We start from the raw sequence: 53,779 nt of genomic DNA on the forward strand, positions 1-53,779 counted from the left end.
CCCTCGCCGCACCAACCCCTGCAACCCGGACGCCCTGGGTGACGGCGGCGGGCGCCGCGCGCCCCCCCCCCGCCGCCCGGAGCCGTACCACCACCGCCTGCCGGCGCGCACGGCCGGACGGCGGACGTTCCCGGGCCGGCCGTCCCAACTCCCTGGTAACGGGGGCCGGGACGGGCGGGCCCGCGGATGGCGGCGGGCTCAGTACGGGCCGATGAACCCGGCGGTGACATCCGGCAGCTGACGCGTCCGCGGCGGGGCGCCGCCGACCATTTCCAGGCAGGCCGCCGCGATACGGTCCGCGTTGGGGTGGTACGCCTCCTCCAGCGGGTGGGACACCGGTGCCGGGCAGTCCGGCAGGGTGACCCGGCGCACCGGCCGGCGCAGTGAGTCGAACGCCTTCTCCGCGACGACCGCCGCGACCTCGGCGGCGAGACCGTACCTCGCCCAGCTCGTGTCGGCGACCACCAGCCGTCCCGTGCGCGCGACCGAGGAGCAGATCAGCTCCTCGTCCAGCGGACGGATGCTGCGGACATCGACGACCTCGACGCTGACACCTCGCTCCGCGAGCAGTGCGGCGGCACGCTCGGCCTCGTACACCATCAGCGAGGCGGCGACCACGGTCACGTCCGTGCCGGGCCTGGCGATCCGGCCGCGCCCGAAGGGGACGGAGACCGGTTCCTCGGGCACCTCGCCCTCCATGCGGTACAGGCCGCGGTTCTCCAGCAGCAGTGTCGGTGTTCCCGCGCGCAGCGCCTGGACGAGGAGCCCCTTGGCGTCCGCGGGAGACGCGGGCATCGCGACGTTGAGTCCGGGGAAGTGCCCGAAGACGGACTGCGGGCTCTGCGAGTGTGTCGCGCCCTGGCCCCAGCCGCGGCCCACCACGGCGCGGGTCACCACGGGCACACCGCCCTGGTCACCATACATATATCGCCATTTGGCAGCGAGGTTGACCAGCGCGTCCATGGCGAGGAACAGGAAATCCGCCCGGGAGTGCACGATCAGGGGGCGGCGGCCCATGGCGGCGGCTCCGACGGCGATGCCGGCCGTCGCGTTCTCCGAGTTGGGCACGTCGATGACGCGGGTCGGGCCGAAGCGCTCGAACGCCGCGCGGGTCGTTCCGTAGATGCCCTTGTCGTCGTCGACGCCCTCGCCCGCGACGAAGACGCTCGGGTCGTCGGCCATGCACTGCACCGTGGCCTCGCTGATGGCCTGCCAGTACGTGAGCGTACGCATCGGTTCAGTTCCTCTCGGCGGTCGCGGCGAGCGGCCGCGGCTCATGGGTGCCCGAGAGCAGATCCGTCACCTCGGGGAAGGCGGCGGCCCGCGCGAGGTCCGCGGCCCGGTGGACGTCCTCGGTGAACTCGGCCCGCCAGTCGTCGATGCGGGCGTCGACGGCGGGGACCTCGGCGCGCAGCGCGTCGGCCGCGGTGCGGATCGGGCAGCGCTCCATCCAGGAGGCGACCTCGGCGTGGGTGCGGTACGCGCCGTCCTCGTCCCAGTGCGGGCCGACGTGCTCGCGCCAGCGGTAGGTGTCGAGCTCCAGCAGCTGGGGACCGCCCCCCGCGCGGGCTGACTCGATGGCTGTGCGCGCCGCGTCATGGACGGCGAAGACGTCATTGCCGTCGATCCGGCCGGCGCGCATGCCGTATCCCAGGGCCCGCTGCCAGATGCTGCTGCCGGCCGGCTGGCGGGCGGAGAGCGGCGAGGCGATGGAGTACCGGTTGTTCTCGCACACGAAGACCACCGGCAGCCGATGCAGCGCGGCGAAGTTGAGCGACTCGTGGAAGACGCCTTCCTCGGAGGCGCCGTCCCCGAAGAACGTGAGTGCCACGCGCGGTGCGCCGTCCATCGCGAACGCCCACGCCGCGCCGACCGCGACGGGGATCATCTCGCCGAGGATGGCCGAGGAGCCGCCGAACCCCGCGGCCTGGTCCACCAGGTGCACCGAGCCACCACGCCCGCGCGCGCAGCCGGTCTCCTTGCCGTACAGCTCGGCGACCAGAGCGGTCAGGTCGCCGCCCTTGGCGAGGTAGGGCGCGTGCGAGCGGTGGGCGCTGTAGACCACGTCGCTGCGCCGGGCCGCCGCGCACACCCCGACCGACGTGGCTTCCTGGCCGATGGAAAAGTGGGTGGGGGTGCGCATCAGCTGTTCGTCGCGGTACAGGTCCGCGAGCGTCTCCTCGGCACAGCGGATGCGCACCATGCCGCGTACCAGCCGCAGCCGGTCCAGGGTCGTCATCGGTCTCTTCCTTTCAGGGGGAGCGCCAGCCGGGCAGGGTGCCGCCCGCCCAGCGTCCTGCGGCGGGCAGGGGATCGGCACCGCGCGGCCAGCGCGGCCGGCTGGTGGTCCGCTCGCCGACGGGCTCCGCCGCACGGCGGGACAGCGCGAGCAGAGCGAGGGTGAGGACGGCCACTTCCTCGGCTGTCGGGGCGCCGCGCAGGACACGCAGCGCCTGGGGGTCCTGGCCGGTCACTGGGGCTGGTTCCCGTGCTTACGGCTGGGCAGCGCCGTGTACTTGGCGCGCAGCATCTTCAGCGCGGCGATCAGCTTGATCCGGGTCTCGCCCGGGTGGATGACGTCGTCGACGAGCCCGTGCTCGGCCGCGTAGTAGGGGTGCATCAGCTTCTCCTGGTACTCCTCGATCAGCCGGGCGCGAGTGCTCTCGGGATCGTCGGACGCGGCGATCTCGCGTCGGAAGATGACGTTGGCCGCGCCCTCGGCGCCCATGACGGCGATCTCGTTGGTGGGCCAGGCCAGCGTCAGGTCGGCGCCGATGGACTGGGAGTCCATGACGATGTACGCGCCGCCGTACGCCTTGCGCAGCACGACGGAGATCCGGGGCACGGTGGCGTTGCAGTAGGCGTACAGCAGCTTGGCGCCGTGCCGGATGACACCGCCGTGCTCCTGATCGACGCCGGGCAGGAAGCCCGGCACGTCGACCAGGGTGACGAGCGGAATGTTGAACGCGTCGCAGAACTGCACGAAACGCGCGGCCTTCTCGGAGGAGGAGATGTCGAGCACGCCGGCGAGGTCACCGGGCTGGTTGGCGACGATGCCGACCACCTGGCCGCCCATCCGGGCCAGCGCGCAGATGACATTGCCGGCCCAGCGGTGGTGCACCTCGAAGTACTCGCCGTCGTCGGCGATCTCCTCGACGACCCGGCGCATGTCGTAGGAACGGCCGCGCTCGGCGGGCACCAGATCCACGAGGGAGTCGGTGCGCCGGTCCTCCGGGTCGTCCACACCGGTGTGGGGCGGCAGTTCGCGGTTGTTGGCGGGCAGCAGCGACAGCAGGTAGCGGACCTCCTGGAGGCACTCCTCCTCGGTGTCGTACGCGAATTGCGCGACTCCGGAGACACCCGTGTGCACGTCGGCGCCCCCCAGTTCGTTCTGGGTGATCTTCTCGCCGGTGACCGCCTGGACCACGTCGGGTCCGGTGATGAACATCTGCGAGGTCTCGCGCACCATGAACACGAAGTCGGTGAGCGCCGGCGAATAGGCGGCACCCCCCGCGCACGGGCCCATGATGACGCTGATCTGCGGGATCACACCGGAGTTGCGGACGTTGCGCTGGAAGATGCCGCCGTATCCGGCGAGAGCGGTGACCCCCTCCTGGATGCGGGCGCCGGCCCCGTCGCACAGGCCGACGACGGGTGCCCCGGCCGCGGCGGCCATGTCCATGATCTTGTGGATCTTGGTGGCGTGTGCCTCGCCGAGCGCCCCGCCGAAGATCCGGAAGTCATGGGCGTAGACGAAGACCTCGCGGCCGTCGACCAGTCCCCAGCCGGTGATCACGCCATCGGAGTGCGGCCGCCTGGCCTCCATGCCGAAGCCGGTGGCCCGGTGCCTGCGCAGCCCCTCCACCTCGGTGAAGGTGCCCTTGTCGAAGAGGAGGCCGATGCGCTCACGGGCGGTCAGCTTGCCCTTGGCGTGCTGGGCCTCGGTGGCCTTGGGGCCGGGACCGCTCAGTACCGCTTCCCGGATCTCCACCAGGTCCGCGACACGGTCCGCGGCGGTCCTCACCGGCTTGTCGCCAGTGGGGTAGGGCGGCCCGGCGGGCGGCGGGGGCGCGGCGTCGGACGGGGCGGACGAACCCGTGGTCGCGTCCGCCTGCCGCTGTGCCGGAGGGGCTTCCTCGATGGTGGTCATGTGCGTCCTTCCACTGCGTACGTTGTGAGGTCGTCGGCGGTGGACCGCGGAGCCCTGCCGGACTCCCGCCGCTGTGCCGAGCGGCGCACCGCGTCCAGCAGGTCGGCCTGCCGGAGACAGACACGCGCGTCGGGCGGAGCGGCCGGGCCGGAGTCCGGGGCGGCCGCGGCCCGGCAGGCGGCCTCGAACGCCTCCACCGTCAGGGCGACCTGGTCGGCAGGCGGCAGCTCGATCCGCTCGGTGGTCCCGTGCCGCTCCAGGTGGATCACCGGACGGTGGCCGGACGGTGGGGTGAAGGCGCGGTCAAGGGTGATCCGGCCCTCGCTGCCCCACAGTTCGTACGCCGACCGGTAGGAGTGGTCCATGCCGAAGGTCAGTTGTGCGCTGACGCCGTGCTCGTCGCGCAGCAGTGCGGCGCCCGCGGTCTCCACGGTGCCGCCCGGGCCGGTGTGCAGGGTCGCGGCGACCGTGCGCAGCCGCTCGCCGAGGAAGTGGGCGGCTGCCCGAATGGGGTAGATGCCGATGTCCAGCAGTGCGCCGCCGCCGAGTCCGGGCGCGTGCCGGATGTCGCCGGCGGGCGGGAGGGGCACGGCGAACGCGGCACTGAAGGAGCGCAGCTCCCCGATCGCCCCGTCGGTGACCAGGGCGCGCACGGCCCGGTGCTGGGGGTGGTGGACGAACATGACGTTCTCCATCAGCGCGAGCGACCGCTGCCGCGCCAGCTCCAGCAGTTCGCGGGTGCGCGCCGGTTCACAGGTCAGCGGCTTCTCGGCGAGAACGTGCTTGCCGGCCAGCAGCGCCGCCTCCACCCATGTGGCGTGCAGCGCGGCGGGCAGTGGTACGTACACCGCGTCCACGTCGTCGAGGTCGAGCAGCGACGCGTAGCCGGTGACGGGGCGGCAGCCGTGACGGTTCGCGAGTTCCGCGGCCCGCGCCGCCTCGCGGCTCGCGACGGCGGCGACCTCGATGCCGTCGGCGGCCGCGAAGGCGGGCAGCATCCTGCGCCGGGCGATGTCCGCGCTCCCCAGTACCCCGATGCGCAGGGGGCGCCGGGTGGCGGACCCGGTGGGCTCAGTCATGGTCACCGAACTCCGCGGCGGCCAGGCAGGCGGCCAGGGTGCGAGCCTGGACGTTGACGGAGTGCCCCCGCTGGATGAACCGCGACAGCTGCCCGGCGGTCATCCAGCGGTAGCCGGGCGGCTCGTCCCGTGGCGCTTCCCCCTCGTCGGCCTCGATCAGCAGGTAGCGGCTGACCGCGTCGAGGAAGCGTCCGCCCTCCTCGGAGTGCAGCGCCTCGTAGCGGATGCGGGAGGCGTCGGCTCGCAGCACCAGGTCCAGGAAGGCGGGCCGGCCGGCTTCGGCCGGTCCCCCGTAGTTGTCCGGTGTGCACATGACGGTCGGCGACAGCTCGACGGCCTCCCGCAGTCCGCCCTCCGTCCTGGCGTGCACGAGCAGGTGCGGCACACCGTCGATGCGACGGGTCAGCATGGCCACCACGCCCTGCCCGCGCGGGCGGATCAGCGGCTGCGTCCAGTGCGTGACCTCGCGGCTGCCGGCCCGCACGGACGCGGCCACCACGTCGAAGTAGCGGCCGTCGGCGCGGTGGATGGTGTGCGCGTCGCGCTCCCAGTCCGGCAGCCCCGCGAGCGGCACCCGCTCGGTGCGGACACCGTGCCGGGAGCGCGTCCCGGTGAGCCAGAAGGCGAGTTCGGCGTCGGAGTGCAGCGCGGCGGACCGGGCTTCGGCGTCCGCCGCGGGCGCGCAGGACAGGACCGTGCGGGAGTCCATGTTCACCACGTTGTCCAGCCGCAGCAGCCGGGCGATCTGGCCGAAGGTGAGCCAGCGGAAGTCCTCGTGCGGCGGCACGTCGGCCGTGGTCTCCACGATCATGTTCCGGTTGTGCTTGCGGTGGAACCAGGAGCCGTGCTCGGACTGGAGCACGTCGGCCAGCACCCTCGCGCTCCCGGGCCGGGTGAAGTACTCGAGATACTTCACGTCCGCGCCGCCGTGCACCTTGGTGTAGTTGGAGCGGGTGGCCTGGACGGTGGGCGAGAGCTGGAGCAGGTTGGGGTTGCCCGGCTCCATCTTGGCCTGCATCAGGCAGTGCAGCACCCCGTCGAACTCCTTGACGAGGATCCCGAGGATGCCGATCTCCGGCTGCCGGATGATGGGCTGGTGCCAGCCGCCGCCACCCGCGTCCACGGTCACCCGCAGTCCCTCGACACTGAAGAAGCGCCCGCTGCGGTGTACGAGATTTCCCGTGCCCTCCTGGGTGCGCCAGCCCTCCAGCTCGGCGAAGGGGATGGTCCCGACCCGGAAGGGATGGGCCGCGCGCCGCTCGGCGAACCACTGGTCAAACTCCCGGAGGTCCATGACCGCGCCCTGTGCGGCTGCCGTCGAACGGGCGATCCGGGCAGACGGGGCAGCGTCGTACCGCGGCCTCAGCGCGCTGTCCGTCGCGAGTTTGGGTGACATGGGGATCGACTCCTCGAAGTCGTACGGACGCGTGGTCGTACGGGCGTGAAGCCGTACGGACGCCATCCGTACGGAGGTGGGAGGTACCCGGGGGGCCGGCGTACGAGGGGACGGGCGGCGCCGTCCGTGTGGTGCGGGCGTCGTCGGCCGCGGGTGGGGCCGCGCTCAGCGGCCGCCCGCCACGGTGAGCGACTCGCCGGTGATGTTCCCGTTCGCCGCGGAGCACAGAAACAGCACGGTTCTGGCCACGTCCTCGGGGTCGCTGAGCCGCCCCGTGGGCGTCGCGGCGATCTCCCGGGCGCGGACCGGCTCCGGCAGTCCCTTGAGCATGCGCTCGGTCACGGTCAGCCCGGGGCAGACCACGTTGACCAGGAGGCCGTCGCCGCCGAGGTCCCACATGAGGCTGCGGGCCAGGCCGTGCAGTCCGGCCTTGGCGGCTCCGTAGAACTCCTGGCCGCGATTGCCACCCAGGGCGTTGTGCGAGGAGATCAGCGCGATCCGGCCCCAGCCGCGCCCGCGCATCCCTGGCACGGCCTGCTGGACCGTGCGGATCACGGGTGCGAGGTTGCCGTCCACGACCGGCAGCCAGTCCTCCTCGGGTACGTTCTCGAAGGGGGTGCCGGGCGCCCGTCGCACGCCCCAGCGCACCGCGTTGGCCACCAGGACGTCCAGCGAGCCCCAGCGTTCCTCGACGGCGGCCACCACGCGCTTCGGCGAGGCGGGATCGTCCAGGGCGTACGGGACCGGGAAGGCCCGGTCCTGCCCGGCACCCAGCTCCTGGGCCAACTTCTCCGCCGCCACTTGGTCGTTGCGGTAGGAGACGGCGACTCTGGCGCCCTCCCGGGAGAAGGCGCGGGCCACTGCCCGGCCGATTCCGCTGGTCGCTCCTGTCACCAGCACGGTGCGTCCGCTCAGCCCGAGATCCATGTCCGATCCTTCATGTCCGTCGCGTTCTTCGGGTTCTTCGGGTTCTTCGGGCTCGCTCGTCCTCTTGACGGACAGGTCATCCGCGGGCCGCCACGAACTCCTTGATCGTGCCGATGACGTAGTCGAGCATTTCGTCGGTGAGGGCCGGATAGACACCGATCCAGAAGGTGTGCTCGGTGATGAGGTCGCTGTTCGTGAGGTCGCCGACGACGCGGTGCGGCTGGTCGGTATAGGCGGGCTGACGGGTGAGGTTGCCGGCGAAGAGGCGGCGGGTGCCGATCTTGCGGTCCTCCAGATGGGTGACGAGTTCGGCGCGGGTGAAGGGGGCGTCGGGACGAACGGTGAGGACGAATCCGAACCAGCTGGGGTCGCTGCCCGGGGTGGGCTCGGGCAGCAGCAGATGGGGCAGGCCGTCCAGGCCCTCCCGCAGTCGGCGCCAGTTGCGCTTGCGGGCGGCGGTGAACTCATCCAGCCGGGCCAGCTGGCTCAGGCCGAGGGCCGCCTGGAGGTCGGTCGCCTTCAGGTTGTAACCGACGTGGGAGAAGATGTACTTGTGGTCGTAGCCGTGCGGAAGGGTGCCCATCCGGTAGTCGAACCGCTTGAAGCAGGTGTTGTTCTTGCCGGGTTCGCACCAGCAGTCCCGGCCCCAGTCGCGCAGGGACTCCACGATCCGGGCGAGCCGGAGGTCGGAGGTCAGCACGCAGCCGCCCTCACCCATAGTGAGGTGGTGGGCCGGGTAGAAGCTGACGGTGGTCAGGTCGCCGAAGGTGCCCGTGACCCGGCCCTGGTAGGTGGTGCCGACCGCGTCGCAGTTGTCCTCGACGAAGTAGAGGTCGTGTGCGCGGGCGAGTTCGGCGATCTCCGCCGCCTCGAAGGGGTTGCCGAGGGCGTGGGCGATCATGATGGCGCGGGTCTTGGGCCCGATGGCCTGGGCCACGCGGTCCGCGGTGGTGTTGTAGGTACGCAGCTCCACATCGACGAAGACGGGTACGAGGCCGTTCTGGATGATGGGGTTGACCGTGGTGGGGAACCCGGCCGCGACGGTGACGACCTCGTCTCCGGGCCTGAGCCGCCGGTCGCCCAGAGTCGGGGAGGTCAGGGCGGTCAGAGCCAGGAGGTTGGCGGAGGAACCGGAGTTGGTCAGATGGGCCTTGCGACGCTTGAGGATCTTGGCGAAGCGGGTCTCGAAGGTGCGGGAGCTGGTGCCGGCCGCGATGCGCAGGTCGAGTGCGGCCTCCACCAGCGCGGCGCGGTCCCCGGCGTCCAGCGTCGCCCCGGAGGGCCAGATCTCCGTCACCCCTGGCTCGAAGGGCCGGGTGTCCGCGACGTCCTCATGGTACTTGCGGACCTGATCGAGAATGAGCGCCTTGTCCCCACGCATCCCTGCCTCCTTCAACATCGGCCTCGGCCCATCCCCGCACCTGTGGCGAGCACTGGTCAGTACGCTCCGAGGCTGCGCCACCCACCTCGAATCGGGCTCGACACAAGATGGACACCGAACGGACCGGGCGCCCGAGCGGCGTTCGAGCGGCGGCGCCTAACGTGCGCGCGATGGACATCCATGACACGGCCGTGCCCGACGCCTACCGGATCGTGCCGCGTACCCTCACCGACGACCGTGGCAGCTTCCACGAAGCTTTCCGGTACGAGGAGTTGGCGCGTGCGACGGGGCATGTGCTGCTCCCCAGACAGGTCAACCTCTCCTCGTCCAGGCGCGACACGGTCCGCGGCCTGCACTCCGTGCTGCTGCCGCCGGGGCAGGCGAAGTACGTCGCATGTGTGCGCGGCGCGGTGCGTGACTTCGTCGCCGACGTGCGGCTGGGTTCGCCCGCCTTCGGCGCGCACACCACGGCGGTGCTCGACGCGCGCGAAGGAACCGGCATGTTCGTGGCCGAGGGGCTGGCCCACGGATTCGTGGCGCTGACCGACGACGCGTGCGTGAGCTACCTCTGCTCCACCGAGTACGTGCCCGGCACCCAGGTGGACATCTTCCCCTTCGATCCGGAACTCGGCCTGCCCTGGCATCTGGGGCTGGCCGGGGACCCGCTGTTGTCGGAGAAGGACGCGGCGGCTCCCTCGCTCGCCGGTGCCGCCGATCAGGGGCTGCTCGCCACGTACGACGAGTGCCTGCGCCACTACGCGGACCGGCGGCGGGCGGCACGCCGGGAACATCCGCCACTCCGGTCCGGCGACGGGACGGCCGCCCGGCCGCCCCGCGACACGCCGGCCGGGCGCGGGGCGGACCGGCCTTAGGGCCTGTCGTCCGGACCTCGCCGGGCTCCCGGCGCTGCCCCCGGCTTCACCGGGAGCGCCCCCAGGGCACCGCACTCCCCCGGATATCGTCCGGGGGAGTCGTCGTCGGTCGCCGCTTCCCCCGATGTCCCGGCTCCGCTCGGCCAGGGGACCCCGACACAGGGACTCTCCCCCAGCCTCCGGCCGGGATGTGCTCCCTCCTCCACCTCGCATGGTCTCCCCTCGGCTCTGATGGCCCCGGGGACGGCCCGACGCACTTCAGCACCGGACACCGCTCATCGATCCGGCCTGGTCCGAACGAAAGCCCCTGGGTGAGCTGTCCCGCCGGACGGGTCACCGGCCTGCCCGCACAGCGCGGCCGGCCACGGCCGAGGCGGCGAGCCGGGGAAGGCCGGCGGCCACCCGGGACGGGGCGGGCAGGGACCGGATCTCGTCGCGCAGTGCCGCCGCCGCGTCCCGCACGGGGCCGCCCAGCAGTTCCAGGACCGTGTCCCGCACCCGGACAGCGGCCTCGGCGTCGTCCGCGAGATCACCGCCGGGCAGGTGCCGGCCCGCGCCCACGGCGCGCAGCCGCTCACCGGTGAGCATCTGCTCGGGGCGTGGTGACACCACGAGCTGGGGCACTCCGGCGGCCGCCGCGGTCATGGTCGTACCACCGCTGCCCTGGTGCACGACGGCCACACAGGTGGGAAGCAGCAGATGCGCCACGGACGCGTCTGTCACGCCGACTCCGTCGGGGAGCCGGGTCAGTGCGGCACGCTGGGCGGGCCCGAGGGCCAGCACCACTTCCACGCCGTCGGCAGCCAGCAGACCGGCCGCGGCCAGCAGCGGATGGAGGCGGCCCCCGGGCCCGCCGGCCGGGTGTGCGCCGGCCTCCCAGGTGACGCACACCCGGGGCCGCGCGGGCGTACCGAGCAGCCCGGCAGGCAGTCGGCCGGGACCGCTGTACGGCACATGCCGCACCGGCAGCCGGCGTTCGGAGGTGGGCAGCCGGAGCATCGGCGGGCACGGGTCGAGCCAGCCGACGGGGGCGTGCGCGGGGTCCGCGCCGTGGCGTTCGAACAGTTCACGGTAGCGGGGCAGCGGGCTGCCACCCGGACCGCCGTGCTCCAGCCGGAGGACCGCCGCGGTGCCCCACAGGTGGGCGGCCAGCGGAACTCCCAGCAGCTGGGACACGACGGTGCCCGCGTAGGTGGAGCCGTCCGCGACGATCAGGTCGGGGTGCCAGGTGCGGGCGAAGTCCAGCAGCCCGGGCACCATGTCTTCCGCGATCCGTACCTGCCGGTCGACCAGCGACGTCAGCAACCGCTGTCGTTCCTCCCCCAGTTCGCCAAGTCGCAGTGGCCAGTCGGCGGGCCAGCCGCGCAGCGGGGCGCGCGGCCCGGGGCCACCCGTCGTGAGGGGCGCGGCGGGGGGCTCGGCGGCGACGGGCACCGCGGTCAGCCCGGCGGCGCCGACCGCGGGGACGCAGTGGGACGGTACGGCGACCAGTACCTCGTGTCCCGCGGCCCGGCAGGCCCAGGCGAGCGGAACCATCGGATAGAGGTGCGCGGACGCGGACCAGGTGGTGAAGAGAATGCGCACGGTGCTCCTTCGGGGGTCGACGTGGCGCGCGGCTCACTCCACGGAGTGGCTGGCTCCCTGGGACAGGTCCCGCCCCGCGCCCTCGTCCAGCCAGGCCATCAGTGCGCGGCGGCGCTCACCCGCACGGTCCCCGGCGAGGGTTTCGGGGCGGGCCACGGCGAGGTGTCCGGCGGTGACACGTACACCGTCCGCCTCCTGGGCCAGCCGCCACGAGCGCCGGTACAGTGCGAACTCACCGGGCGCGTCGAGGTGTTTGACGACAAGGGTGTGCGGCGGCCGGCCGATGCGGACGATGCGGCCGCTGTGCGTGGTGCCGTCGGGATGCTCCATGACCGCGGTGCCGAACCCGGCGGTCTCCCCGGTGGCGGGTCCGTCCTGGCCGAGGGCCGCGGCCAGCCGTGCGTGGATCTCCTCGACGGTGCCGGGCAGCAGCGCGCTCCGGTCGGCGCGAAGCACCAGCGGCCCGTCCTGTTCGCGGCCCTCGACGGCCGCCTTGAGGGTGCGCATCTGGAGAGCGCCGTGCCGGTCCAGCTCTCCGGCGGTGACGGCCGGGTCCTGATCGGTGGTGAACCAGTGGTGCGACTCGACACGGCAGCCGCCGTTCTCCAGGGGGATGAACAGCCACTCGCCGCCGAGCCCGCGGATCGCGCCGACGCTGCCCTGCTGCTCGAAGACCATGCGCAGCGTGTCGTCGTGCAGGGTGCGCCGGGACTGCCAGATCCGCAGTCCGCCCTCGGGCCCGGGGCGCACCGCCCAGAACCTGGACAGGTCCCCGGTGCCGCGCATCTCGACGATCTCGGTGTGCACGATCCACGGGTACAGCAGTGGCCAGCCGGCAACGTCGGTGAGTGTGCGATAGACCAGTTCGGCGGGCGCGTCGATGGTGATCCGGGCCTCGGTGCGGTGGATCTCCTCCGCCGCGGAGCCCGTCCGCCGTGCGGCCTGGGTCGTGGTCTCGGTCATGGTGCTCCTAGCGAAGTCGGGCAGCGGGTTTCAGGAGGTGGCGCGGGCTTCCAGGTAGCCGACCAGCTCGCCGGGCAGCGGCATGGCCTCGATCTCCTGGCGGACCTGCTGGGCACGCTCGGCGTACCGGGGCTCGCCCAGCACGCCCTCGATCGCGGTACGCAGCGCGCCGGGGATGGGCTGCCGGTCGGGCGCCACGGTGATCCCGGCCTCGGCCTGCTCGACCAGCCGGCCCCACAGCCACTGGGTGGACTCGGCGTTGTCGGGCACCGTGATCTGCGGCACGCCGTGGGCGAAGCCCGTCATGCCGGTGCCGGCACCGCCATGGTGGACGAGCAGGTCGCAGGTGGGCATCAGGGCGTCCAGTGGTACCCAGCCGGTGGTGCGGACGTTGGCGGGCAGGGGGCCTCCGGCGTCCTTGGCGCCGGCGACGGCGATGACGACCTCGGCGTCCAGGTCGGCGACCTCGTCCAGGAGTTGCCGGCGGCGGTCGGCGAAGTTGCTGGTGGTGATGCCGCCGGACAAGAGCACCCGGGCTCGGCCGGAGCGGTCGAGCAGCCAGCCGGGAACCTCACCCGGGCCGTTGTAGGGGAGATAGCGCATGGGGACGCGGGGAACGCGGCTGGGGCGGCGCAGCGCGGGCGGGCAGGTGTCGATCCAGGTGTCGGTGCCGATCCGGGGCTCGACACCGAATCGTTCGAACACGCGAATGTAGGCGGGCGGCACCTCCTTCTCGTCCAGGAAGTAGATGCCGACCGGCTGGCACCAGTTGTAGCCCACCGCGGGGACTCCGGCCGCCGCGGCGGCGACCAGGCCCACGACCGCACCGATGTCGTACACGACCAGGTCGGGGTGCCAGGCACGGGCGAAGCCGACCAGATCGTCGGCGAGCGAGTCGGCGAGCCCGACGAGTTGGGACGCCCAGCTCAGGCGGCGGTCCTCGGGCCAGGGCAGCGGACCCAGCGGCCAGTCCGCGGGGACTCGTTCGGGGCGCTCGGAGCTGTCCGGGAGGCGCCACGAGGCGAAGGCGTCACCGGCCGCGTGGTGGCCGATGGGTACGGCTGTCAGGCCGGCGGCCTTGACGCGGTCGACGGACTGCGGCCGGGCCGCGACCCGTACGTCGTGGCCGGCCAGCCGGGTGGCCCAGGCCAGGGGGACGGCCCAGGGGACGTGGCTTGCCCCGTGGGCGACAAAGAGGACGCGCATACTGTCTTCACCTGCCTGAGGTCGGGGGACGTGGGGGACGTGCGTTCCGGGAGGCGTCGGCGGTCGGTGAGCCGGGCGTCGGTCAGTCGCGGGCCCGGCCGGGCAGTGCGAGCCCGGGGAGGAGCGTGAGCGCGCTGATGCCCAGAGCCCACCAGAAGGTCGTGCCGAAAGCGTCGGCCAGGCTCCCGCCGTGGCCGCCGGTGTGGTGCTGGAGCACGATGACGAGGGTGGCGGTGCCGAGCGAGCCGCCGATGCGGTGCACGACGTTGTTGATGCCGGCGGCCTGCGGCATCTGGTGCGGTGCGACGCTCTGGAAGACGGCGGTGATCATCGGGGACATGGCCCCGCCCAGACCCAGTCCGCGGACGAACAGCGCCGTGCTGAGGAGGAGTTCACCGGGCTCCTCGCCGACCTGGGTGTACGCCAGGGTGCCGGCCATGGCCAGGGCGATGCCCACCAGCATGACGGTGCGCAGACCGAGTCGGCTGGTGATCCTGCCCGCGAAGAACATGGCGACCGCGATGCCGAGATCCTGCGGGATCAGCAGCAGTCCCGCGTGCAGCGCGTCCTGACCGCGGGCCTGCTGGTAGTACAGCGGCAGCATGAACATCGAGCTGAACAGGGCGGCACCGACCAGGAACGAGGTGAGGATCGCGTGGGAGAAGGCACGCCGGCCGAACAGCCGGAGATCCAGTACGGGTGTGGAGCCGGGGCGCAGCGCGTGGACCGCGTAGGCGATCAGCAGCAGCGCGCCGACGGCGACGGGGGCGTGCACGACGGTGTCGGCGAAGCCGTGGCCGTTGCCGGTCTCGGAGAATCCGTAGATGATCGCGGCGAGTCCGGGTGAGATCAGTGCCAGCCCGAGCACGTCGAGCCTCTGGCCTCCCTCGGGGGTGCTGCTGGGCAGCACCCGGGCGGCCAGCAGCAGGGTGAGCGCACCGAGCGGAATGTTGATGTAGAAGATCCACTGCCAGCTGAGCAGACCGATGAGGACGCCGCCGACGACCGGGCCCAGTGCGGGCGCGAAGGTCAGCGGAATGATCAGCAGGCTCATCACCCGGCCGATGCGCTTGGGCCCGGCGGCCTGGGCGATCATCGACTGGCCGACGGGCTGGATGAGGCCGCCGCCGATGCCCTGAAGCACGCGGAAGACGATCAGCGAGGCGGCAGACCAGGCGAGGCCGCACAGCGCGGAGCCGAGGACGAAGCAGGCGACCGAGGTCATCCAGACGCGCTTGGCGCCAAAGCGGTTGGTGGCCCAGCCGCTGATGGGGGCGACCAGCGCGAATGCCAGCAGGTAGCCCGTGCTGATCCACTGCACCGTGGCCAGCGAGCTGCCGAAGTCGCTGCGGATGGCCTCGATTCCGACGTTGACGACGGTGGAGTCGAGCACGGCGAGGATCGTGCCGAGCACCAGGACGCTGCCGAGTTTGAGGACGGCGGGTTCGAGACGATCGCTCGGCCGATCCGCCGTGGCACGCACGGTCGTGGACATGACTGTCTTCCCTTGAGTCGGTCGGAAGGGGGAGCCGCTGGAGGAGGAGTGAAGCGGAAATGGGAGCTGCGGCCCGCCGGGGGATCGCGGGCCGCAGCAGTCGGGGGGCGGCGGGGCCGCCGGGCAGGTGCGCGGGTCGGGGCGCCGGAGCCCGCCCTGTCGGCGGGGCCGCCGGACGCGAGCGTGGGTCAGGGGACGAGGACGACCCGGCCCAGCTGCACACGTTCCTCCATCAGCTGATGGGCCTTGGCGGCCTCCTCCAGCGGCAGCTCGGCATGGACGACGGGCCGTACCGCACCGCTGAGCACCATCTCGCACACCTCTTCCACGATCCGGTCGAAGTTGTCGACCTGGCCGTCCATGACACCCATGGAGAAGTGCGTGACGTACTTCCCCGCCAGGTCCTCCAGCGGGATCTTGGGCAGTTCCAGGCCGCCGCCGGCCGAGCCGTAGAAGACCAGCCGGCCGAACGGCTTGAGCAGGCCGATGCTCTGGGGAGTGATGTCGGCCCCGACGCTGTCGAGGACGATGTCGACCCCGGTACCGCCGGTGGCCGCGCGGACCTCCTCGGCCCAGCCCTCGCGGCTGTAGTCGACGGCGTGGTCGGCGCCGAGTTCCTTGGCGAAGGCCAGTTTGGCGGGGTCCTTGGCGGTGGCGATCACGGTGCCGGCGCCCAGCGCCTTCACCATCTGGATCACGAGGTGGCCGATCGCCCCGGCCGCGGCGTGCACCAGGACGCTCTCGCCCTTCTTCAGGTACGCGGCCTGGATGACCTCAAGGCCGACCTGGGCGGGCGAGCTGACCATGGTGGCCTGGGCGGCGTCCATCTCCGCGGGGATGCGGACCAGGTCCTTCACACGCGCCAGCGAGTACTCGGCGAAGGCGTCCTTGAAGATGACGCTGGCAACCCGCTCACCGACCTGCCATCCCTCGACCCCGGGGCCGAGGGCGTCGATGAAGCCGACGGCGTCGCCACCGGGGCTGGCGGGCAGCTTGAGACGCTTCCCGTAGTAGAACTGCCCGGCGCGCTCCTGGATCCCGGCGAAGTTGACACCGACGGCCTCGGCCCGGATCAGCACCTGGCCGGGGCCGGGCTCGGGCTTGGCGACCTCGTCGACCTGCAGTACCTCCGGCGTTCCGTGCTGGTGGTAGCGGACGATGCGCATGGGTCTCTCTTTCTGTAGCTCCAGGGACCGCGGCTGCCGGCTCCCGCGTGGGGGCTCCCGGGCCCGGCCGCGGGCCCGGGGGGCACGCGGCGGCTGGGGGAACCGCGCCGCTCGGCGCGGTGTCGGTGCGGTCAGCCTCGCGCGCGTCCCTGGAGCGCGGGCCGAGCGTCAGTGGACCGGCCGGGCGCCGCCGGTCTCACGCCTCGGGGACGACACCCGCGAACAGGTCGTCCTCGGGCAGTTCGGCACTCACATGGCTGCGCGCGAGGTGGTAGTCCTCGGTCGGCCAGGCCTGCTGTTCGATCTCCAGGGGGCAGGAGCGTTCGGGTCCGTTGGGGTTGACCTGGGTCTCGTGGGCGAGCAGCGCCCGCAGCCGGGTGGGGAACCACTCGGCACACTCCACCCGCGAGGTGATCTCCCACTTCTCCTCGACGCCTTCGAGTTCCTTGAGCACCTCGCCGTGCGGCGAGTCCAGGCCGGCGGCCGTCATGGCCTCGTAGATGGCCTTGAAGTACGCCTTGCTGAAGGCGCGCGTGTAGTAGAGCTTGAGCGGCTGCCAGGGCTGTCCGGTGCCGGGGTAACGGTCCGGGTCGGCGGCGGCGTTGAACGCCTCCATGGTGACCTGGTGGGTCTTGACGTGGTCGGGGTGCGGGTAACCGCCGTTCTCGTCATAGGTGACAACGACGTGCGGGCGGAAGGCGCGCATCGCGGCGACCAGCGGCCGGGAGGCGGTCTCCAGAGGCTGGACGGCGAAGCAGTCCGCGGGCAGCGGCTCGCCGGCGGCGGGCAGTCCGGAATCGGTGAAGCCAAGGAACTCCTGTCGCACACCCAGGATTTCGCGGGCCCGTTCCATCTCCAGACGGCGCAGCCGGGGCAGGTCGGCCCATACCTCGGGGCGGTCCATGGCCGGATTGAGGACATCTCCGCGCTCTCCGCCGGTCATGGTGGCGACCAGGACGTCGGCGCCCTCGGCCTGGTAGCGGGCCAGGGTCGCCGCCCCCTTGCTCGACTCGTCGTCGGGGTGGGCGTGCACGGCCATCAGACGCAGGCCGGCGCGGGAGTGTGAGGTGGACTTGATCATGCGGTGTCTCCTGTACGGCTGAGTTCCGGTGGTGGGGGAAGGGCGCGCGACGGGCGGACGCGGCGGGGGTGACGCGCCGGCGCGTTCACCCCTTGCCGGGGGCGTGCCTGGGGTAGAGAGCGGCGGGCAGGAGGGTCAGAGCGCCGAACGCCAGCACCCACTGGAAGGTGCGGGCATAGGCATCCGCGGCGCCCGAGCCGTGCGCCTCGGCCTGAGCGAGGGCGCTCTGGAGGATGACGGCGAGCACGGCAGTGCCCACCGAGCCGCCGACGCGGTTGAGGACGGTGCGGGCGCTGGTCGCGGCCGGGGCCTGGCCGCGGTGGACCGAGGTGTAGGTCGCGGCAACATTGGGCGGGACCACCGCCCCGAGGCCGACACCGCGGACGAACAGAGCCGCCGCGAGCAGGAGTTCCCCGGGGCCATCGGTGGCCAGGGCGAAGGGAAGGGTGCCCAGAATGGTGAGCGCGATGCCCACGAGGACGGTGTTGCGCGGCCCGTACCGGTCGGTGAGCCTGCCCGCGAGCGGGGTGACCAGCGCGCTGCCTAGCGCCTGGGGGGCGAGCATCAGCCCGGCCTGCAGTGCGCTGACACCCTTGACCTGCATGAAATACAGCGGGAGCAGCAGCATGGACGAGTACAGGGCCGCACCCAGCAGGAAGGTGTTGATGCCGGCCAGCGCGAAGCCGCGGCCCGCGAACAGCCGCAGGTCGAGCAGTGGCGTACGCGTGGTGCGCAGCGCGTGCAGAACGTATCCGGCCAGGAAGACGACGCCGACAGCCAGGGCCACGGCCTGGGTGAGGGCGGAAGCACCCTCCTGTCCGTACTGGGCCAGGCCGTAGACCAGCGCGGCGAGTCCGGTGGGCAGCAGAGTCAGGCCTATGCCGTCGGGCCGTACGGAGGTGTCGCGTTCTCCGCCGTCCGCCGGGACGACTCGGGCCGCGAGGGCGAGCGCGATCAGCCCGACGGGGACGTTGACGAGGAACAGCCAGCGCCAGCCCGCCCACTGGACGAGGACGCCGCCGAGGACGGGGCCGAGGATCGGCGCGACGGAGACGGGCACGGTGATGATGCCGACCAACCGTCCGATGCGCCGGGGGCCCGCGTGCCGGGCGACCAGCGCCTGGCCGACAGGCTGCATGAGTCCGCCGCCGACACCCTGGAGCAGCCGGAAGGCGATCAGGGAGCCACCGGACCAGGCCAGACCGCTGAGCGCGGAGGCGGTGATGAACAGGGCGACCGCGGCGAGCCAGACGCGTTTGCCTCCGTACCTCTTCTGGAGCCAGCCGGAGAGCGGGGCGACGAAGGCGACCGTGAGCAGGTATCCGGCACTCACCCACTGCACGGTCGCCATGGAGGTGTCCAGGCTGTCGGCCATCGGGCCGAGGCCGACGTTGACGATCGTCGCGTCGAGCTGGGCGAGCACGGCGCCCAGGATCAGCACCGAGCCGAGCCTGATCAGGGCCGGGTCGAGGGGCTCGGGGCGCGGACGGGACGGTGTGTCGCGGCGGGCGACCGTGGGGTCCAAGATGCCTCCCTGTACGGCGCGGATCTCTTGACGGGCATAAATTTAGGCTGCGCCAAAATTTTTGTCAAACCAATCTTTATGTTGGCCAAATCCTATGGGTACGATGGAGGCATGACCGAGGTGACAGCGACCCCGGCGGCCGCTCCCGAAGAGGGCCGACGCGGGCGCAAGAAGCGCGAGACCCGCGAACGGCTGGCCCATGTCGCGACGCTGATGTTCATCGAGCGCGGCTTCGAGAACGTGACGATCACGGAGATCGCCGAGGCCGCCGATGTCTCCAAGATGACCGTCAGCAACTACTTCCCCCTCAAGGAGGACCTCGTCTTCGACGCCTACGAGGGGGTCGTGGACAGCCTCGCCCGAGTGGTGCGCGAACGCGCCGTGGGTGAGTCCGCGCTGCAGGCCCTGCACCGGGTCTTCGTCTCCTCCCTCGACCGGCAGCACCCGGTCAACGGCCGCTGCACACCCGGCTTCGCCCGGCTCGTGTACGACAGTCCGCGGCTGCGCGCCCGCGAGCGCGAGCTCGACGAGCAGCGCGAGGCGGCACTCTCCGAGGCCCTGGCGGACGCGACCGGGGCCGGACCGGAGGATCCCGTTCCCCACTTGAGCGCGGCTCAACTCGCGGCCGCCCACCGCGCGCTGTGCCGCCGCGTGCGGGCCCTGTGCCGCGCCGCGACGCCGGTGGTCCGGCTGCGCGAGGAGCTGACCGGCCTGGCCGGCACGGCCTTCGCCTTGCTGGAGCCGTCCTTCGGCGACTACTGCGTGCGGGAGCGGTAACCCCGGGCCGGTGCCGGGTGCGCGGCGGTCGAGCGGGACTCGACCGCCGCACGGCAGGCTCGCCGCCACAAGCGCCTGCCGGACGTACCGGCGGCCGGCACGAGAGGAGTGGGCGTTGTCCGCGACGACCGCCACGACACAGCCCGGCAGCACGCCGGCTCACCCGGCCGGGGCATCCATCCCCGCGCCGGGCAACAACCTCACCGGATTCACCCTCACCCATGACCTGATCCGCCGGGTGATCCCGGAGCTGGGACGGCGGCTGGCGGGCGCGGCGGCGACCGGCACTCTGGACACGGCCGCTGTGCGGGGCCTGACGACCTGGTGGCAGATGTTCACCACCATCCTCGATGGACACCACACCAGCGAGGACTCGCACGTGTGGCCGGTTGTCCTGGCCGCCGAGCCGGGCCTGACCGGCGTCGCGCGCACCTTGGAGGAACAGCACGCGTCGCTCGACGACCACCTCGCCGGTATCGACGAGGGCCTGCGCCAACTGGCCACCGGACAGGGCGAGCGCGAGGTCGTCCTCACCGGCCTGCTCGCCCGGATCGCCGAGTTCGACGCGCTGATGCACGACCATCTCGGCCTGGAGGAGCGCACGATGGTGCCGGTCCTGCGCGAGAAGGTGACCGCCGGGGCCTACCGGGCGATGCTCGCCTCCCTCGCCTCTGGGCACGACCCCATGGACTTCGTGCCGACGATGCCGCTGCTGCTGGAGCGGGCCGCTCCCGAGGCCAGGACGTTCATGCTCGGCGGCATGCCGCCCGAGCTGCGGTCCCGGTACGAGGCCGAGTTCGAGCCGGGCTACCGGACGCTGGTGGCCGCGTTGCCCGCGGCCTGACCCACGCCCGGGCGCGTCTCCCCCGCAGCTCTCCGACAGGAAACGGTACATCTGGCATGAGACTTCTGGTGATCGGCGGAACGGTCTTCCTGGGCAGGGCCTTCGTGGCCGACGCCCTCGCCCGCGGCTGGGAGGTCACCACGTTCCATCGCGGTCGCTCCGGTGCCGACCTGCCCGGCGTCGAGTCGGTCCGGGGGGACCGCGAGAACGAGACCGACCTCGCGCGGCTGGCCGCCGCCGGGCCCTGGGACGCGGTGGTCGATGTGTGCGGCTACGTGCCGCGCACGGTCGGCGCCCTGGCCCGGGCGCTGAGTCCGCAGGCCGGTGCGTATCTGTACGTGTCCTCCATCAACGCCCTGCGACCCTGGCCCGCGGCCCCCGTGGATGAGACCTCGCCGCGCTTCGAGTGCTCCCCGGACGCCGGGCCCGGCGACGGTCGGTATCCCGCGCTGAAGGCGGGCTGCGAACGCGCCGTCGAGCGGGACTTCGACGGCAGGGTGCTGGTGCTGCGCCCAGGTGTGGTCATCGGCCCCGGTGACCGCATGCGGCGCATCCCGTACTGGCTGCGGCGGGCCGCGCAAGGCGGGCGGATGCTCGCCGCCGGCAGCCCCCACCGCACGATGCAGCTGATCGACGCCCGGGACCTCGCGGCCTTCGGCCTCGACCGGATCGCGGCCGGCGGCTCGGGCACGTATCTGACCACCGGCGAACCCGCCAACGCCACCTGGGGTGAACTCATTGAGCATGCAGTCGAGTTGGCGGGCGCGGGCACCGAGCCGGTGTGGGTGGAGGACGCGTTCCTCGCCGCTCGGCAGGTCCCGCCGTTCGTGACCGTGCCGTTGTGGGCGCCGCCCGTGGAAGAGCTCGCCGCGGTCTGGGACTTCTCCTCGGAGAAGGCGCTGGCGGACGGGCTGCGCTGTCGCCCCTTCGCCGAGTCCGTGCGCGACACCTGGACCTGGATGACGGAACAGGGCGGCATGGAGGAGGCGTTCGCCGAGTACCGCTACCCGGACCAGACGCTGACCCGCGAGCGGGAGGCAGAGATCCTGGCGGCCTGGGACGCGCGCGAGTCCGGCTGACCCCCGGACGAACCGCGGGGCCGCCGTGGGGCGCCGGCCGGGATCGCCCGGCCGGCGCCCCACGGCGTTCGGCCGGGTCAGCCGCCGCCCGGCAGGGACGGCCACGGCAGCGCGAGGACGCGGGCCAGCACCCCGGGCAGCTCACGCGCGGACTCCGCGTCCCACAGGGGAACCCGCCAGGCGATGAAGCCGTCCGGCCGCACCAGCACCGCTCCCCCGTCACCGACGCCGTGCGCGGCCGCCCACCGCCCGGACGGGTCGGCCAGCTCCCGGCCGACCCGCAGTACCTTCAGCCATTCATGATCCGCCCCCGGCCCGTCCGGTGTCGCGCCGGGGCCGAGAACCAGGGTGAAGTGCGGCCCGTACACATCGATGCTGGAGCACGCGCGGCCATCCCGCTCCAGGTCCAGGTGGGGGGCCCGGGTACCCGGCCGGCCCGACTCCCCGGGTCCGGCGTCCGCGAGCACCGCGTCCGACTCGTACCGGTAGCCGAGGCCCAGTGCGATCCGGCCGACCCGGGCGGCCGCGTCGCCACCACCGGCGCCCGCCCGCTCCTCCTGGAGGCGGGTGGACAGCGCGCAGGTCAGCTCGGCCACGGGGCGGCGCTCGGGCTCGTAGGTGTCCAGGAGCCCTGCCCCGGCCCGGCCCCCGAGGACCGCGGCCAGCTTCCAGGCCAGGTTGTGCACGTCCTGGATACCGGTGTTGGCGCCGAGCCCGCCCGACGGCGGCATCACATGGACCGCGTCCCCGGCCAGCAGGACACGGTCGCGCCGGTACTCGTCGGCGACCCAGGAGGCCAGTTCCCAGGTGTGCACGCCACGGCCGGCACCCGGGACCGCGGGCAGCACCCGCACGTCGAGGTCCTGGTCGCCGACCGCCGCCCGGACGGCCGCCACACAGCGCTCAGGAGTGAAGTCCTCAGGCCCTTCACCGCTTTCGGGGTCGTAGGGCACCATCAGCACCCAGCGGTCACCGCGGTCCAGCCGGGCCAGCAGCGTACCGGGCACCGGCCGGGCCAGATAGCCGAGGCCGACGGGGCGGCCGCGCAGCGCGGCGCCGAGGTCCGCCTCGAAAGCGATGTTGACGACGCGCGCCAGGCGTTTGCCACGGGTGGCGATACCGAGCGCGGCCCGCAGCGGGGAGCGGTGGCCGTCCGCCGCGATCAGATGGCGTGCCCGTACGGTGTACCGGTGGCCGGTCGTACGGTCGGTGACGGCGGCGGTGACACCGTCGGCGTCCTGGGTGATCTGGCCCAGCTCGGTGTGGAACCGCACGTCCGCGCCCAGTTCCCCGGCGCGGGCGCGCACCAGCGGCTCGACGGTGCTCTGTTCGACCAGGGCCGGCGAGCAGGGACTGGCCCAGCCGACCGACTCGCCGGGCGGCCTGCTGCCGCGGTACTCCTCGGGCCCGGTCAGGGTGGCGGCCCGGACGACGTCGGTGGCCTCCAGGAACACCGAGGGCGGGGCGGAGCGCACCGCCTCCTCCAGACCGTGCCCGCGGTACAGCTCCATCGTGCGCGGGCTGAGGACCCTGGCCTTGGCCAGCATGGATGTACCCGGATGGCGCTCCACCAGCAGTACGGGCACGCCGTGGCGGCGCAGGAACACCGCCGCCGACAGGCCGACGATGCCGCCACCCGCGATCAGTACCGCGGTGTTCTCCTCGCTCATCAACTCCCCTTCCTCGAACGGGGTCCGCTGGTTCCGTCGGCAATACGGCCCCCGGACAGCGATTCCCGGTGGCGGCCAGCATGCGGAGCGGGCATCGGGTGGCGCTCGAAGGCGGCCGGAACGCGAGCGGCGCCGGCCCGGGCATCGGACGGCGCTCCGGCGGGACTACAGCGCGGCCGGAGATGCTCCTCCCCGGGTCCGCCGTGGACCGGCCGGGCCGAACACCGAGACCCTGGAGGACGAAGTGGACCACATGAATGGCGCGGACAGTATGGACGCCGACACGTCGAGCACGGCGGCACCGGCCCTGCCCGGCGCGGATTCGCCCGCCGCTCTGCTGGCCCTCGGTCTGTTGCTGGAGCGGCCGATGACACCGGACGAGCTGGCGCGGACCGCGGCCGAGCGGGCCACGGACAGCACCCTGGAAGGTCTGCTCGCGCCGGAGCCCCAGGAGTTCGCCGCGGTGGCGGGCGCGCTGGGTGCCGCGGGCCTGACCGAGGCCGTGGCGCGCGCGGACGGCACCGCCCACGCGCTGACCGACCGGGGCCGGGCGGAGTTCGCCCGGCGCGTCGTCGCGCGGTTGGCCACTCCCGACCGGCGGCCGCCCGCCTTCCTGACAGCGGTCGGGTATCTGGGCGCGCTCGACCCCGAGCGCGCCACCGCGGCGCTGCGGGAGCGCGTGGAACGGCTGCGTGAGCGGGCCAGGAGGACCGAGCGGGCACTGGCCGCGGGCGCCGGCGTCCCCCGGCTGTTCCTGATCGAGAACGAGTACGCGCTGGGCATGTGCCGGGCCGAACTGGCCTGGGTCGAGGAGGTGCTGGCCGAGATCGGCGCCGGGACGCTCTCCTGGCCCAGGGTCCGGGTCACGGAGAACGGCTGGGAGTGGGAGCCGGCGGAGGACATCGCGGGCCGCTGACCGCGCCGCTCGTCCGCCCGCCTGCTCCTCTGTCCCTCAAGTCGCCCTCAGGCACGGCTCTCTAGCGTCGGCGGCATGACTGAACTCTCTCTCAAGGGCAAGACCGCGCTGGTCACCGGTGCCAGCCGCGGTATCGGCGCGGCGATCGCCGCCGAGCTGGCCCGCCGCGGCGCCGCGGTCGCCGTGAACTACCTCACCTCCGACGAGGCCGCGCAGAAGGTCGTCGCGGGCATCGAGGAGCACGGCGGCCGCGCCATCACCGCACAGGCTGATATCTCCGACGGCGAGAGCACCAAAGCCATGATCACCCGGGTCGAGCAGCAGCTCGGCCCGATCGACGTGCTCGTCCTCAACTCCAGCGGCTACCGCGACGTGCTGCGCGGCCCGGCCCTGGGCCACCCGGTCGAGGCGCTGGTCGACAAGATGGCCACCCAGGCCCGTGCCACCCTCGGCCCGGCCTACGCGGTGCTGCCCGGCATGATCGAGCGCGAGCAGGGCACCGTCATCCTCATTTCGGACAGCTTCTCGCGCCAGGCCGCGGCCGGCGCCATCGGCCACGCGGTGGCCAAGGCTCCGATGGAGGCCGCGATGAAGCACCTGGCGATCGAGCTGGGTCCGAAGAACATCCGCTTCAACACGGTCATCCCGGGCGCCACTCGCAGCGAGAATCTGATGAAGAAGTGGAACGCCAAGGACGAATGGGGCCGCACCCTCGCCTCCGTCGTCGACCAGACGCCGCTGCGCCGCATCGGCGAGCCGGAGGACGTGGCCCGCGCCGTCGCCGTCCTCGCAGGGGACGAACTCTCCTATGTGACTGGCGCGTTTCTGCCGGTCAGCGGCGGCCACCTCATCATCTGACCTAACGTGTTCCGTCTCCCGCCGACGGGTCCTTGATCCGCCTTCCCGTGCCGTCAGGCCGTCCGCACCTGTCCGCGGGCGGCCTGACGGCACGCCCGCTGCCGGGCGCCGCGCGGCACCCCGGCCCCCAAGCTCCATGAGACGCATGGAAATCGAATGAAGGAAACACCGATGAAATCTCTGCCGTCTGCCGACCGCACCGGGCCGGCGCCCGGCCGGACCGTGGCGGTGGTGGCATGTGCCGCCCAGTTCATGGTGGTGCTGGACACCACCATCGTGAACGTCGCGCTGCCCTCCATGCGCGCGGACCTCGGGCTCGGCGCCGGAGGCCAGCAGTGGGTCGTCAACGCCTACCTCCTGACCTTCGCCGGGTTCCTGATGCTGGGCGGCAGGGCCGCCGATCTGTTCGGCCGGCGCCGGATGTTCACCGCCGGGCTCGTCGTGTTCACCGCCGCCAGCCTGCTGGGCGGCCTGGCCACCGGCGGCGGACTCCTGATCGCCGCGCGTACGCTGCAGGGTCTGGGCGCGGCGTTCCTCGCCCCGGCTCCGCTGGCCTTGATCAACGCCACCTACCACGACATACAGGCGCGTACCAAGGCGATCGCGGCCTGGGGCGCCACCGCGACCGCGGCCGGGAGCTGCGGCATTCTGCTCGGCGGTGTACTGACGGACACGCTGGGCTGGCGCTGGGTGCTGTTCGTCAACGTGCCCATCGGGGTGGTTCTGGTGGCCGTCGCGCTGGCCGCGCTGCCGGCCTTCCCCGGGCGGGCACGCGGCCGGGCCCTGGACGCACCCGGTGCCGTTCTGGTCACCGCGGCCCTGGCCTGTGCCTCGTACGGCCTGTCCGAACTGGAGACGCGTCCGATCGCCGCCCCGCTCACCGGCGGGATCCTGGCGGTCGCCGTGCTGCTGCTGGCGGCGTTCCTCGTCGTGGAGGCGCGCAGCGCCCAACCGCTGATGCCGCTGCGGATCTTCCGCAGCCGGGCTCTGGTGCTGGGCAACACCGCCGCACTGGTCATCGGTGCCGTCACCACCTCGGTGATGTTCTTTGTGACGCTCTACCTGCAACGCGTGCTTGGCTACACGCCGCTGCGTGCGGGCCTGGCCATGCTGCCGCTGACGCTCGCCATCGCCGTGGCCTCGCTGCTGGTACGGCGCCTGGTCCAGGCCATGGGGCCCCGGGTACCGCTGGTGCTGGGCTGGTTGCTGACGGCGGGCGGGCTGCTGTGGCAGTCGCGCTTCACACCCGGCGGCTCGTTCACCACCGACATTCTCGGCCCCGGGATCCTGCTGGGCCTGGGACTCGGTGCGGTCGTCCTGCCGATGACGACGGCCGCCACCTCCTCGGTCGGGGCGGAGGACGCCGGGCTGGCCTCCGCCCTGATGAACACCGCCCGTCAGATGGGCGGCGGTCTCGGTCTGGCCGTGCTCAGCGCGGTCGCCGCGACCTCGACGGGGGCGGCCGCGCTCACCCACGGCTACGCCAGGGCCCTGCTCGTGGCGGCCGCGCTGGCGCTGCTGGCGGGTGCGCTGGCGCTGTTCATGCCGCGCCCCGCCGCCGCTGCCGCCCCGGCCGGGCGGGAGTCCGGCCGGCGTCCGGTCCCGGCCCACGCCGAACCGGCGGAGTGAACCCGTTCCCGGTCCGGCGCTGACGGGCGAGGGGCTCCCCTCCCGGCGGGAGGGGAGCCCCTCGCGTCCACCGGGCGGGTCAGGCGGCCTCCGCCCGCTTCGCCCGCAGCATCCGGCTCAGCGTGAGCCGCGGATCCCGCACCACCGCGTCACCCAGCACCTCGTCGACACGTGCCATGATGCCCTCCTCCAGTACGGTGTCCACGGCGCGCAGGTTCCGTTCGATCTGCTCCGGCGCCGAGGCCCCGATGACGGCCGAGGCGACCTGCGGCTGGTGCAACACCCAGGCCAGGGCGAGCTGAGCGGGCGTCAATCCAGCCGAGACGGCGAGCGGCCGGAGTTCCTGCACCCGCTTCAGCACCCGGTCCTCCAGGAAGCGCCAGCGGCGCAGGGAGACGTCCCCGCCCCGGGCGGCCACGGCCCGCGACCCTCCGGGAAGCCCGGCGCCCGGTCGGTACTTTCCGGTCAGGACTCCGCCGGCCAGCGGTGACCAGACCATCTGCCCGATTCCCAGCGGCTCGCAGGCGGGGATCACCTCCTCCTCGATGACCCGCCACAGCAAGTTGTACTGGGGCTGGTTGGACACCAGCGGCACGCCCGCCTCCCGTGCCAGCCGGCCGGCCTCGGCCAGTTCCGGGGCGGCCCACTCCGAGACGCCCACATAACGCACCTTGCCCGCGGCGACCGCGTCGGCGAAGGCCGCCATGGTCTCCTCCAGCGGGGTGGCGTCGTCGTAGAGGTGTGCCTGGTACACGTCGATGTGGTCGGTGCCCAGCCGCCGCAGCGACGCGTCCAGGCAGGCGCCGATCCGCGCGCGGCCAAGGCCGCCGGGTCCGTTGGAGTCACCACCCGCGCCCCGGCCGACCTTGGTGCAGATCACCACCCGGTCGCGGGGGACGGCCGCCAGGGCCCGGCCGAGGACCTCCTCGGCCCGGCCCCCGGCATAGACGTCCGCGGTGTCGAAGGTGGTGACTCCCGCGTCCAGCGCCGCACGCACACAGGCGGCGGCCGCGCTGTCGTCCAGTTGGTTGCCCGCGGTCAGCGAGTTGCCGAAGGCGACCCGGCTGACGACGGGCCCGTTCTCACCCAGCCGCTGGTACTGCATGATCCGATCCCTCCTCGGCGTCGGTGTCCGGGGCCTCGTCCGTATCGCCGCTGTCCGCGGGGCGGACTCCGAGCGCGGCCAGCGTCCGCTCCGGGTCGTCCGCCGGCCCGCCGCTCGCGGCCGCGTAGCCGTCCGGGCGGATCAGCAGCCAGCCGCCGGGGGCGATCCCCAGGTCGGCGCCGAGTCGCCCGTCCGGATCGGGCAGCGCGCCGAAGGGCCCGTCCGCGCTCCGCGGCAGCGGCACGATGCCGAGGACGCGTATGACGCCCTCGTACCTCCGTGCCTGCTCGGCCGTGGCCCGGTCCGCCGGACCGCCGCCGGGCCGGGTCAGCAACTTCCATTCGGGACGGCGCAGTTCCTCGATCAGCCGGCGCCAGCCGGCCGACTCGGCGGCCCGGGCGGCGGTGACCCGGCTCACCCGGCCGCCGGCCGGTATCGCGGACCCGGCGACCGGGGTGACGTCCTTGCCCGCTCTCCCGTCCGTGACCGGAGGGACGCCCTCGCCGGTGCCTGCTTCCCCGGCCGTTCCGAGTGCCGGCGGCCCCTCCCCGTATCCCAGGTCGAGCGCCGACATCCCGCCCATGATCTTCCGCTCGATGCGGGACTTGAGCGGCGGCACCGACCTGACGAAGGTGAACAGCGCGCGCAGCGCCGCGGCAGCGGTACGGCTGCGCAACTGCACCAGCAGCGTGGCGAACTTGGTGGACTTCAGCAGGGCGGCGCCCACCGGTACCCGCTCGTCGCTGTAGCTGTCCAGAAGACTCTGCCCGGCCGTGCCGTGGATGACGGACGCCAGCTTCCAGGAGAGGTTGACGGCGTCCTGGACGCCGGTGTTCATGCCCTGGCCGGAGGCGGGGCTGTGGACGTGAGCGGCGTCGCCGGCCAGCAGACAGCGGCCCTTGCGCATGCCGGGGATCATCCGCTGCTGGATGGTGAAGACGGACACCCACGTGGGGTTCTCCACCCGCGCCTCGCGGCCGGTGCCGGTGCGGATCTTGCGTGCGAAACGCCGTGCCACCGCCGCGTCGTCGCCGTCGTAGGACACCTCGGCGGTGTCCAGCAGCCGCCACTTGCCCGGCTCCGGGAAGGGCACCATCATCACGGTGCCGGCCGGGGTGCGCATCCAGTGGATGCTGTCCCTGGGCAGGTCGCAGTGGACGACGGCGTCCGAGATCAGCCAGGTCTCGCTGCTCTCGCCGACCAGTTTGAGCCCGAGCTGCTTGCGGACGGTGCTGTGGCCGCCGTCGCAGCCCACCAGCCAGCCCGCCTCGAAGGTCTCGGCGCGGCCGTCCGCGTGCTCCAGCTCGGCCCGTACGCCGGAGCCGTGGTCGGTGAAGCCCGTCAGCCGCACTCCCCACTCCACCTCGACGCCCTGGCGGGCGGCCGCCGCGCGCAGTGCCTCCTCCGTGATGACCTGGTCGATCATCAGCGTGAAGGGGTAGCGCGTCGGCAACTCGCTGTAGTCGGTGTCGAAGCGGATCAGCCGGCGGCCGTTCTGGTGCAGGGTGAAGTGCTCCACCCGCTGGCCGCGGGGCAGTACGTCGTCCAGCACACCCATCTGGTCGTAGGTCTCCAGGGTGCGGGCGTGAGTGGCCAGCGCGCGGCTGGTGGTGGCCGGACCCGGCGCCGCGTCCACGAGCCGCACCCGCACACCGTGGCGGGCGAGTTCATGGGCCGCGGTGAGCCCGACCGGTCCCGCGCCCACCACCAGGACCGGTTCACCGGCCGGCAGCGGGCTTCCTTCGGCGGTCATCGGTTCTCCTCCTCGGAGTCCTTGAGGGGCTTCCACCAGCCGGGGTTGTCCCGGTACCAGGCGGCGGTGTCCGCGAGGCCCCGCTCGAAGGGGACGCGCGGCGCGTATCCCAGTTCCTCACGGATCTTGGTGTCGTCGATGGAGTAGCGGCGGTCATGGCCCTTCCGGTCGGCGACCCGCTCGACCATCTCGGGCCCGGCGCCGCACAGCCGGAGCAGTTCCCCGGTCAGGGCGGCGTTGGTGCGGTCGTCGCCACCGCCGACGTTGTAGACCTCGCCGGCCCGGCCGCCGGTGAGCACCAGATGAACGGCACGGCAGTGGTCGTCCACATGCAGCCACTCCCGAACGTTCAGTCCATCCCCGTACAGGGGTACCCGGCGGCCCTCCATGAGGTTGGTGACGAAGCGCGGGATGACCTTCTCGGGGTGCTGGTGGGGACCATAGTTGTTGGAGCAGCGGGTGATCGACAGGTCGACGCCGTGGGTGCTCCAGTAGGAGCGGGCGATCAGGTCGGACGCCGCCTTGGACGCCGCGTAGGGAGTGTTGGGCAGCAGCGGGCTGTCCTCGGTCCAGGAGCCCTCGTCGATGGACCCGTACACCTCGTCGGTGGAGACGTGCACCACCCGCTCGACTCCGGTGCGCAGCACGCCCTCCAGCAGGGTCTGGGTGCCGCCGGCGTTGGTGCGGACGAACTCCGCGGCCGCGTGCAGCGAGCGGTCGACGTGCGACTCGGCGGCGAAGTGCACCACCGCGTCATGGCCCGGCAGCAGGTCCAGCAGCAGCGGGAGGTCGCACACGTCTCCCCGTACGCACGTCAGCCGGGGGTGCCGCCCGGGCAGGTTGTCGCGGTTGCCCGCGTACGTGAGTTTGTCCAGGACGGTGACCTCGGCGTCCTCGTAGCCAGGGTGGTGTCCCGCCAGCAGACCGCGTACGTAGTGCGAGCCGATGAAGCCCGCACCGCCGGTCACCAGGAGCCTCACGCGGCCACCTCCACCTGGGTGTGGTCGCCGACCACCAGTCGGTTGTGCGCCGAGCCGGCGTCGGCCGAGGTGACGGCGGCGGAGCGGCCGATGAGAGACCCGCGCAGTGCGGGCACCCGGGACACGGAGGCGCCGTCCAGCACGATGGAGTCCTCCACCGCGGTGTCCAGCAGCCGGCAGTCCCGGCCGATGGATGTGTACGGGCCCACGCGGGAGTCGACCACGCGGCTGCCCGCGCCCACGATGGCGGGGCCCACGATCCGTGAGCGCACCACCCTCGCACCGGGCTCGACCACCACCGCACCGGTCAGATCGCTGTCGGCGTCCACGAGACCGGCCACCGCCCCCTCGACGCGGGCGAGGAGTTCGCGGTTGCAGTCCAGCACGTCCTCGACGCGCCCGGTGTCCTTCCAGTACCCGGTGTACTCGCGGGCCAGGACGGTGGCCCCGTACGAGACCAGCCACTGCAGGGCGTCGGTGATCTCCAGTTCCCCCCGCGCACTGGGAGTGATGCGGTCGATCGCCTGGTGGACGGCGGCGGTGAAGAAGTAGACGCCGGTCAGCGCGAGATCGCTGTTCGGCCGCTCGGGCTTCTCCACCAGGCGTGTCACCCGGCCGTCCGGCGCGACCTCGGCGACGCCGAAGGCTCGCGGGTCGGCGACCCGCTGCACCACGACCTGCGCGGTGGGACGGCGAGCGGCGAACTCCTCGGCGATCTCCCGGACTCCCGTCGGCAGCATGTTGTCGCCGAGGTACATCACGAAGTCGTCCTCGCCCAGGAAATCCCGGGCGATCTTGACGCAGTGGGCCAGTCCCAGCGGCTGCTCCTGCCGTATGTAGGTGAGTTCGAGGCCGAGCCGGGAGCCGTCTCCCAGCACCGCGGCGATCTCCGGCTCGCGGTCGCCGACGACGACACCGACCTCGCTGACGCCCAGCTCCCGGATGTTCTCCAGGACGTGCTCCAGCACGGGCCGGTTGGCGATGGGCATGAGCTGCTTGGGCATGGAGTAGGTGAACGGGCGCATTCGGGTTCCCGAACCGCCGGACAGCACAAGGGCCTTCACCGGTTCCCCCCTTCCGGAACGTCGGGTACGAACAGTTCCTCGGCGATACGCACCGAGGGGTTTCCCAGGGCGATACGGCCGAGCACCCTGCGGTAGACAGGGGTCCGCCTGAGCAGTGCGGCGAGCCTGGGCCGCACACGGGTGGCGAAGGTGCCGCGCGAGAGCATCGCCTTGCTCTGCAGTCGCTGGAGTCGCATGACCTGCTCGATGTCCGCGGACCGCGTCCGCTCGAACGCCGACAGGAACTCCGCGCTCGCGTCGCCGGCGCGGTGCGAGGCGACCAGCAGCGGGTGCAGCAGCACCGCGTCCTGGATGGCCAGGTTGATGCCCTGCGCGCCGATGGGACTGTGGGTGTGGGCGGCATCGCCGATCAGCACGAGACCGTCGTCGGACCAGCGCTCGGCCCGCCCGGAGAAGACGTCCAGCAGGCTCAGGTCCCGCATCGAGCCGATCTGCTCGCGGATCAGTTCCGCGTACGGCGGGACCGCCTGTGCCAGCTGTTCCTTGACGCGGTCGATCCCCTGGGCGGCCACGTCCTTGAATCCCTTGTGCGGCAGCGTCCAGCCGACCTGCACACGGTCGGGCCAGGAGTCGTAGACGAGGACGGGGCTTCCGCCGGCCCGGAACACCCGGACGTCCCTGAGTGTCTCGGGGCCGCGGGCGCCGGATCTGTCGTCGGTCAGCTTGAACCAGAGCACGTCCAGGTCGAACGCCTCGCGGCGGCCCGCCTCGATGCCCGCGAGGCGGCGTACCTTGGAGAAGCGGCCGTCCGCGCCCACCACGACATGCGCGCGGACCGTGCAGGCCCCGCCGGGCCCGTCGGCGGCGACGCCGGTGATCCGGCCGTCCTCGCGCAGCAGCTCGCCAACCCGCCGTCCGTCCAAGTAGGTGAAGCCCTCGTACGCGTCGCAGTGCAGCAGCAGTTCGTCCAGGACATGGGCCTGGGGAATGCTCAGCAGATAGTCGTACGGGGCAGGCAGTTCCCGGTAGTCGATGTCGAGCAGCGTCCGGCCGCCCTCCACCAGCCGGAAACGGGTGTGCTCGTGAGCGCCGCGGGCCCGGGCGCCCGCGAGCACGCCGAGACTGTCCAGCAGCGTGAGCGCTCCCGGCTGGAGGATCTCGCCGCGGAACTCGCGCTGGTGGGCGCGGGCGCGCTCCACGACAGCGACCCGCAGCCCGGACTTCAGCAGCAGCAGCGCCAGCACCAGACCGGCGGGCCCGGCGCCGACGACGCAGATGTCGGCCGTGAACTCCTCCGGGGGCCGGGCTCGTCCGGACCCCGTCACCACGGTGGCCCGTCCGTCGTCCGGTGCGGCGCCTTCCCTCCTCGCGGCCTGTTCCGTCCGTTCGGCCCGGCCGGTCTGTTCGGTCTGTTCTGTCTGTTCGGTCTGTGGCCTCTCCACCGTCACCCTCCTCCCTGACCCCGCAGACCGAGGCCGCCGTCGGCCCTGATCACCTGGCCGTGGATCCACCCGGCCTCCGCCGTGCACAGCAGAGCCACCGTGTCCGCCACGTCCGCGGGCGAGGTGAGCCGTCCCGCCGGGGTACGCGCGGCCAGGACGGCGGCCACCTCCGGCTGGGGCGTACCGGGTCCCTTGTCGATCTTCGCGGTGGAGACGGCGTTCACGGCGATGCCCCGGCCCGCCAGCTCCACCGCGAGATAGCGCACCAGGCTCTCCAGTGCCGCCTTGGCCACGCCGGGGCCCACATAGTGGGGGATCACCGAGTGTGCGCCGCTGCTGGAGACCGCGACGATACGGCCGCCCGGGCGACATCCGGTGCCGTCGTCCATCAGGTCGGCGATCGCGGGCGCGCCGTGCAGCAGCGGGTCCAGGGCGGCCGAGAGGTCGGCACGCACCCCGGCGGGGTCCGCGCCGACGGCGGGCGCCGGGTGCCAGGAGGCCGCGTTGTGCACGAAGACGTCGAGCCGTCCGTACCGTTCCCGCACCTGCCCCAGCAGCCGGGCCAGCTCCTCGGGACGGGTCACGTCGGCCCGGAGGGCCACCGCCTCGCCCTTGAGCGGGGCCAGCTCCTCGACAGCGCGGCGGGCGTCGTCCGCGGAGTGCGCGTAGTTCAGTACGACGCGGGCGCCCGCCGCGCACAGCTTGCGGGCGACGGCCAGCCCGACCCCGCGGGTCGCCCCGGTGACCAGAGCGATCTTGGTGTCCAGGCCGATGTCAGCCATGGCGTGTCACCTCGGACGCGCGGTTGCCCGCGACCGGGGCGGCGACCACCGTCTCGGCCTCGGCGAGCTTCAGCACGGCCGCGTACTCGGGAGTGTGCTGTGCGGCCCGGCAGGCGGCCGGTCCGCTCCAGCGGGTGGCCGCGGTGTACCCGCCGGGCCGGACCAGGGACTTGGCGAGATCGGTGTGACCAAAGCCGTCCAGGCGGGCGGCTGCCTCGGCGTAGGCACGGTAGGCGGCCTCGAAGGCGTCCGCCTCACCGGTGACGGTGAACCGCTCCACCAGGACGACCGGCTCGCCGCCCGCCGGCTGCCCGCCATCGGCGTCGATGCGCAGGATGCCCAGCGACGGGTCGGCGGCGACTTCGACGATACGGTGGAACTCCTTGGCGTGCTCCTGGAACGTCTCGCTCGCCATGACCCGCTTGAAGAGGTCGGGCGCCGCCCACCAGCCGAGGTTCACATAGACCTCGGGCCGCTCGGTGGCCCGGACCGCCTGGTGGGCCCGGAACCCTTCCTGCGCCCGCATCCACTGGACGTGGTCGAGGAAGCGGCGCTCGAAGTCCCCCGCGCCTGCGGGATCCTTGAGGGTGAAGGTGTTGATCACGGTGAACAACGGAGCGGGCACGGGTGCCGCCTCTCTGGTACGTGGGTGGTAGGGCTGATGGGGCAGGAGCCGCTCGGGCCGGGAAGAGGCTCAGGCGCCGGCGAGCAGGCCGAGCAGCTGCTCACGCAACAGCCGGCGCTGGATCTTGCCGTTGCCAGAACGCGGGATCGCCTCGACGGCGCGCGCGTGCCGGATGTGCTGGTAGTACGGGAGCCGGTCGCCCACGTAAGCCACGGCCTCGGCGACGGCCTGCCCGGTGCCGTCCGCGGTGACGGACGGGTCGAGCACGAGCAGGGCTCCGGCCACGGCGCCGCTGAACTCGTCGGGCAGATCGACGACCACCGCCTCGCGCACCAGCGGGTGCCTGGCGAGGACCAGCTCCACCTCGGTGGGCGCCACGAGAAAGTTGTCGCACTTGAAGACGTCCTTGAGGCGGTCGACGAGGAACAGCCGTCCCTCGTCGTCGACCCGCCCGGCGTCGCCGGTGGACAGCCAGCCGTCCGGCTCGAGTCCGGTGCCGTCGGGGCCGCCGAGGTAGCCCTTCATCACCTGCGGCCCGCGCAGCTGCACCTCGCCCACCGAGCCGGCGGGCAGCACGGCGCGGCTCTCCACATCCACCACGCGGCATTCGGTGCCCGCGACCGGCCGGCCGACCGAGCCGGGTACCGGGTGGTCGGGGTCGTCGCTGTGGGTCAGCGGTGACGTCTCGGCGAGTCCGTACCCCTGGAAGACGGGGATGCCGAAGCGCGCGGTGAGCCGTGCGGCGGCCGCGACCGGCAGCCCCGAGCCGCCCGAGGCGATCCGGGTGACGGTGCGCAGCCTCAGCTCGTCCAGGTCCGGTGCGGCGGCCAGCCGGGCCAGCCGTACCGGCAGGCTGTACAGATGCGTCGCGCCGTGCTCATTGGCGGCCGCGACCGCGTGGTGCGGTTCGGGGCCGGTGCAGAGCACCTGCGTGGCGGCCGCGCGCACCGCGGAGTTGAGATGCATGGGGTGGAAGGTGGGCAGGTGGTTGACGGTCACCGAGGTACCGGTGAGACGGTGCGCCACGGCGATCTGGTCGGCGTTGACCGTCAGATTGCGGTGCGTGAGCCGCACCGCCTTGGGCCGCCCGGTGGTACCGCTGGTGAACTGTACGCAGGCCACGTCGTCGGGGCCCGCCGCTTCCCCGGGCCGTACGCCGCCGGCCGGCGGGGCATCCACCACCGCGCTCGGCGTGGTGAGCCCTCCGCCGGCGCCGTCGCCGATGAGCACGACCTGCTCCAGCTCGGGCAGCCGGTCCCTGACCGCGGCCAGCCGTCCGTACAGCGCGGGGTCGGCGAACACCAGCCGGGCCCGGCCGAGTGTGAGGACGTGCAGCAGGTCCTCCTCGCGCAGCAGCGGGTTGACCACCGCGGCCACGTGTCCGGCGCGGGCCGCCGCGTAGTACGCCACGGCGAAATCCGGGTGCAGCACCGAGGCGACCGCGACAGTCCCGCCGGTACCGGGCAGCAGTGTGCGAAGCGCCACTGCCGCAGCCGTCACCCGCCGGTCCAGCTCGCCGTAGGTGACCCGGTCCGCGCCATGGATCAGTGCGGTGCGGTCGGGGGCCGCGGCGGCGGCCTCGGTCACCAGACCGTCCAGCCGCCGGGGCACGTCGGGGACGTACTGCCGGTGCCGGTCAGCCACGGCGGTTCTCGGCGTACGCACGGGCGTGCTTGAGGGTGTTGGTGCTGTTCGTGCTGAGGGCCCGGTGGATGTAGGCGCGGGCGTCGGCGACGGTCTTGCCCTCGCCGAGCACCTTCTCGACGGCGGTGGCCTTGATGATCACGGTATGACGGGAGGTCACGTCCACGCCGCCGCCGTCGGCCGGCACGATCGTCCAGCTACCGGTGTGGGCCGTCATCAGCGCCGGCACGGTCGTCTGCTTGTAGACGATGCGGTCCTCGCCGAAGACCACCCGGACCGACTCGGTGGTGTGCACGGAGCCGTCGGCGGTGCGCGTGTCCATGGCCATGACCTGCAGGCCGGGGGTGTCCTCGGTCAGGTCCAGGCGGGCGACGTGCGGCAGGCGCTCCGGCCACAGATCGGCACGGTCGAGGAAGTCGAAGACGTCCTTGCCTGCCCCGTCGACGTGCACGGTGTCGTCGAAAGTGAACAGCAACTCGTCCAAGTCTCCGGCTAGTTCGGTGATGCGCTTGACGCCCTCCAGCTCCGCGGCGCTGTTGCGGTCGAGCGCGGCGCGGATCCACTCCTCGCCCTGGGCCGAACCATCCACGGCGGAGAAGTCGTGGTACAGCTCCAGCAGGGAGACGGTCGCGGAGATCGGGGTGACCACCCATTTGCCGCCCATGGAGGCGACCGGCGGCTGGGACACTTCCTGGCGGAAGGCCACCGACAGATTCACGCGGTCCAGCTCGCGGCGCGAGATCCAGTGCTTCACCTCACCATTGGCGGTGGCCCAGATGTGGATGCGCTCGCTCCCGGCGCCGTGCTCCAGTCGCTCGACGTGGACGTTGGGAGCGAAGAACTGCGGCCAGCGGGAGACATCGGCGATGATGTCGTACACGACCTCGGCCGGTGCCTCGATGGTCGTGCTGTGCAGAGTCCGGTGCTCCTGGGACGCTGCGGACGGGGTGGAGACGTCGACGGACACGGGCTTTCCTACCTCTCTTCGAGCGGGATTCTCAGTAGTTGCCGAGGCCGCCGCAGACGTTGAGCGCCTGCGCCGTGATGGAGGCGGCGGTGTCGGCGGTCAGGTACGCGACCAGGCCGGCGACCTCTTCGGGAGTCGAGTAGCGGCCGAGTGGGATCTTCGCCTCGAACTGCTTCTGGATGTCGTCGACGGTGGTGTCGAACGCGGCCGCGTAGCCTTGGCGGACGCGCTGGGCCATCGGCGTCTCGACGTATCCGGGGCAGACCGCGTTGACGGTGACGCCGGTGGGGGCCAGCTCCTTGCCCAGCGCCTTGCTGAACCCGATCACCCCGTGCTTGGAGGCGGAGTACGGGGCGGCGAGCACCACGCCCTGCTTGCCGCCGGTGGAGGCGATGTTGATGATCCGGCCCCAGCCGCGGTCCCGCAGGCCGCCCTGCTTGAGGACCTCCCGGGTGGTCAGGAAGACACTGTTGAGGTTGGTGTCGATGACGTCGTACCACAGCTCGTCGGTCAGGTCGGCGGTGACGCCGCCGCCGTTGCGGCCCGCGTTGTTGACCAGCACGTCGATCCGGCCGTATCGCTCGATCACGGCGGAGACCAGTGCCTTCACCGACTCCGGGCTGCGGACGTCGGCGGTGACACCGTCCGCCTCCAGGCCCTCGGCCCGCAGTTCCTTGACGGTCAGCCCGACCGCTTCCTCGCCGCGGGCGCAGATGAAGACCGCGAAGCCCTTGGCGCCCAGCTCCCTGGCCGTCGCGAGGCCGATGCCGCTGGTACCGCCGGTGACCAGCGCGACCCGCCGCTCGTCGTTCGTCATGGCGCACGCTCCGTTCGCACATTGATTTCGGACGTCCGTCGCGGACGTCTGACGAGAACCAACGTGCCGGGACGGTCTCGAAGGGCGATCGAGCGGAACTGGACGGGACCGGAGCTCCGTCGGTCCAGCGGCGTTCCATCGCGTTCCGAGTCCGGCCGCGCAGACTCGCCGGCGAACGAGACTCACGCGTCCACGAGAGGGGACCCGCATGACCACCACGGACACAGCCGTCGCCGAGGCCGTCCTGCAGACGCAGATCCAGCATTTCTACGCGGCCCAGATGCAGTTGCTGGACAGCGGCAAGGCCGAGGACTGGGCCGGCACCTTCACCGAGGACGGTGTCTTCGCCGCGAACGCGCACCCCGAGCCGGCCGCGGGCCGCGCGGTCATCGCCGCCGCGGCCCGCAAGGCCACCGACGAGTACGCGGCGGCCGGGATCCAGCGCCGTCACTGGCTGGGCATGGTCAACGTCGAACGCCGTGGTCCGGACGAGGTGTTCGCCCAGTGCTACGCCCTCGTCATCGAGACCCCGCGCGGCGGCCAGGCAAGGCTGCACGTCAGCACCCGCTGTGACGACCTGCTGGTGCGCGCGGAGGGCCGCTGGCAGGTCAAGGACCGCCAGGTCTACCGCGACGACCTGTCCTGACCCTCTCCCCCCGCGCGCCGCGCCCCGGACCGTCTCCCACGGCCGGGGCGCGGCGCTTTCGTCCGTGCGCGCCACGTGCGCGAGGCGCCCGGACGCGAGCGGTCACACGGAGGTGCGGGGGCGTAAGGAAACGCCGACCGCCCGGAGTGAGGGCTCCGGGCGGACGGCGGTGGGGTGCCGGACGGCTGCGGGGTCAGGCCGCGGCGGCCTGCGTCAGGCTCTCGTTGATGAAGGCCAGCAGCATCCGCGGTGTGTGCGCCTCGGCGGCGGCGTCGTCGGAGATCTGGACGCCGTAGTCCTGCTCGATACGGCCGGTGGTCTGCAGAACGGCCAGCGAGTCGTAGCCCAGCTCGACGAACGGGACGTCCATGACGTCGCCGTCGAGGTCCACGCCCTCCTCCTCGCCGGCGCACTCGCGCAGCAGCGTGGTCAGTTCCTTGAGCGTCATCTCAGCCATGAAGAAACACCTTTCGGTACGGAACCCGGTCCTCTGGACCGGTGATACGGGACATCCGGCCGTGCGGGCCGGCTTGGGGCGGAGCCGACCGTCCGGTCACTCCGCCGCGGTCACCACCGCGGCGGCGTTGAAGCCGTTGATGCCGCGGGCGAGCACCAGCGCGGTACGCACCGGCCCCCGGCGGACCGCGGTGACCAGATCGAGGGAGAGTCCTTCGGCGGGTCCGGTGACGTTGACCGTGGGCGGGATCACCGAGTCCCGGATGGACAGCAGCGCCGCCGCGACATCGAGTGAGGCACCCCCGGCGGCCAGCCTGCCGGTCATGGTCTTGGGTGCGGTGACGGGCACCGCGCCGGCCCCGAAGACCGCGTTGACGGCCTCTGCCTCCAGCCGGTCCAGCTCGGCGACACCGGAGGCGTCGGCGAAGACCACGTCCACGTCCGCGGGCGTCACCCCGGCCTCGGCGAGCGCGAGTTCCGCGGCCCTGCGCAGTCCGGGCTCGCCCCCGCGGCCGGGCCCCGGGTCGAAGGTGGCCGCATAGCCCGCGAGCCTGCCGTAATGGCCGGCACCGCGCTCCCGGGCCGCCTCGGCGTCCTCCAGGATCAGGATCGCGCCGCCCTCACCCGGCACATGACCGTTGGCACGGGCGTCGAACGGCAGATACGCCTGCCGGGGGTCGTCCTGAGTGCTCAGGCGCCCACTCGTGAGCTGCGCGGCCCATCCCCACGGGCAGATCGCGCCGTCCACGCCACCGGTGACCATCATGCTGCTGCCCCTGCGCAGTTGGCGACGTGCCTGGGCCATGGCGTCCAGGCCGCCGGCCTGCTCGGTCACCAGTACACCGCTCGGGCCGCGCAGCCCGTGCCGGATGGAGATCTGGCCGGTGTTGACAGCGTAGAACCAGGCGAAGGACTGGTACGCGCTGACCGCCTGGCCGCCCTTGCTCCACAGGGCCTCCAGCTCGCGCTGGCCGAACTCGAAGCCGCCCGCGGACGCGGCGGTGACCACGCCCGCCGCGTACTCCGGCAGTTCACTCAGGTCCAGTCCGCTGTCCTCGACAGCCTCGGCCGCCGCGGTGAGGGCCAGCCGCGTCATGTGGTCGGTCTGCGGTATCAGCCGGCTGGGGATGTGCTCGGTGACCTCGAAGCCGGGCACTTCCCCGGCGAGCGTGGCCGGGTACCGGGAGGCGTCGAAACGGCTGACCGGGCGGATGCCGCTCTCTCCCGCGAGCGTGGCGCTCCACCAGTCCTTGGTGCCCAGGCCGTTGGGGGCGGCGACACCGATGCCGGTGAACACCGGGGCCGCCGCGCGGTCCTCACGGCCGTACGCGGCGCCGGCGACCGCGGTGCGCTCCGCCTGTGCGGTGCTCATGCCGCCTCCCTCTTCTCCGGCCGGGTGAGAACCATGGCGCTCTGGAATCCGCCGAACCCGCTGCCGACGCTGAGCACCGTGTCGATCCGCGCCTCGCGGGCGGTGATCGGTGTGTAGTCGAGGTCGCACTCGGGGTCCGGCTCGTGCAGGTTGGCCGTCGGCGGGACGACGCCGTGCTCGATGGCCAGGGCGGAGGCGGCGATCTCCAGGGACCCGATGGCGCCCAGTGAGTGACCGATCATCGACTTGATGGAACTGACCGGGACGTCGTACGCGTGCGCGCCGAGGCTCCGCTTGAACGCGGTGGTCTCGTGCCGGTCGTTCTGCTTGGTGCCCGAGCCATGGGCATTGATGTAGTCGACCGCCCTCCCGTCGAGCCGGGCCTCGTCCAGGGAGACACGGATGGCTTCGGCCATCTCCTTGCCGTCCGCCCGCAGGCCCGTCATGTGATACGCGTTGGAGCGGGAGGCGAAGCCGGCGATCTCGGCGTAGATATGGGCTCCCCGGGCACGCGCCGCGCGCAGCTCCTCCAGGACGAACACGGCCGAACCCTCGCCCAGCACGAAGCCGTTGCGGGTCCGGTCGAAGGGCCGCGAGGCGTGCTCGGGGTCGTCGTTGCGGGCCGTGGTGGCCTTGATCGCGTCAAAGCAGGCCACTGAGATCGGCGAGATCGGGGCGTCGGTGGCACCGGCGATCATCACGTCTGCGCTGCCCTCCCTGATCAGTTCGACGGCGTGGCCGACGGAGTCGAGCCCCGAGGTGCAGCCGGTGGAGACGACCGTCGCCGGACCCTGCGCGCCCACCGCCCAGGCCACCTCGGTGGCGAAGGAGCTCGGTACGAAGTGGTTGAACAGGTGGGACACGGCGTACTCATGGTCGACGTGCCACGTGGAACCGCTGTCGCTGACGACCGCGTACTCGGTGTCCAGGCCCGTGGTCGCGCCGACCGCGCTGCCGATGGTGACCCCCATGCGGAAGGGGTCCTGCGCGTCCAGGTCGAGTCCGCTGTCCGCGACCGCCTCACGGGCACTGACCACGGCGAACTGTGCGGCCCTGTCCATGCGGCGGATCTCACGGGGGGTGAGGCCCGACCGGGCCGGATCGAAGTCGGCCTCCGCGGCGATCCGGGACCGGAAGGAGGACGCGTCGAACAGGGAGACGGGGCGGGTCGCGGTGCGACCCTCGGTCAGCAATGACCAGAACTGCTGCGTCCCCCCGCTCCCGCCGGGGGCGACCACACCGATTCCGGTGATGACCACTCGACGGTTCATCGCTGCCCACCCTTCCGGGGCCGCTGGGCCCGGATGCGGTGACGGGTGTGTTCTGTCTTCACGACCGCGTCCTCTCTGCTCGGTTCTCGGGGTCCCGGCGGTACCGGTGTTCCCGAAGGTGTTTCCGACGGTGCGCCACCGTGCTCAAACGCTGCTCGATCCCGGGCGGACGGCCGCTGGGGACGCGTACGCCGGTCGGTCCAGCTCCTCGCGCAGCAGCCTGGGCAACCGTGGCGCGCGTACGAAGAAGTGGCCGCCCTCGACCGTGCGCAGCGCGAACCCGGCGGTGGTGTACGTACGCCACTGCTCGATCTGACGGGCGGGCGCGACGGCGTCCTCGCGGCCCGCGACGGCGAGCACCGGTACCTCCAGCGGCTCGCCACCCACCGCGCGCAGGGCCGCGGCCAGCTTCAGATCGTCGCGAATCACCGGCAGCGCCCTGCGGTGCCACACGCCGTCCTCGCCCTCTTCGAGGGCCTGCCGGGGCAGTTGGCCCTGGGCCACCAGCCGGCACAGCAGTTCGTGGCCCTGCGGGAAGGGGGCGGGCAGCAGCGAGGAGGGCAGATGCGGGGGAAGCGCGGCGCCCAGCACCACCCGGTCGGGCCGGCGCAGACCGAGCCGGTCGATGGTACGGGCGAGGGCGTGGGCGACCAGAGCGCCGAGGCTGTGGCCGTACAGCGCGTACGGACGATCCAGCAACGGCCCCACGGATCGCAGCAGTTCGGCCATCAGCCGGTCGGGGTCGGTGATCCTCGGCTCCGCTGCCCGGATGTCCCGCCCGGGCAGCAGGACGGGCACCACCTCGCGGCGTGCGCCGAATATCCGCTGCCAGCGCGCGAAGGAGCTGACCCCCGCGCCCGCGTGATGGAAGCAGAACAGACGCGGGCGGGTGTCCTCGCTCACTCCTCCACCAGGGCCACGGCCCGTGTCCAGCCGGCCCCGGCGCCCGCGATCTTCACGGGGAAGCAGGCGACCTTGAAGCCGAACGGCTGCTCCAGCGAGCCGAGTCGGGTCAGCCGCTCGATCTGGCAGTACTCACGGCGGCGTCCGGCGAAGTGCGCGGGCCACAGTGCCGACCGGTCGCTGGTCCTCTGGTATCGCTCGATCATATGTGTGAAGGGTGCGTCCAGGCTCCAGGCATCGGTGCCGATGACGCGCACCCCGAGATCGAGGAGGTGATCGACGGCGGGTCCGTCCAGCCCGGCGAAGTCGGTGAAGTAGCGAGGGGTGCCGGCGTGCCGGTCGGCGCCGGTGCGCAGCAGCACGATGTCCAGCGGACGCGGCCGGTATCCGATCCGGTCCAGTTCTGCCTTGATCCGGTCCACGCCGATGACGCCGACGCCGGCGTCGGTCAGGTCCAGAACGACCGCGGGGCGCAGGAACCAGTCCAGTGGCATCTGGTCGATGTGCCGTGGTACGCCGTATTCGCTCTTCGAGCCGTAGTGCGAGGGCGCGTCCACATGCGTGCCGGTGTGGCTGGTGAGCGTCAGCGTGTCCAGGGAGAGCAGTTCACCGCCGGGCAGCTCGGCGGGGTCGAATTCCAGACCGAAGTGCTCCCGCATCTCCTCGCTCATGTGACGGGCGCCCTCGGCCGGCGTCATGACCTCGTGTGTGATCGGGTCGGGTTCCCAGCCGGAGGCGTCGATCGGCTGGGAAAGGTCGATGATGCGCAAGATTCCCCCATGTCCGGTGCGTCTGGTTCCGGCCGCGGAACACGGCGGAACGTCCTGCGTGCACTGTGGGGGCCCGGGCTGGAGTCCGGATCGAGGCCCGGCCGCAGCCCCGTCTCCGGCGCCCGGGCGGGCGGGGAGCAGGGGCCGGGACCCGGATGCGCTCGCGCGGGGTCAGGCAACATGCAGGTCGGCCAGGGAGCGGCGTCCGGTACCCGGCGCGTCCAGGGATGGGTCGGCGGCCAGAATCGCCTGGTGCAGGGCCCGCACGTGCGCCGAGGGCTCCAGGCCCAGTTCGTTCACCAGGCGTCCCCGCAGCCCCTGGTAGACCTCCAGAGCCCGCCAGCGGCGGCCCGCGCGGTACAGCGCGGTCATGCAGTGCGCGTGCAGGTTCTCGTGCAGCGGGTGCCGGCCGATCAGTGTGGTCAGCTCGGCCAGCAGCTGGCCGTGGCGGCCCAGCCGCAGATCGGCCTCGACGCGCCGCTCCAGCGCGCCGAGCCGGCTCTCCTCCAGCCGTGCCAGCTCGATCTCCAGGAGCGGGCCGACGCGTACGTCGACCAGCGCGGGGCCGCGCCACATCGACAGGGCCTCGCCGTACGCGGCCGAGGCGGCCCCGTCGTCGCCGTCGCCGATCGCCTGCCGGCCCACGGTGACGAGCCGTTCGTACTCGAATACATCCACGGAGCCTTGTGGGATCCGGAGCAGATAGCCTCCGTGCCGGGTCATGAGGACGTCCTTGGCGCCGTGCGGCGCTTCGGGGCCCAGCGCGGCGTTGATCAGCCGGCGCAGCTGAAGGATGTAGGTCTGCAGTGTGGTGAGCGCGCTGCGGGGCATCCCGGTGCCCCAGATCTCCTCCATCAGCGTCGGCACCGGCAGCACCTGGTTCGCGTTCATGGCGAGCAGGGAAAGGAGCTGGCGGGGCTTGCCGGCGTTGGGAGCGATGGAGACCGAATTCAGCTCCGCGCTCAGCGGGCCCAGAAGTTTGATGTCCAAGGGATTCTCCGAGATGCGGTCCGCGGGATGACTCCGCCGACGACGAGGATGACCGGTTCCAGCCGGACTTCATGACCGCTTGAGCATGTCGCAGGCGCGCGGCCCGCACCCAGTGCCGCAGTCCCGAACCCGCCGCGCATCGCACACCCGGCACCCATGAACTTTTCACCCCTCGCGCATGAGGCAGGCACTGGCCCGGCCCCGGAGGCCCCAGCAGACTTCTGGCTGTCACCGCGGCAACCGGCCCGAACCGGCGCGGGACAGCACACGTTGCCCCTTCTCCGCTCACGACATCGAGGACACCACGATGGCCATGCAAACCCTGTGCCCGACGGACGACTTCGACGACCTGGTGATCGAGGATCTCGTCCACGGTTCCCACTGGGCCCCGCCCACCGACTCCTTCGTGTGCTGGGTCGACGCGCCGTTCAGCGCCCCCGCCTCCCAGGGCCACCAGCTCGCCCACCGCGCCACCCGATGACCCTCACCGCGTCCTCCGGCGCCGGGGCCTATGTGGGCTTCAAGCCGCACTTGCGGGTCGAGGCGGTACCGGGTGAAGCCGTGTACCTGATATCGGACCAGCGCGTGACCGCTCTGCACGGCGAGCACGTCGAGCGGCTGGCGCCGCTGCTGGACGGCACACGCCGCCTGGAGTCGGTGCTGCGGGAGGCCGCGGATCTCATGCCCACCGAGCAGGCCGGCCGGGTGGTGGCCAGGCTCTCCCAGGCCGGTCTGCTGACCGAGCACGCGGCCGGGCCGGCCCCCGGGGCGGCGGCCGAACACGCCTTCTGGGAGGCCGCAGGCCTGTCCGGGCCCGCCGCCGCGGACCGGCTGCGGACCTCAGCGGTGCACGTCACCGCCGTGGGCGGCGCCGACGCCGGAGAGCTGCGGCGCGCCGCCGAGGCCGCGGGGCTCGGCACCGTACCCGCCTCCGATGCCCTCGCCGCGGACCTGACACTCGTGCACTGCGAGGATTACCTGGACCCCGCCCTCAAGTCGGTCGACGCCGAGCACCGGGCGGCGGGCCGGACCTGGTTGCCGGTGAGGACCGGCGGCGCGCAGACCTGGATCGGCCCGTTCTTCGGCGCGGCCGACGGACCCTGCTGGTACTGCCTGGCCGACCGGCTGTGGCGGGGGCGTCCGGTCGAGGCCCATGTGCAGCGCATGCTGCACCGCTCGGGGCCGCTGCCGCGGCCTTCTTGTTCGCTGTCGGCCGGCCGGCTGGCCGGGCTGCACCTGGCGGTCCTGGAGGCCGTCAAATGGCTGGGCGGCCACCGCCGTCCGGGCCAGCGGCAACTGTGGACGCTGAACGGGCTGGACCTGACCGGCGAGCACCACCCGGTACAGCGTCGCCCGCAGTGCGCCGCCTGCGGTGACACCGGCCTGATGCGCCGCCAGGTCGGCTCCCCCGTGGCACTCGTCCCGCGCCCGAAGCGGGACCTCGGTAATGGCGGTCACCGGGCGCTGAGCCCCGAGGAGATGCTGGAGAGATACGGGCACCTGATCGACCCGGTCACCGGGCTGGTCAAGGAGATCCGCCGGGACCCGCGCGGCCCCGCCTTCCTCAACTCCTTCCACGCCGGGTCCAATCCGGCGGCCGGCGCGCACGGCCTGACCTCCCTGCGGGCAGGGCTTCGCGGCACCAGCTCCGGCAAGGGCGCGACGCCCCTGCAGGCCCGAGTGGGCGCCCTCGGCGAGGCGATGGAGCGGCACTCGGGCCATCTGCAGGGCGACGAGCCGATCCGCCGGTCGTCCCTGAGAGAGCTGGGCGACGAGGCCGTCCATCCGGACGACGTGCAGCTGTACGACCCGCGCCAGTTCCGTGACCGGCACCGCTGGAACGCCGAGCACAGCCACTTCCACCATGTCACCGATCCCTTCGACGAGAACGCGGAGATCGAGTGGACCCCGGTGTGGTCGCTCACCTCCGGCCGACACCGGCTGCTGCCGACCTCGCTGCTGTACTACGGCTCCGGGCAGCTCGACGCGGGCCGCTTCTGCCACGCGAACTCCAACGGCACAGCCGCCGGCGGCAGCCTGGAGGACGCGGTGCTCCAGGGCTTTCTGGAACTCGTCGAGCGGGACGCGGTGGCTCTGTGGTGGTACAACCGCACCTGTCAGCCCGGCGTCGACCTGGACTCCTTCGCCGATACCTGGGTGGCCGAACTGCGTTCCGTGCATGCCTCGTTGCACCGTGAGGTCTGGGCCCTGGACCTCACCTCCGACCTCGGCATCCCCGTCTTCGCCGCGCTGTCCCGGCGCGTCGACAAGACCGCCGAGGACATCGTGCTGGGCTTCGGCGCCCACTTCGACCCACGTGTCGCACTGCGCCGCGCCCTGGCCGAGACCAACCAGTTGCTGCCACCGGTGCTGGACGCCCGCCCCGATGGCTCCGGCTACGCCCTCACCGACCCCGAGACCCTGAGCTGGATGCGGACCGCCCGCGCCGACGGCCGGCCCCACCTGCTGCCCGACCCGGCCGCGCGGGCCGTGCGCCCCGCAGACCACCCCTATGTGCCGCGCGCCGACCTGCTGGAGGACGTCTCGGCGGCCGGCGACATCGTCGCCCGGGCGGGTCTGGAGCTCCTGGTGCTCGACCAGACCCGCCCCGATGTGGGGCTGCCGGTGGTCCGTGTCATCGTGCCGGGTCTGCGCCCGCACTGGGCCCGTTTCGCACCGGGCCGGCTCTTCGACGCCCCCGTGCGGCTGGGCAGACTTGCCGCCCCCACCCGCTACGAGGATCTCAACCCCGTACCGCTCTTCCTCTGACCAGCCACCCCGGTACGACGGCACCCCCGGTACCACGGCATCCCGCCCCGCTCGCTCACCGCTCCGGCTCCGTTCCGGGCGCCCCCGACAACCAGTTGTGGATTCGACCCTTGCTGATCGGCCACCTTGCCGGAACCCGGCTCAACGAGTTGTGGTCCCTGCGCGACGACACCTTCCTGGACTCCGGCTGCGACCCGTCCGGCGGGTCCGGCCCCGTCGTACTCGACACCCACTGGGGCGAGCTGCGGCTCGAGGCCCCGGGACCGGCCGTCAGGGAGGCGCTGCGGCGGATGGTCACCGGCCCCGTCTCGCTGCGCAACGTCGTCGCGGACTTCCCCGAGAGCGGCACCGTCAGGCCCGGGACGGAGGTCAGCGCCGAGGCGACCGAGTTGCTGGAGGTGCTGCGCCGGATCCAGCACGTGGTGGTGCGCACCGTCGCCGTGGGCTCGTTTCCGCTGCTGTCCGTCGTACCGCTGTCCGCGCAGGCGAGGTTCGCTCCGCTGCCGCCGCCCGGGAACCCGCCGGCGCGGCTCTCCCGCTTCACCGTGCTGCGGCACGCGCGGGACGGGCTGTGTCTGGAATCCCCGCTGTCCCTGCACCGCGCCGAGTTGTTGCGCCCCGAAGCGTCCGTGCTGCTGGTCAGGCTCGGCGGTACGGCCGGGGGCCCGGCGGCCGCCGCCCCGCCCGAGGAGTGGAACGTTCCCGCGCTGCCCGACTCCTTCGTGGACACCGCTCTGTCCTACCTGGCCGCGGCCGGACTGGTGGTGTTCGCCGAACGCGGTCACGGCGGCCGGCCCGGTACGCCACCCCGGTTCGGCGAGGACCACGACCCGGCGCTGCCGTCCTGGGCCCCCGACGACCTGCCGACGCACGCGCGCGGTCGGCACGGCGGTGCCGTCGGCTCCGTCTTCGAGCACGTCGGGCGGCTGCCCGCCGAGCCCGTGGCCGGAGCCGCGCACGGCCCGCCGGCTGTCCTCCTCCCCTGCTCCGGCGCGGACGAGCCGGCGGCCGGCGGGCCCGGGTCCGGCACCGTCCTGGAAGGCCGGCCGCTGCCGGTCGGAGGCACCGGCGAGCTGACCGCGGAACAGGTCGGGTCGCTGCTGGACCAGGTGGCACGGGTGCGTTCCGTACGCCTCCCCGGCCCCGGGGGACTTGGTGGCTGCGTCCACGACGAGCGCGCGCACTCCGGCCCGGGCGACCCCTACACGCTGGAGCTGTACCTCCTCGTGGGGAAGAACACCTGGCCCGCGCCGGGCGCCTATCACTACGACCCGGTCGCGCACGCGCTGGAGAGCGTCGACGCGGTGCCGGAGGCCCTGGCCGAACTGTCGGCGAACGCCCAGGCCGAGGCGGGACTGCCGGAGCCACCCGAGCTGCTGATCGCCATCACCGCCCGCTTCCGCCGCGCGTCCCGCGAGTTCAGCGGGACCGCCTGCGCCTGCCTCCACAAGGACGTCGGCGCGCTGCGGCGGACCCTCTCCCTGGTCGCCACCACCATGGGTCTCGGCTCGTGCGCGCTGACCGCGGGGGATGCCGATGCCGCGCCGCGGGCACTGCGGCTGGACCGGCGTACGGAGTCCGGTGTGGGCGAGTTCCTGATCGGTCCGCCCGCCTCGTCCGGGGAGGAGCCCCGGGTGCCGCGCGGGACCGGTCCTCCACCGTGCTCCGGGCGGGAACCCGTCCCGGCATGGCGGGGCGGCGCCGTGCGTGATTAGCTGCTTACACAAGTCATCATTCACCGGCGGCCGGCCTCTGGCGGACCGCCGGATCAACGGGGGAGAGTGAAGTAGATGGTTTCGGGCTGCCCGCCGAAGGCCACACCGATCGGCTCTCTGACCAGCAGATCCAAGAGTCTGGCGCCCAGACTCGCCATGACCATCACCGCGGTGGTGCTGTGTGCCTTCTGCTTCGTCGCGATCACCTACGAATACAGCGCCCATCCCTCCGCTGAAACGTTCACTCAGGCCATGGTGCTGCTGCTGGTGATCCTCACGGTTCAACTGCTGGTGTCGTTTCCCGGACTGGTGCCCCGGCTCGGCCGGCACCGGCTGCTTCTGCTGGTGCTGCAGACCCTGCTGACGTTTGTGCCCTTCCTGACCTTCAAGCAGGCGTGGCTGCCGCTGCCCGGACTGCTGGCCGGCTCCGTACTGCTCGTACTGCCGGACATCCTGGCGTGGCCCTGCTTCCTGCTGGTCGTGGCCGGCACCGATGTGATGCAGTTCTTCGTCGGGCTCGGCTGGCGCGACCTGTCGTACACCACCGTCTCCACCGTGCTGACCGGACTGGTGGTCTTCGGGCTGTCCCGGCTGACCGACATGGTCGCGGAGGTCCATCAGTCCAGGGCGGACCTGGCGCGGCTCGCCGTGGACCAGGAGCGGCTTCGCTTCTCCCGCGACCTGCACGACCTGCTCGGGTACAGCCTGTCCACCATCACTCTCAAATGCGAGCTGGCGTACCGCCTGCTGCCCGGGCAGGCCGGGCGGGTGCAGCAGGAGCTCACCGAGATCCTGCGCACCTCGCGCCAGGCGCTGGCCGACGTACGCGCGGTGGCCTCCGGATACCGCAACATGAGCCTGGCCACGGAGGTGGCCGACGCCGAGTCCATGCTCGGCACGCTGGACATCGCCACCGTCACCCGCGTCGAGTCCGGGACGCTTCCTCGGGACGTGGACACCGCGCTGGCCACCGTCCTGCGGGAAGGCCTGACCAATATGCTCCGGCACAGCAATGCCTCGCGCTGTCTGATCACTTCGCTGCGCCGGGGACGCACCGTCACCCTCCGGCTGGCCAACGACGGCGTGGACGGGCGTACCGTGCGCCTTCAGCCGCTGGCGTCCGAGCAGGGCAACGGCAACAGCGGCATCCGCAGTCTGGCCACCCGTGTCGAGGTGCTCGGTGGCACCCTGACCGCGACGGGCCGGTGCGACGGCTGGTTCGTCCTGGAGGCCGTCATCGAGCTCCCGGCCGTGGAGCGGGACAGGAACGCCCCGGACGACTGCCTCGAAGCGGGCGATCCGCGGCTGCAGGGTGCCGGTGGCGCCGCGTACGGTCGCTGACCGGCACCCCTCGACTCACAGCCAGCCGGCCTCGCGGGCGATGCGAATGGCGTCCACCCGGTTGCGGGCGTTGAGCTTGTTGACCGTGGCCGTCAGGTAATTGCGTACGGTGCCCGCCGACAGGAACAGCTGGGCGGCGATCTGCCTGGCCTCCTCACCCCGCGCGGCCAGCCGCAGCACCTCCAGCTCGCGGCTGGTCAGCGTGGTGGGCTCCGGCTCCAGCGCGGCCAGAGCCAGCGAGGGGTCCACCACGCGCTCTCCGGCCGCCACCGCGCGGATGGCGGCGATGAGCCGCTCCGGTTCGGTGTCCTTGAGCAGGAAGCCGGAGGCGTGTGCGGCCACCGCACGGCGCAGGTTCCCGGGGCGGCCGAGACTGGTGAGGATGAGGGTCCGGCAACCGGGGACCGTCGCGTACAGCTCGCTCGCGGCAGTGATCCCGTCCATGCCCGGCAGGTCGATGTCCAGCACGGCGACATCCGGCCGTTCGGCCTCCGCCCGGGCAACGATGTCATTGCCATTGGAGAGTTCGGCCACCACCACGATGTCGGACTCCAGTTCGATCAGAGCCACCAGGGCCCTCCGGAGCATGTGCAAGTCTTCGGCGATCAGCACCCTGATCATTTCTTCCCCCACAGTGCGAAGTTTCGTAGCACTCATTGATCGCCATTATGCAGTTCCCGACATCTTCGGCCGTAAAGATCATCACGTCCCGCCGCACCTCACCCACCACTGTCTCTCGGCCGGCGTGTGCCTCAACCCTCCTGCCGGCCCAGCAGATCCACCACCTGCCCGAGGAACCCCTCGTCCAGCATCGAGCCGACCGATGTGTCCTCCGCGCCTCCGTGCCCGGTGTCCTGGCACGCGATGCTCACCAGATAGTGGTCGTCCGGCGCCGGACCGCCGGTCAGGTCCAGTCCGAAGGTGCCGAACGACCACTCCCCGTACGAGGCCGCGTCCCCGTCCGGCGTCTGCAGCTCCCGCCCTCCCGGACCGAAGCCGAACTGGGTGAACCCCATCCGCATGCCCTGCCCCAGCGCCTTGGTGTACGCCTCCTTCAGCGTCCAGGTCCGCAGCAGTTCGGCCTCCTGCGCGGACTCGGGCAACCGGGCGAGCCTCCTGCGCTCCGCCGCCGTGCACATCTGGCGGTGCACCTCCGAGTAGCGCAGCCTGCGCCGCGTCAGCTCGGTGTCGACCCCGATCCGGCCGAGCCGGTTGAGGCCCACCACGACCAGGTCCAGCGTGTGGCTGAGACTGACGTCGATCTGGTCGCAGCCGCGCAGATAGGGTCTCCCGCCCGGTTTGTACGCGAGCTCCACCGCTTCCGGCAGCACCTGGAGCGCGGCGCTCGCGGCGTGCCGCATCAGCATCCTGGACACCGCGAAGCGGTACCTGACCTCGGGTTTGTCCAGTGCGCTGAAGCGCTGCCAGTCATGGTTGCCCAGCAGGGAGCGCAGTTCGGGTCCTGAGGCCACCGCGGACCGCCACTGCTGCCAGTTCGCGTACACCACCGCGTTGCCGAAGAACGCCACGGACTCGCGCACCCGCAGCCAGGGCCCGTCCGGGCTCGCCATCAGGATCGGCGGGGCGACCGAGCCACGCTCCGCCATCACGCCGTCCTCCCCCGGCGTCCGTGCCCGTCCGCCGTCGCACCCGGCCCGGCCGCCGTCGCACCCGGCCCGGCCGGCGCCGCACCGTGCAGGTCGTAGGCGCGCCCGGTGCGGAAGCGGGCGACCGCCTCGCCGTACACTCGCTGCACACAGCCAGGCGGCGGGTCGGGAAGCCTCTTGCCCAGCCGTCCGGCGAGCCTGCCGAGCGCGAGCACCAGCCACGCCGGGTCGGCGAGGAAGGGGTCCGTGCCGTCGAGACGCACCCAGTGGCCGAGTGCTGCCCCGGCCGCCGCGACCAGGACGTACCGGTCCGTCAGCGCCGCCCATCGCGCGCTGGTTCCGAGGCCCCGGCCGTCCGGCTCCACCACCCGGAACCTCTCGCGCAGCTCCGCCAGCTCGGTCACGAACGTCCCGGCGATCGTGCGCAGCGCGGCCCGGGTCGCGTCGTCCCCGTGACCGGCGGGAGCACCGCCACCGTCCCGCAGTCTGCGAACGGCGCCGAGCAGCGCGGCCACGAGATGATCCTGGCCCCCCGCCACCGCCAGCGATTCCCACACGAACGGTGACAACGGCTCCTGCGCGGCGAAGAGCAGGTCCGGCGGGTCCTGTGTCACGCCCCACGATCTCCGTGCCAGGAACGGGAGCTGGGGAACGAGCACCGCCTGGCAGGCTGCCGTGCCCGTGTGCCCGAGCCCGGCGGCGGGCAGATCCCGCAGCAGCTTCTGCAAGAACCCCTGTGCGCCCTGCGCGCCGTCACGGCGGTAGCCCGCTGCGCCGAGCACGGTACCCAGCTCCTCCAGGTCCTCCCGCACCAGGTCGGGCACCAGGTACTTCACCGCGGCGGCCCCCAGGTGGCCGCTGTCCGGAAACAGGTGCAGCGAGCGCAGCACCGCCGTGGCCATCGCGTCGCAGAGCAGCAGATCGGCGAAGGCCGAGGCGAGCACCGCTGGTCGGCGGCCGCCCGGGCGGCGCTCACGGTCCGTCTCCGCCGCTCGCACAGCGGCCCGCAGTACCGTGTCGGCGGATCCGAGCAGCACCGAGGAGATCAGCGAGCGATTGAGCTGGAACGTGCGCAGGGCCAGCTCCAGACCCTGGCCCCGCTCTCCCACCAGGGCGTCGGCCGGCACCCGGCAGTCCGTGAACTCCAGCCCGGCGAACCGGCAGCCGCGCATCCCGGTGCTCAACCGCCTCGGCAACAACCGCGGTCGGTGCCGTACCGTCCCGTTGTCCTCCAGCAGCAGCACGGAGTGACTCGCCGCTCCCCGCTCTTCCCCGGTCCTCGCGTACACGACGAACGCCCTGGCCCGCTCGGCGTTGACCACGTCGTCCTTGCGGCCGTCGAGCGTGAAACCGTGGTCGTCGGGGCGGGCGGCGAGTTCGCCCCGCCACATGGTGTTACCGTGCGCGAGGCCGTGATGCACGATCGCCGTCCGGCCGCCGCCGCGCATCAGTTCCGCGAGCCGCGTCCGCTGGCCCCGCGAACCCGCGGCCCAGACCGCCGACGCGGCGAACAGCGAAGTGATCCCGTACCCGAACCCCAGCGCCACATCGCGGCGGAAGACCGGGCGCAGTGTCCGGGCCAGCACATCGGCTCGCGCCAGCCGTCCGCCGAGCGCCGCAGGGACGAACTCGGCGCCGAACCCGACCGCGTCCAGCCGCCGCTCGGCCTCGGCCGGCCACTCGAACCTCTCGTCCGCCGACAGCAGGGCGGCGAAGCCGACCGGATTCGCCGCGTCGTCCGGATCCCCGAGAGCTCTCTCCACCTCCGCGATCCTTCGCCGCACCCCGGCCTCGGCCTCCGTCGTCGCCTCACTCACCGGAGACTCCTCGTCGGAGGCCAATCGCACCGTTTCGTCAACTCCCGCGCGAGGTCCCGTTCCAGTGCGCTGAGCGGGATGTCGGTCCGCAGCCTCTCCGGATGCCCGGGGAGCGGCCCGGCGAGCGGCTCCTCCTCCCCACTCCCGGGAAATCCGCCCACCAGCGACTCCCCGAACACGACCAGCCCCCGCCACAAGCCCTTTGTGACGCGCACGGCCCACAGCACCAGCAATCGCCCGACACACCTGAAAGCCACTCAGCTCACTCCCACTCCCCTACCGACCCGGCCACCTTCCCTTCTCGCACTAGACCCCGACTCGACCGTCCCACCGGCCCCGGTCAGGCCGGTCGGCGCAGCGCGGCCGCCTCGGCCGTGGCCCCCC

Annotated in this window: 48 protein-coding genes; 12 read left to right on the top strand and 36 right to left on the bottom strand. The window is 72.5% G+C overall.

What is annotated here, in order from left to right; genetic code table 11:
• Positions 1 to 198: 198 nt before the first annotated feature.
• The 8 genes from NX801_RS28880 to rfbH all read right to left on the bottom strand — a co-directional run bounded on the left by NX801_RS28880 (position 199) and on the right by rfbH (position 8,933).
• On the bottom strand, positions 199 to 1,233 hold the full coding sequence (locus tag NX801_RS28880; protein ID WP_258790906.1) for an alpha-ketoacid dehydrogenase subunit beta: 1,035 nt from the start codon (positions 1,231 to 1,233) through the stop codon (positions 199 to 201).
• Positions 1,234 to 1,237: 4 nt separating this feature from the next.
• Complete coding sequence (locus tag NX801_RS28885) at positions 1,238 to 2,239, bottom strand: thiamine pyrophosphate-dependent dehydrogenase E1 component subunit alpha (RefSeq protein WP_258790907.1); 1,002 nt, start codon at positions 2,237 to 2,239, stop codon at positions 1,238 to 1,240.
• Between the two features lie 13 nt (positions 2,240 to 2,252).
• Positions 2,253 to 2,474: an acyl-CoA carboxylase epsilon subunit gene (locus tag NX801_RS28890; RefSeq protein WP_258790908.1), complete on the bottom strand. Its 222-nt coding sequence runs from the start codon at positions 2,472 to 2,474 to the stop codon at positions 2,253 to 2,255.
• Positions 2,471 to 4,150 (bottom strand): acyl-CoA carboxylase subunit beta, encoded by a 1,680-nt coding sequence (locus NX801_RS28895; RefSeq protein WP_258790909.1) that lies wholly within the window; start codon positions 4,148 to 4,150, stop codon positions 2,471 to 2,473. Before NX801_RS28895 ends, NX801_RS28890 begins: the two co-directional genes overlap by 4 nt.
• The gene (locus tag NX801_RS28900) at positions 4,147 to 5,229 is read right to left on the bottom strand and encodes a Gfo/Idh/MocA family protein (RefSeq protein WP_258790910.1); all 1,083 of its coding nucleotides are present in this window, start codon (positions 5,227 to 5,229) and stop codon (positions 4,147 to 4,149) included. Before NX801_RS28900 ends, NX801_RS28895 begins: the two co-directional genes overlap by 4 nt.
• Positions 5,222 to 6,625, bottom strand: a complete 1,404-nt coding sequence (locus tag NX801_RS28905; RefSeq protein WP_258790911.1) for an NDP-hexose 2,3-dehydratase family protein — start codon at positions 6,623 to 6,625, stop codon at positions 5,222 to 5,224. The genes NX801_RS28900 and NX801_RS28905 overlap by 8 nt, the downstream gene beginning before the upstream one ends.
• Positions 6,626 to 6,790: 165 nt before the next feature.
• A complete protein-coding gene (locus NX801_RS28910; protein ID WP_258790912.1) occupies positions 6,791 to 7,552 on the bottom strand; it encodes an SDR family NAD(P)-dependent oxidoreductase in 762 nt (253 codons plus the stop codon).
• A gap of 76 nt (positions 7,553 to 7,628) precedes the next feature.
• Positions 7,629 to 8,933: a lipopolysaccharide biosynthesis protein RfbH gene (gene rfbH / locus NX801_RS28915; protein ID WP_258790913.1), complete on the bottom strand. Its 1,305-nt coding sequence runs from the start codon at positions 8,931 to 8,933 to the stop codon at positions 7,629 to 7,631.
• A gap of 170 nt (positions 8,934 to 9,103) precedes the next feature.
• Here rfbH and NX801_RS28920 point away from each other — a divergent pair, with 170 nt between their 5' ends.
• A complete protein-coding gene (locus NX801_RS28920) occupies positions 9,104 to 9,805 on the top strand; it encodes a dTDP-4-dehydrorhamnose 3,5-epimerase family protein (RefSeq protein WP_258790914.1) in 702 nt (233 codons plus the stop codon).
• 333 nt (positions 9,806 to 10,138) lie between these two features.
• Here the strand turns inward: NX801_RS28920 and NX801_RS28925 are convergent, their stop codons facing one another.
• From NX801_RS28925 to NX801_RS28955, 7 genes are all read right to left on the bottom strand, one after another.
• A complete protein-coding gene (locus tag NX801_RS28925) occupies positions 10,139 to 11,389 on the bottom strand; it encodes a nucleotide disphospho-sugar-binding domain-containing protein (protein WP_258790915.1) in 1,251 nt (416 codons plus the stop codon).
• A gap of 33 nt (positions 11,390 to 11,422) precedes the next feature.
• A complete protein-coding gene (locus NX801_RS28930; protein ID WP_258790916.1) occupies positions 11,423 to 12,352 on the bottom strand; it encodes an aromatase/cyclase in 930 nt (309 codons plus the stop codon).
• A gap of 30 nt (positions 12,353 to 12,382) precedes the next feature.
• Positions 12,383 to 13,558 (bottom strand): nucleotide disphospho-sugar-binding domain-containing protein, encoded by a 1,176-nt coding sequence (locus tag NX801_RS28935; protein ID WP_258790917.1) that lies wholly within the window; start codon positions 13,556 to 13,558, stop codon positions 12,383 to 12,385.
• 82 nt (positions 13,559 to 13,640) lie between these two features.
• Positions 13,641 to 15,053, bottom strand: coding sequence for a DHA2 family efflux MFS transporter permease subunit (locus NX801_RS28940; protein WP_258790918.1), 1,413 nt, complete (start codon positions 15,051 to 15,053; stop codon positions 13,641 to 13,643).
• Positions 15,054 to 15,241: 188 nt separating this feature from the next.
• Positions 15,242 to 16,219, bottom strand: a complete 978-nt coding sequence (locus NX801_RS28945) for a quinone oxidoreductase family protein (RefSeq protein WP_258790919.1) — start codon at positions 16,217 to 16,219, stop codon at positions 15,242 to 15,244.
• A gap of 196 nt (positions 16,220 to 16,415) precedes the next feature.
• Positions 16,416 to 17,300, bottom strand: a complete 885-nt coding sequence (gene mca / locus NX801_RS28950; RefSeq protein ID WP_258790920.1) for a mycothiol conjugate amidase Mca — start codon at positions 17,298 to 17,300, stop codon at positions 16,416 to 16,418.
• A gap of 85 nt (positions 17,301 to 17,385) precedes the next feature.
• Entirely contained in the window at positions 17,386 to 18,825 is a 1,440-nt protein-coding gene (locus NX801_RS28955) for an MDR family MFS transporter (protein ID WP_258790921.1), read from the bottom strand.
• 111 nt (positions 18,826 to 18,936) lie between these two features.
• Here NX801_RS28955 and NX801_RS28960 point away from each other — a divergent pair, with 111 nt between their 5' ends.
• The 3 genes from NX801_RS28960 (at position 18,937) to NX801_RS28970 (ending at position 21,525) form a co-directional block, all read left to right on the top strand.
• Positions 18,937 to 19,602 (top strand): TetR/AcrR family transcriptional regulator, encoded by a 666-nt coding sequence (locus NX801_RS28960; RefSeq protein WP_258790922.1) that lies wholly within the window; start codon positions 18,937 to 18,939, stop codon positions 19,600 to 19,602.
• Between the two features lie 115 nt (positions 19,603 to 19,717).
• Positions 19,718 to 20,446: a hemerythrin domain-containing protein gene (locus tag NX801_RS28965; protein WP_258790923.1), complete on the top strand. Its 729-nt coding sequence runs from the start codon at positions 19,718 to 19,720 to the stop codon at positions 20,444 to 20,446.
• 56 nt (positions 20,447 to 20,502) lie between these two features.
• On the top strand, positions 20,503 to 21,525 hold the full coding sequence (locus NX801_RS28970; RefSeq protein ID WP_258790924.1) for an NAD-dependent epimerase/dehydratase family protein: 1,023 nt from the start codon (positions 20,503 to 20,505) through the stop codon (positions 21,523 to 21,525).
• 77 nt (positions 21,526 to 21,602) lie between these two features.
• On the opposite strand, the gene NX801_RS28975 is transcribed toward NX801_RS28970, so the two are convergent.
• Positions 21,603 to 23,195, bottom strand: coding sequence for an FAD-dependent oxidoreductase (locus tag NX801_RS28975; RefSeq protein ID WP_258790925.1), 1,593 nt, complete (start codon positions 23,193 to 23,195; stop codon positions 21,603 to 21,605).
• Positions 23,196 to 23,439: 244 nt separating this feature from the next.
• Here NX801_RS28975 and NX801_RS28980 point away from each other — a divergent pair, with 244 nt between their 5' ends.
• The 3 genes from NX801_RS28980 (at position 23,440) to NX801_RS28990 (ending at position 26,598) form a co-directional block, all read left to right on the top strand.
• Positions 23,440 to 24,111: a PadR family transcriptional regulator gene (locus NX801_RS28980; RefSeq protein ID WP_258790926.1), complete on the top strand. Its 672-nt coding sequence runs from the start codon at positions 23,440 to 23,442 to the stop codon at positions 24,109 to 24,111.
• Between the two features lie 75 nt (positions 24,112 to 24,186).
• On the top strand, positions 24,187 to 24,969 hold the full coding sequence (locus tag NX801_RS28985; RefSeq protein WP_258790927.1) for an SDR family NAD(P)-dependent oxidoreductase: 783 nt from the start codon (positions 24,187 to 24,189) through the stop codon (positions 24,967 to 24,969).
• A gap of 171 nt (positions 24,970 to 25,140) precedes the next feature.
• On the top strand, positions 25,141 to 26,598 hold the full coding sequence (locus tag NX801_RS28990) for an MFS transporter (RefSeq protein WP_258790928.1): 1,458 nt from the start codon (positions 25,141 to 25,143) through the stop codon (positions 26,596 to 26,598).
• Between the two features lie 79 nt (positions 26,599 to 26,677).
• Here the strand turns inward: NX801_RS28990 and NX801_RS28995 are convergent, their stop codons facing one another.
• The 10 genes from NX801_RS28995 to fabG form a co-directional block, all read right to left on the bottom strand.
• Complete coding sequence (locus NX801_RS28995) at positions 26,678 to 27,703, bottom strand: aldo/keto reductase (protein WP_258790929.1); 1,026 nt, start codon at positions 27,701 to 27,703, stop codon at positions 26,678 to 26,680.
• Positions 27,681 to 29,456 carry an FAD-dependent oxidoreductase gene (locus tag NX801_RS29000; RefSeq protein WP_258790930.1) on the bottom strand — a complete coding sequence of 592 codons (1,776 nt, stop codon included), beginning with the start codon at positions 29,454 to 29,456 and terminating at the stop codon, positions 27,681 to 27,683. Before NX801_RS29000 ends, NX801_RS28995 begins: the two co-directional genes overlap by 23 nt.
• Positions 29,453 to 30,436, bottom strand: coding sequence for a dTDP-glucose 4,6-dehydratase (gene rfbB, locus NX801_RS29005; RefSeq protein WP_258790931.1), 984 nt, complete (start codon positions 30,434 to 30,436; stop codon positions 29,453 to 29,455). The genes NX801_RS29000 and rfbB overlap by 4 nt, the downstream gene beginning before the upstream one ends.
• On the bottom strand, positions 30,433 to 31,500 hold the full coding sequence (locus NX801_RS29010) for a glucose-1-phosphate thymidylyltransferase (protein ID WP_258790932.1): 1,068 nt from the start codon (positions 31,498 to 31,500) through the stop codon (positions 30,433 to 30,435). The genes rfbB and NX801_RS29010 overlap by 4 nt, the downstream gene beginning before the upstream one ends.
• Positions 31,497 to 32,903 (bottom strand): FAD-dependent monooxygenase, encoded by a 1,407-nt coding sequence (locus tag NX801_RS29015; RefSeq protein ID WP_258790933.1) that lies wholly within the window; start codon positions 32,901 to 32,903, stop codon positions 31,497 to 31,499. Before NX801_RS29015 ends, NX801_RS29010 begins: the two co-directional genes overlap by 4 nt.
• Positions 32,904 to 32,905: 2 nt before the next feature.
• Positions 32,906 to 33,685: an SDR family oxidoreductase gene (locus NX801_RS29020; RefSeq protein WP_258790934.1), complete on the bottom strand. Its 780-nt coding sequence runs from the start codon at positions 33,683 to 33,685 to the stop codon at positions 32,906 to 32,908.
• On the bottom strand, positions 33,678 to 34,310 hold the full coding sequence (locus tag NX801_RS29025; RefSeq protein ID WP_258790935.1) for an antibiotic biosynthesis monooxygenase family protein: 633 nt from the start codon (positions 34,308 to 34,310) through the stop codon (positions 33,678 to 33,680). The genes NX801_RS29020 and NX801_RS29025 overlap by 8 nt, the downstream gene beginning before the upstream one ends.
• Positions 34,311 to 34,379: 69 nt before the next feature.
• Positions 34,380 to 35,954 carry a class I adenylate-forming enzyme family protein gene (locus NX801_RS29030; protein ID WP_258790936.1) on the bottom strand — a complete coding sequence of 525 codons (1,575 nt, stop codon included), beginning with the start codon at positions 35,952 to 35,954 and terminating at the stop codon, positions 34,380 to 34,382.
• Positions 35,947 to 36,921, bottom strand: coding sequence for an aromatase/cyclase (locus NX801_RS29035; protein WP_258790937.1), 975 nt, complete (start codon positions 36,919 to 36,921; stop codon positions 35,947 to 35,949). The genes NX801_RS29030 and NX801_RS29035 overlap by 8 nt, the downstream gene beginning before the upstream one ends.
• 31 nt (positions 36,922 to 36,952) lie before the next feature.
• The gene (gene fabG / locus NX801_RS29040; protein WP_258790938.1) at positions 36,953 to 37,738 is read right to left on the bottom strand and encodes a 3-oxoacyl-ACP reductase FabG; all 786 of its coding nucleotides are present in this window, start codon (positions 37,736 to 37,738) and stop codon (positions 36,953 to 36,955) included.
• A 208-nt stretch (positions 37,739 to 37,946) separates the two neighbouring features.
• Here fabG and NX801_RS29045 point away from each other — a divergent pair, with 208 nt between their 5' ends.
• The gene (locus tag NX801_RS29045) at positions 37,947 to 38,384 is read left to right on the top strand and encodes a nuclear transport factor 2 family protein (protein WP_258790939.1); all 438 of its coding nucleotides are present in this window, start codon (positions 37,947 to 37,949) and stop codon (positions 38,382 to 38,384) included.
• A 193-nt stretch (positions 38,385 to 38,577) separates the two neighbouring features.
• Here NX801_RS29045 and NX801_RS29050 read toward each other — a convergent pair whose 3' ends face one another.
• The 6 genes from NX801_RS29050 to NX801_RS29075 form a co-directional block, all read right to left on the bottom strand.
• Positions 38,578 to 38,841: an acyl carrier protein gene (locus NX801_RS29050; protein ID WP_258790940.1), complete on the bottom strand. Its 264-nt coding sequence runs from the start codon at positions 38,839 to 38,841 to the stop codon at positions 38,578 to 38,580.
• Positions 38,842 to 38,937: 96 nt separating this feature from the next.
• Complete coding sequence (locus NX801_RS29055) at positions 38,938 to 40,212, bottom strand: ketosynthase chain-length factor (RefSeq protein ID WP_258790941.1); 1,275 nt, start codon at positions 40,210 to 40,212, stop codon at positions 38,938 to 38,940.
• Positions 40,209 to 41,483 (bottom strand): beta-ketoacyl-[acyl-carrier-protein] synthase family protein, encoded by a 1,275-nt coding sequence (locus tag NX801_RS29060; RefSeq protein ID WP_258790942.1) that lies wholly within the window; start codon positions 41,481 to 41,483, stop codon positions 40,209 to 40,211. The genes NX801_RS29055 and NX801_RS29060 overlap by 4 nt, the downstream gene beginning before the upstream one ends.
• A gap of 144 nt (positions 41,484 to 41,627) precedes the next feature.
• Positions 41,628 to 42,386 (bottom strand): thioesterase II family protein, encoded by a 759-nt coding sequence (locus NX801_RS29065; protein WP_258790943.1) that lies wholly within the window; start codon positions 42,384 to 42,386, stop codon positions 41,628 to 41,630.
• Positions 42,383 to 43,156 carry a cyclase family protein gene (locus NX801_RS29070; RefSeq protein ID WP_258790944.1) on the bottom strand — a complete coding sequence of 258 codons (774 nt, stop codon included), beginning with the start codon at positions 43,154 to 43,156 and terminating at the stop codon, positions 42,383 to 42,385. Before NX801_RS29070 ends, NX801_RS29065 begins: the two co-directional genes overlap by 4 nt.
• A 171-nt stretch (positions 43,157 to 43,327) precedes the next feature.
• Positions 43,328 to 44,146 carry an AfsR/SARP family transcriptional regulator gene (locus NX801_RS29075; RefSeq protein WP_258790945.1) on the bottom strand — a complete coding sequence of 273 codons (819 nt, stop codon included), beginning with the start codon at positions 44,144 to 44,146 and terminating at the stop codon, positions 43,328 to 43,330.
• A 307-nt stretch (positions 44,147 to 44,453) separates the two neighbouring features.
• Here NX801_RS29075 and NX801_RS29080 point away from each other — a divergent pair, with 307 nt between their 5' ends.
• The 4 genes from NX801_RS29080 to NX801_RS29095 all read left to right on the top strand — a co-directional run bounded on the left by NX801_RS29080 (position 44,454) and on the right by NX801_RS29095 (position 49,971).
• Positions 44,454 to 44,627: a hypothetical protein gene (locus NX801_RS29080; RefSeq protein ID WP_258790946.1), complete on the top strand. Its 174-nt coding sequence runs from the start codon at positions 44,454 to 44,456 to the stop codon at positions 44,625 to 44,627.
• On the top strand, positions 44,624 to 46,915 hold the full coding sequence (locus NX801_RS29085) for a TOMM precursor leader peptide-binding protein (protein WP_258790947.1): 2,292 nt from the start codon (positions 44,624 to 44,626) through the stop codon (positions 46,913 to 46,915). Before NX801_RS29080 ends, NX801_RS29085 begins: the two co-directional genes overlap by 4 nt.
• Positions 46,916 to 47,025: 110 nt before the next feature.
• Complete coding sequence (locus NX801_RS29090; RefSeq protein WP_258790948.1) at positions 47,026 to 48,630, top strand: SagB family peptide dehydrogenase; 1,605 nt, start codon at positions 47,026 to 47,028, stop codon at positions 48,628 to 48,630.
• 156 nt (positions 48,631 to 48,786) lie between these two features.
• Positions 48,787 to 49,971, top strand: coding sequence for a sensor histidine kinase (locus NX801_RS29095; protein WP_258790949.1), 1,185 nt, complete (start codon positions 48,787 to 48,789; stop codon positions 49,969 to 49,971).
• Between the two features lie 15 nt (positions 49,972 to 49,986).
• Here NX801_RS29095 and NX801_RS29100 read toward each other — a convergent pair whose 3' ends face one another.
• The 4 genes from NX801_RS29100 to NX801_RS31085 all read right to left on the bottom strand — a co-directional run bounded on the left by NX801_RS29100 (position 49,987) and on the right by NX801_RS31085 (position 53,652).
• A complete protein-coding gene (locus NX801_RS29100) occupies positions 49,987 to 50,592 on the bottom strand; it encodes a response regulator transcription factor (RefSeq protein WP_258790952.1) in 606 nt (201 codons plus the stop codon).
• Positions 50,593 to 50,723: 131 nt separating this feature from the next.
• The gene (locus NX801_RS29105; protein ID WP_258790950.1) at positions 50,724 to 51,578 is read right to left on the bottom strand and encodes a 4'-phosphopantetheinyl transferase family protein; all 855 of its coding nucleotides are present in this window, start codon (positions 51,576 to 51,578) and stop codon (positions 50,724 to 50,726) included.
• Positions 51,578 to 53,395: an acyl-CoA dehydrogenase family protein gene (locus NX801_RS29110; protein WP_258790951.1), complete on the bottom strand. Its 1,818-nt coding sequence runs from the start codon at positions 53,393 to 53,395 to the stop codon at positions 51,578 to 51,580. Before NX801_RS29110 ends, NX801_RS29105 begins: the two co-directional genes overlap by 1 nt.
• Positions 53,392 to 53,652: a DUF6059 family protein gene (locus NX801_RS31085; protein ID WP_428986264.1), complete on the bottom strand. Its 261-nt coding sequence runs from the start codon at positions 53,650 to 53,652 to the stop codon at positions 53,392 to 53,394. The genes NX801_RS29110 and NX801_RS31085 overlap by 4 nt, the downstream gene beginning before the upstream one ends.
• Between the last annotated feature and the right edge of the window lie 127 nt (positions 53,653 to 53,779).

It is taken from the genome of Streptomyces pyxinae (assembly GCF_024756275.1).
GTDB classification, from domain to species: Bacteria; Actinomycetota; Actinomycetes; order Streptomycetales; family Streptomycetaceae; genus Streptomyces; species Streptomyces pyxinae.

Excerpts from the sequence above, each read along its gene's own strand:
- NX801_RS28885 (WP_258790907.1), bottom strand. The coding sequence starts at position 2,239 with ATGACGACCCTGGACCGGCTGCGGCTGGTACGCGGCATGGTGCGCATC.
- NX801_RS29085 (WP_258790947.1), top strand. The coding sequence starts at position 44,624 with ATGACCCTCACCGCGTCCTCCGGCGCCGGGGCCTATGTGGGCTTCAAG.
- NX801_RS28945 (WP_258790919.1), bottom strand. The coding sequence starts at position 16,219 with ATGCGCATCGTCCGCTACCACCAGCACGGAACGCCGGAGGTACTGCAG.
- NX801_RS28900 (WP_258790910.1), bottom strand. The coding sequence starts at position 5,229 with ATGACTGAGCCCACCGGGTCCGCCACCCGGCGCCCCCTGCGCATCGGG.
- NX801_RS28995 (WP_258790929.1), bottom strand. The coding sequence starts at position 27,703 with ATGCAGTACCAGCGGCTGGGTGAGAACGGGCCCGTCGTCAGCCGGGTC.
- NX801_RS29060 (WP_258790942.1), bottom strand. The coding sequence starts at position 41,483 with ATGAACCGTCGAGTGGTCATCACCGGAATCGGTGTGGTCGCCCCCGGC.
- NX801_RS29045 (WP_258790939.1), top strand. The coding sequence starts at position 37,947 with ATGACCACCACGGACACAGCCGTCGCCGAGGCCGTCCTGCAGACGCAG.
- NX801_RS29095 (WP_258790949.1), top strand. The coding sequence starts at position 48,787 with ATGACCATCACCGCGGTGGTGCTGTGTGCCTTCTGCTTCGTCGCGATC.
- NX801_RS29080 (WP_258790946.1), top strand. The coding sequence starts at position 44,454 with ATGGCCATGCAAACCCTGTGCCCGACGGACGACTTCGACGACCTGGTG.
- fabG (WP_258790938.1), bottom strand. The coding sequence starts at position 37,738 with ATGACGAACGACGAGCGGCGGGTCGCGCTGGTCACCGGCGGTACCAGC.
- NX801_RS28990 (WP_258790928.1), top strand. The coding sequence starts at position 25,141 with ATGAAATCTCTGCCGTCTGCCGACCGCACCGGGCCGGCGCCCGGCCGG.
- NX801_RS28920 (WP_258790914.1), top strand. The coding sequence starts at position 9,104 with ATGGACATCCATGACACGGCCGTGCCCGACGCCTACCGGATCGTGCCG.
- mca (WP_258790920.1), bottom strand. The coding sequence starts at position 17,300 with ATGATCAAGTCCACCTCACACTCCCGCGCCGGCCTGCGTCTGATGGCC.
- NX801_RS28910 (WP_258790912.1), bottom strand. The coding sequence starts at position 7,552 with ATGGATCTCGGGCTGAGCGGACGCACCGTGCTGGTGACAGGAGCGACC.
- NX801_RS29000 (WP_258790930.1), bottom strand. The coding sequence starts at position 29,456 with ATGACCGCCGAAGGAAGCCCGCTGCCGGCCGGTGAACCGGTCCTGGTG.
- NX801_RS28930 (WP_258790916.1), bottom strand. The coding sequence starts at position 12,352 with ATGACCGAGACCACGACCCAGGCCGCACGGCGGACGGGCTCCGCGGCG.
- NX801_RS28895 (WP_258790909.1), bottom strand. The coding sequence starts at position 4,150 with ATGACCACCATCGAGGAAGCCCCTCCGGCACAGCGGCAGGCGGACGCG.
- NX801_RS28880 (WP_258790906.1), bottom strand. The coding sequence starts at position 1,233 with ATGCGTACGCTCACGTACTGGCAGGCCATCAGCGAGGCCACGGTGCAG.
- NX801_RS28935 (WP_258790917.1), bottom strand. The coding sequence starts at position 13,558 with ATGCGCGTCCTCTTTGTCGCCCACGGGGCAAGCCACGTCCCCTGGGCC.
- NX801_RS29100 (WP_258790952.1), bottom strand. The coding sequence starts at position 50,592 with ATGATCAGGGTGCTGATCGCCGAAGACTTGCACATGCTCCGGAGGGCC.
- rfbH (WP_258790913.1), bottom strand. The coding sequence starts at position 8,933 with ATGCGTGGGGACAAGGCGCTCATTCTCGATCAGGTCCGCAAGTACCAT.
- NX801_RS29050 (WP_258790940.1), bottom strand. The coding sequence starts at position 38,841 with ATGGCTGAGATGACGCTCAAGGAACTGACCACGCTGCTGCGCGAGTGC.
- NX801_RS29020 (WP_258790934.1), bottom strand. The coding sequence starts at position 33,685 with ATGGCTGACATCGGCCTGGACACCAAGATCGCTCTGGTCACCGGGGCG.
- NX801_RS28960 (WP_258790922.1), top strand. The coding sequence starts at position 18,937 with ATGACCGAGGTGACAGCGACCCCGGCGGCCGCTCCCGAAGAGGGCCGA.
- NX801_RS29055 (WP_258790941.1), bottom strand. The coding sequence starts at position 40,212 with ATGAGCACCGCACAGGCGGAGCGCACCGCGGTCGCCGGCGCCGCGTAC.
- NX801_RS28985 (WP_258790927.1), top strand. The coding sequence starts at position 24,187 with ATGACTGAACTCTCTCTCAAGGGCAAGACCGCGCTGGTCACCGGTGCC.
- NX801_RS28975 (WP_258790925.1), bottom strand. The coding sequence starts at position 23,195 with ATGAGCGAGGAGAACACCGCGGTACTGATCGCGGGTGGCGGCATCGTC.
- NX801_RS28970 (WP_258790924.1), top strand. The coding sequence starts at position 20,503 with ATGAGACTTCTGGTGATCGGCGGAACGGTCTTCCTGGGCAGGGCCTTC.
- NX801_RS29105 (WP_258790950.1), bottom strand. The coding sequence starts at position 51,578 with ATGGCGGAGCGTGGCTCGGTCGCCCCGCCGATCCTGATGGCGAGCCCG.
- NX801_RS28905 (WP_258790911.1), bottom strand. The coding sequence starts at position 6,625 with ATGTCACCCAAACTCGCGACGGACAGCGCGCTGAGGCCGCGGTACGAC.
- NX801_RS28940 (WP_258790918.1), bottom strand. The coding sequence starts at position 15,053 with ATGTCCACGACCGTGCGTGCCACGGCGGATCGGCCGAGCGATCGTCTC.